The organism is Streptomyces sp. NPDC024632 (assembly GCF_055559175.1).
In genome coordinates, this window is sequence record NZ_JBVHLD010000012.1 from 26,183 (window position 1) to 82,738 (window position 56,556).

A 56,556-nucleotide genomic window follows, 5' to 3' on the forward strand; every position below is an offset into this window, starting at 1 on the left:
CCACGCCCCGCGGTTGGCCCCCCCCCCGCCCACCCTCGTCCCCGTTTGGCCCCCCCCCCCCCCCCCCCCTTCTCTCCCCCCCCCCCCCCCCCCCCCCCCCCCCACTCGGTTGTTCTCTCACGGGCGGTGGTGCGGGAACGGGTGTGCCCGTCAGTGCTCGCGCGCTGTCAGCGAACGCGCCGTCAGCGTCGGGCGAGCAGACGCACGCCGTCGCCGGTCGGCTTGTACGGCAGACCGTAGTGCTGGAAGATCGCCTCCTCGTCCTCGACGGGCAGGACGTCGTCCGTGCCGATCGAGGGGGCCGACTTCACCAATGCCTTGTCGTACGGGACCTTCACCCATCCGGGGCCCACGATCACGTCCGTGACGGGCGTGAAGGTGAGCCGGTGCCTGGTGGGCAGGCCGATCTGGACCGTGACCATCAGCGGCTCGTCCGTGCCGGTGTCCACATACACCGCTTCGAGGGAGCCGATCTTGTGTCCCTCTGCGTCGACCACGTCGTGGTCGCGCCATTCGCGGAGATCAGCGGGCTTGATCATGACGAGTCCTCCTGGTGACGTGCTGTACCCGTTCACTTTCCTTGTGCCCCGGTCCACGCGCCACACGCACGTGGCAGTCGGGTCAATCCGTGCTCACCTCCGAGCGGTCGCCGCCCCACAACGTGTGGAAAGAGCCCTCGCGGTCGGTGCGCCGGTAGGTGTGCGCGCCGAAGAAGTCGCGCTGACCCTGCGTGAGCGCAGCGGGCAGCCGCTCGGCGCGCAGCGCGTCGTAGTACGCCAGCGCCGCGGAGAAACCGGGCGTGGGCACGCCGTGGCCCACCGCGGTCGCCACGACCGACCGCCAGTCGTCCTGCGCCGCGCCGATCTCCTCGGCGAACTGCTTGTCGGACAGCAGGCTCGGCAGGTCGGGGCGGCTGTCGTACGCCTCCTTGATCCGGTCGAGGAAGGCGGCCCTGATGATGCAGCCGCCGCGCCAGATCGACGCGACCGCGCCCAGGTCGATGTCCCAGTCGTAGGTCTGGCTGCCCGCCTGGATCTGGTGGAATCCCTGCGTGTACGAGACGATCTTGGACGCGTACAGCGCCTGCTCCACGCGGTCGGCGAAGGCGGCGGCCTCGGCCTCGCCGAGTACCGCACCCGAGGGGCCCGGCAGGTCGCGGGAGGCGGCCCGCAGCTCGCCGTGGCCCGACAGGGAGCGGGCGAAGACCGCCTCGGCGATGCCGGAGACGGGGACGCCCAGGTCGAGGGCGATCTGTACGGTCCAGCGGCCGGTGCCCTTCTGCTCCGCCTGGTCGGCGACGACGTCCACGAAGGGCTTGCCGGTGGCCGCGTCGGTGTGCGCGAGCACCTGCGCGGTGATCTCGATCAGGTACGAGTCCAGGCGCCCGGTGTTCCAGGTCTTGAAGGTCTCGGCGATCTGCTCGGGCGAGTAACCGGCGACCTCGCGCAGCAGGTGGTACGCCTCGGCGATGAGCTGCATGTCGGCGTACTCGATGCCGTTGTGCACCATCTTCACGAAGTGGCCGGCGCCGTCGGGGCCGATGTGCGTCGTGCAGGGCGTGCCGTCCTCGGCCTTGGCGGCGATCCGCTCCAGCAGCGGGCCGAGCGACTCGTAGGACTCGGCGGACCCGCCGGGCATGATCGACGGGCCGTTGAGCGCGCCCTCCTCGCCGCCGGAGATACCGGTGCCGACGAAGTGGATGCCCTGCTCGCGCAGTTCCTTCTCGCGGCGGCGGGTGTCGGCGAAGTGCGCGTTGCCGCCGTCGATGATCACGTCGCCCGACTCCAGCAGCGGCGCGAATTCCTGGATCACCGCGTCGGTGGCCTCACCGGCCTTGACCATGATGACCAGCCGCCGCGGCCGTTCCAGGGCCGCGACGAACTCCTGCGCGGACTGCGCGGCGATGAAGGTGCCCTCGTCGCCGAACTGCTCCACCAGGGCGTTCGTCTTGGCGGTGGTGCGGTTGTGCAAGGCCACGGTGAAGCCGTGGCGGGCGAAGTTCCGGGCGAGATTGCTGCCCATCACTGCCAGCCCGGTGACGCCGATGTCCGCCGATCCGCTCATGCGATGTCTCCACACTTGTTGGTGTGCGTCTGCGTACGTCTTCCTGCCGTGCAACGGTGGCCGGGGCCGTGCGCTTCCCGTGGCCCCACTGTCGAGCCTGCCTCTTCCGGCGGCCGACAGCCACCCGTGCGGACCGCTCCGGCCGGGCCGGGTCGCTCCGGCTGCCCGATGATGGCAGAAGCGGGCCGTACGGAGAGGAGCCGTCGTGGCGGACGCCGACACCGACGCGAACAGCAACGCGAGGACGGGCACGGGCTCGGGCGACGACGAGGAAGCGGGCCAGGGCGCCGACCGGGGTACGGGCCAGGAGCGGGACCGGCTGGCGAAGTACCGCGGCATGCGGCGCTTCGACCGCACCGACGAGCCCGAGGGCGGTACGGCGGCCCCCGGCGACGACCCGTCCTTCGTCGTGCAGATCCATGACGCGACCCGGATGCACTTCGACTTCCGGCTGGAGGTCGACGGGGTGCTGAAGTCCTGGGCGGTCCCGAGGGGGCCGTCCACCGACCCGCGCGACAAACGGCTCGCGGTGCCCACCGAGGACCACCCGCTGGAGTACCGGGAGTACGAGGGCGTGATCCCCGGCGGCCAGTACGGCGCGGGGCCCGTCATCGTCTGGGACCACGGCACCTACCACCCGCTGACGGACGGCGGCCCCGAGGCGTTCGCGCGGGCCCTGGAGCGCGGCCACGCCTCCTTCGAGCTGCGCGGTACGAAACTGCTCGGCGCGTACGCGCTGACCCGGATCCACCAGGCCGCCGACGGCGGTCAGGGGGACGCGGCGGACCCGGCGTGGCTGCTGGTCAAGAAGAAGGACGCGCACAGCACGCCGGGCCGCGGGACCACTCCGGATCCGCGCAGGGCCCGCTCGGTCCTGACCGGCCGCACCCTCGCGGCGGTCGAGCGCGAGGAGCCGCCGGAAGGGCCCGCCGGATCGGGGCCCGACGGAACAGGGCCCGCGTGAGGACGGCCGCCGCGCGGACTACGGCTGGGTGAGGCGTTCCATCAGGGCCAGCGCTTCGATGACCGTCTCGCGCTCCTGCGGCGTGTAGCGGTCCTGGAAGGCGCGGGCCAGCCACTCCTCGCGGGCCACGCGGTTGCCCTGGACCCGCTCGCGGCCCGCGGCGGTGAGCACGATCAACTGCCTGCGGCCGTCGCGGGGATCGGGGTGGCGCTCGATGAACCCGTGCTGTTCGAGCGCCCCGAGCGCGACGGCCATCGACTGCGGGCGGACCCCCTCCGCGGCGGCCAGCGCGCTGGCGGTGGACTCCTCGCCCTTGCCCAGCCTGCTGAGCACCGAGGTCTGGGAGGGGGTCAGGTCCTGTGTGTCGGCGATCTCCCGCAGCCTGCGCAGCAGACGGCTGACCGTCACCCGCAGGTCGTGGGCCGCTTGGACCGCGGTCCGCGAGATGTCCTCGGTGCTCTCTTCCATACCCCTACCGTAAAGAGACCGGTGGCCGGGCGCGGCACGGGAGTCCGTACCGCGGGCACGTCCCCGCTCTCAGGTCCGGACCGGGGGCGACCAGATGTAGGGCGTCGTGGTCGTCACGGCGTGGAAGCCGAGGCGCCGCAGGATCGGCGCGCTGTCGTCCGAGGCGTCGACCTGGAGGTAGCGGATGCCCCGGGCGGCGGCGACATTGGCGCGGGCGGCGACCAGCGCGCGGTAGATGCCCCGGCCGCGCCACGCCTCCAGTGTCGAGCCGCCCCACAGCCCGGCGAAGTCGGTGCCGGTCCTGACCACCAGCCAGGCCGCCGAGACGACCTGGCCGTCGGCCTCCGCGACCAGGACGACGACCTCGGTGGGCGCGGCGGCGATCCGGCCGGCCAGGTCGTCGGCCAGCCACCCCCAGTCCTGGCCCCACACGGCCGACTCCATGGCGGCGATCCGCCGCAGGTCGGCGTCGGCGGTGACCTGGCGCAGGACGACGCCGTCCGGCAGTACGGGGTCGGCCGTCATCTCCTCGGCCCGCCCGATCACGACGGTCTCCCGCTCCTCGGGCACGAAGCCGGCCGCGAGCAGCCGCTCGGGCAGGTCGGCGGGCCGGTCGTGCGCGCGGGTCTTCCACTCCACGGCCTCGCCGCGCGCCGCGAAGAAGTCGCGCTGGCGGGCGATCAGCCGGTCCAGCTCCGCGCCCTCCACCCCGAGGCCGGGCGGTGTGCTCACGAAGCCGCGGTACTGCCCGCTGAGCCGCAGGACCGGTCCGTCCCACTCGCACCTGACCCCGGCGGGGAGGTTCGGCGGAGCGCCGCGCATCTGCTCGTCATAGGCCGCGAGCAGGCCGTCACTGTTCGTCATACGAGCCAACGCTACGAAGGCCCGCAAGTGGTTTTCGCGGACCCCGTACGGCGCCCGCGATGAGTTCGCGGTCCGCGGCCGGTCTACCGGGGCATGACCACTACCGGATACGTACCGCCCCGGATCGTCGACCGCGCCGCTCGCCCGTACGCGGCCGTCCGGGCCCTTGTCACCATGGAATCGGTCGACACCATCGCCCACCGCATCCCCGAAGTCATCGGGCGGCTGTCCGCGCTCGGCGTGGAGCCCGCCGGGCCGCCCTTCCTCAAGTACAACGTCATCGACATGGCGAGGCAGCTCGAGGTCGAGGCGGGGGTGCCCGTCGCGGGGGCGGTGGTGCACGACGGCGACCTGTTCTCCGGCGTGCTGCCCGCGGGCCGCTTCGTGACGTACACGCACCTCGGCAGCCCCGCCGGGCTCGTCGGCGCCACGGCGCTGCTGCTCGACTGGGCGTTGGCGGCGGGGCTGCGCTGGGACATGAGGCCGACGGCCGAGGGCGACCGGTGGGGCTGCCGGATGGAGAGCTACCGCACCGATCCGCGCTCGCAGCCCGACACCGCGAAGTGGGAGACGGACCTGGAGTTCCGACTGGCCGACTGAGGCCGCGCGGGCCTATCGCGGCTCGCCCGGATAGGTGCCGAAGTACCAGTGGTTGCCCTCGATGTCGCGGGCCGCGAAGTCGCGGGAGCCGTAGTCCGTCTCGAACAGCTCGGCGGTGATCTCGGCGCCCGCGGCCTTGGCGCGCGCGTGCAGCGCGTCGGGGTCCGCGGTGACGACGTAGGCGCCGAAGGAGCCGGGGGGCCGCTTGGCCCAGGTGCCGTCCGGGTCCTCGCGGACCGAGCCGAGCATGATGCCGCCGCCTTCGGGCCAGGCCAGTTCGGCGTGCGCGACGGTGTCGCCCTCGCCGTAGACCGCGGTTTCCTCGAAGCCGAACGCGTCCACGAGGAAGCGGATCAGCCCGCGGGCGTCGCGGGCGCGCAGGGTGGGCCAGACCTGGGGCGGCGGTGCGGTCTTCGCTCGCGCGGAACCGCCGCCGCTCGCGCCCTGCGCCGGGTTGTCGCCAGTGCTCTCGGTCATGGGGATCGGACCTCCTCAGTGCTGCCGGTGTGCTGTCGCGTCCAGCCTCACTCGGACGGGTGGTGCCCGGATTGGATGTTTCGGCGCTCCTCGGCGAGCCACAATGTCGGCGGGCAGCCCGCCAGGGCCCGGAATTCGCGGTCCATGTGCGCCTGGTCGAAATAGCCGCGGTCGACGGCGATCCTGGCCAGCCGCCCCTCGGCGGCGCCGTAGGAGGCCAGGCCGCGGCGGGTGCGGTCGAAGCGGATCACCCGTGCGGCGGCCTTCGGGCTCAGTCCCACCTCGGCCGCGAAGCGGTCCCGCAGCCGCCGGTCGCTCCAGCCGACCTCGGCCGCCAGCCGCGCCACGCCTATCGTGCCGCCGGTGGCCGCGAGCAGCCGCCACGCGTGCCGTACCTCCGGATGGAGCCGTACGCCCGCGCGCGGGTCGGCGCGTGCCCGGTCCAGTAGCCAGGCGTCGACGACGGCGAAGCGGCCCGCCCAGTCCGGGGCGGCCCGCAGCCGGTCCAGGACGTCGGCGACCGACGGTCCGAGCACGTCCTGCGCGGCGAGATCCGCTCCGGCCAGCGCGCCCGCGGGCAGCCCGAGCAGGACGCGGGCGCCCAGCGGGTCGAGGGCGATCTGCACGCCGGACTGGCGGCCGGGCACGCTGATCAGCGCGGGTGCGGTGTGCAGGCCGCCGACGAGCGCCGAGAAGTCGCCGGGCGGTTCCGCCGGGTCGGGGTGGGCGGCGATGGTGAGCGGTTCGTCGAGCGTGAGGATCAGCGTCAGGTACGGGGACGGCAGCCCCCGGTGCCTGGTCGGTGGCACGCCGCGCTGCCGGTAGCCGGAGTACCAGCCGACCAGGCCGCGCAGGGCGGGCGCGGGCCTGCCGCGTACCGCCTCGTCCACGACGCCCGTGCCGGTGACCGGCTCCGTACCCGTACCCGTGCTCACGCTCTCCGTCCTCCCGGCGGACGCGGCGGCCCGCCGTATGCGACGGCCCGATGTGTACGGCGACCGTAACGTCCGGCGACCGCCGCCGTCAGCCGCCGTCAGCCGCCCGCGACCATGCCCCTGGTGTGCTCCAGGATCTCCTCGCGCGTCAGATACGTGTCGGTGTACTCGAAGTCGCGCAGGGTGCCGGCGCTGCGGGACTGGAAGTTGGTGCGGACGAAGTCGTCGCCCGCCACCGCGTTGAGCAGCCAGTTGGTCATGACGCGGGTCTTGGCGACGTTGGTGCGCAGCGCCGACCAGTGGTAGCCGCGGGCGACCGCCTGGGCGGGCAGGCCGCGCAGTTCGATGCCAAGCGGCTTGGAGACCGCGTCCTTGCCGCCGAGGTCGACCACCAGGCCGAGGTCCTTGTGCGCGTACGGCGTGAGCGGCCGGTGGCGCAGGGTGGCCAGGATGTTGTCGGCCATCGTGCGGCCCTGCCGCATGGCGTGCTGCGCGGTGGGCGGGCAGATCGCGCCGTCCTCGCCCTTCGTGACGTCGGGCAGCGCGCCCGCGTCGCCCAGCGCGAAGACGCCGTCGAGCCCCGGCACGGTCATCTCGGGGGTGACCGCGAGCCTGCCGCGTACCGTCTCGGCGTCGAGCGTGGCGACCAGCGGGCTCGCGGCGACGCCCGCGGTCCAGATCAGGGTGCGGCAGGGCAGCACCCTGCCGTCGGTGAAGGTGACCTCCTCGGGTCCCGCCTTCGCGATCGACACCCCGAGCGAGACCTCGATGCCGCGCTTGCCGAGGATCTCCAGCGCGCTCCTGCCCAGCTTGTCGCCCAGTTCCGGCATCAGCTTCGGGGCGATGTCGATCAGGTGCCACTTGATCAGCTTCGGGTCGAGGCGCGGGTAGCGCTTGGCCGCGTTGCTGGTCAGCCGCTGGAGGCAGGCGGCGGTCTCGGTGCCCGCGTAGCCGCCGCCGACCACCACGAACTGGAGCCGGGAGGCCCGCTCGGCCTCGTCCTGGCTGGCGTCCGCGAGGTCGAGCTGCGCTATGACGTGGTCGCGGATGTACGCGGCCTCGGCGAGCGTCTTCATGCCGCGCGCGTTGTCCAGCAGTCCGGGGATGTCGAAGGTGCGGGTGACGCTGCCGGGCGCCAGCACGATGTAGTCGTACGGCTCGTTCAAAATCTCGCCCGTTATCTTGCGGATCACGCAGACCTTGGCCTTGGTGTCCACGCCCACGGCCCCGCCGGGGATGATCCGGGTCCGGTGCCTGCTGCTGCGGCGCAGCGACACCGCGATGGACTGCGGGGTCAGCACCCCGGAGGCCACTTGGGGGAGCAACGGCAGGTAGAGCTGGTACGAGAACGGTGTGACCAGTGAGACGTCCGCCTCGTCGGCGGCGAGCGACCGCTCCAGGCGGCGTACGCACGCCACTCCTGCGAAACCGGCGCCTACCACGAGAATCCTGGGTCGTGCCACGACATCCGTCCCTTCTCAGGTCTTCGCGTCCGTCTGCTCCCCTGCCCCGTGAACGCGGTCCGGCACACCTCCTGTCTTAGTACGGCGCGAGCGGGCCCGCCAGCCGGACGGCCGGTCACGGCGTACACCGCGCTGCACGGACGGCCGACTCGACGGAGCATGGTACGGACGACAAGCGGACAAAACGACGAAGCTACGAAGCGACGGGACGGCGGATGAGTCGAAGGGGCCGTGGATGAACGATCGTGACGAGGGACCCCCGGCGGACGACCGGACGGCGGGGCGCGCCGCCGAGCAGGCCGCCGAACTGCGTCAGATCGATGCCCTGAACGAGACCGGCCCGCACGAGAGGACCCGCAGGCCCGCGCCGGGCGAGGACGGTGAGCGGGACGGCGCCGCCCGCGCGCCCACCGACGCGGGCAGGCACCGTGATGTGCGGATGCTGGAGGCGGGCCGCGCCCTGGCCGAGGCGACCTCCGTGGACGAGGTCTTCATGGCTCTGGCGTCGCTCACCTCGCCGGAGTTCCCGATGGACGGCACCGCCCTGTTCGGCGTCACCGAGCGGTCGCTGAACCTGATCGGGCGGTACGGGTACCGGACCAGCGGCAGCCGGACCGTCCGTATGACGATCACCACCGACTATCCGGCGGCGGAGGTGCTGCGCACCGGCCGCCCGGTGTATCTGCCCACGGTCGAGGAGTACCGCGACCGCTTTCCGACGACGTGGCGGCTCGCGGCCCGCAAGGGCAGCAGGTCGTGGGCGTTCCTGCCGCTGGTGAGCACGGGCCGGATCACCGGGGTGTGGCTGGTGGCGTTCCTGGACGACGTCGACTTCGACAGCGACACGCGCAGCACGCTGGTCACGCTCGCCCGGCTGATCTCCCGCGCCCTGGAGCGGACGCACACCGGCGAGGCGGAGCTGGCCCTGTCGCGCGGGCTGCGCAGCAGCATGGGGCGGGGCGCGTCGGTGTACCGCGGGATGACCGTGACCTCGCGGTACGTGCCGACCGGCGGCGGGCTGGTGGTGGGCGGTGACTGGTACGACATCATCGACCTGCCCTCGGGCCGTCTGGCGCTGGTCATCGGCGACGTGCAGGGCCACGACCTGCACGCGGCGAGCCTGATGGCCCAGCTGCGGACCGCCGTGCACGCGTACGCCGCCGAGGGGCACGGCCCGGACGCGGTGCTGTCGCGGACGTCGCGCTTCCTGACCTCGCTGGACGGGGACAGATTCGCGACCTGCATCTACATCGAGGCGGACCCGGCGGCGGGCACGCTGCACGTGGCGCGGGCCGGGCATCCGCACCCCGTGCTGCGCATGCCGGACGGCACCTGCATGATCAAGCACATCAGGGGCGGGCTGCCGCTCGGCCTGATGCCGGACGAGGACGACTACCCGGTCAACGTACTGGAGCTCCAGGCCGGGGAGATCATGATGCTCTGCACGGACGGGCTCATCGAGACCGGCGGGCACGACATGTACACCGGCTGGAACCGGGTGCGGGACGCGCTGTCGCCCGGCCCGACCTCCGACCTGGAGGGGATGGCCGACCGGCTGATCCAGAGCGTGGTCGGCCCGGTGACCGAGAACGGCGAGGAGCGGCTGAGCCCGCGCAACGAGGACGACATCGCGCTGCTCATGCTGCGCCGCGACACCGGCGTCCAGCGCCCCGTGCGACCCGTTCGGCGCATCCTGACCACGATCGAGCAGGACGAGGCCGAGGGCCTGGCCGAGGCGCGCTCCGAACTGCGGGCGCTGCTGCACGACTGGGCGCAGCCCGACCAGGTGGACACCGCCGTGCTCCTCGCGTCGGAGCTGCTGGGCAACGTGCTGGTGCACACCGACCAGACGGCGGCCCTGATGGCCTCGATCTCGGGCGAGCCCGGCAACCGCACGCTGCGCGTCGAGGTCTCCGACAGCGGTGACGAACTGCCCCACCAGCGCACCCCGGGCGAGATGGCGTCCTCGGGCCGCGGCCTCGTCCTGCTCGACATCCTGTCCGAGCAGTGGAGCGTACGGCCGGAGTCGGAGGGCAAGACGGTGTGGTTCGAGCTGTCGGAGGACGCCGACGGGGTCGCGGGACAGGACGTCTGAGGGTCGGCTCAGCCGTTGCGGGCTTCGGGCATGCGGGCCTCGGACGCGCGGACCCCGGCCGTATGGGCTGCGGCGGTCGTACGGGTGCGGTGGCGTACGGCGGCGACCGTGGGGGACGAGGTGAAGGCGGCCGTCACCTCCAGCAGCCAGGCCGCCTCGGCCTCCACGGTGCCGGGGACCGTGGGCGGGGTGTGGCCGGGGGGCGCGAACCGCTCAGCGGCGGTGCCTTCGCACAGCCGCCCGGCGCGTTTGTTCTCCAACGCCGCCGCGATCGTGGCCGCTTCGAGCACGGCCCGCCGGTCACGGCCGCGCTCGTCGGCCCAGTCGATCGCGTCGCCGCCGGTCACCTCGCTGCCGTCGTCTCCCCCGCGTCCGTCGGTCCAGGCCGTGACGCCGGACTCGAAGTACGGGCGCAGCGCGAGATGGCCGTCGCGGATCTCGATCACCCTGCGGTAGAGGGCGAATTCGGCCTGCCGCAGGCCCGGTCGGCGGTCGGCGGCCGACGGGTCGAGGGCGATCTCGGGCAGTTCGCTGTGCAGCGCCGACCACAGCGGCTCCAGCGCCCGGTGGCTGCGGTAGGCGCGCAGCCAGCGCATGGGGGCGCCGAGCGCGCCGACCCACAGCGTGGTGGTGGCTCCTCCGGTGGCGAGCGCCGCGGTGACCGCGCCGAGCACGGAGGAGACCACGTCCTCGGCGACGCCTTGGCTGCCGGTGCGCAGGTCCGCGATGACATCGTCCAGCGCCCACAGCGTCCACACCGCGCCGACCGCGGCGGCGAGCAGCATCAGCCGCAGTCCCGTACGCAGCAGCCCGGGGGCGGTCCGAGCGGCGTGGTCGGCGAGTTCCCTGGCCAGGACGGCCAGACACCACGAACCGTAGAGGGCGAAGAGCGCGTTGTACGACGCCAGGGCCCACCGGTGGCCGGAGGAGACGGTCAGCGTGTCGCCCGCGATGGCGGGGTCGGCCACCAGGTAGAGCGCGGTGGAGACGGCCAGTACCGCACCGGCCGCCCACATCTGGAGGCGCACCGCACGCGGGGCCGCCGCCGCAGGGGACTTGAGCGCGTACGCCACCAGGACGAGGAAGGCGAAACCGACCATCTTCACGTCGTGGATGCCCAGGTTGACCAGGTTGTCGAAGGTCGTGTCGGAGGACAACGCCTTCGTGAGGGCGGGGGTGTTGAACAGCATGCCCGAGCCCAGGCACAGCGCGAAGCCGTAGACGTAGCGCTGCGCGGAATCGGACCACGGTCGGCGGGTGATCACCAGCCGGTGGACACCGAAGACCAGGAAGAACGCGGCGGAGACGAACGACAGGAGATCAGCCATCACGGCGGCCCGACGCGCGGTCCTCCGGTATGCCGAACAACCTGTCCAGACGCGTTCGTTGCGGATGCGGCGGCGGCACGGGGACGGTGTTCCCCAACGGACGGGCGGTACGGGTCAGGATCAGCGAAGCGACCAACTCGGCTTCCTGCTCCTGCGGTTCGGTGTACACACTGCGGCCGAGTACCCGCTGGACCAGGGACGACGATAAGTGCGGTAACAGGACCTGGGCGGCGGCCGACGCCGCGGGCGCGGTCTCGTGGTGGCCGCAGACCAGGTGGGCCGCCTCGTGCAGCAGGATGTGCTGCTGGTGCAGCGCGCTGGTGTCGGCGGCGTAGAGGATGCAGTCGCCGTGGTCGGTGGTCACCAGCAGGCCGCACGGTGTGTGGGGCCGGGAGGAGACGGGCACGAGTTCGATCGGACGGCCGCGGGCGACCGCGAGCATCCCGATGAAGACCGTCGCGTCGAACGGATTGGGCAGGTCGAGCCCGTCGACCGTCCGCTGACATCTGTGCCACAGAGCTCGGCTCCGGTCACGTCGCACACGTCTCACACGCTGTCCCCTTGTCCGCCGGGTGGAACCGCGAGATCTCACCGAAGAGTTCGCGCACTTCAAGCGCTGCGTGCACTTCAGGCGCTGTCAGGGTTCGCGGCTGGGAGAGCCACGCTCCCTGCGGGCGAGCACATCGATCATGTCGCTGATCGTGGCCGCGCCCTCAGGGGAGAGGTTGACCGCGCGCAGGGCCATGCTGCGGACGCCCGCGTCGCGCAGCGCGCCGAGCAGCTCAAGCTCCTTGGCGATGGCGGCGCCCTGCTCGTCGTCGAAGAAGTATCCGACCGGCACGTCGAAGAACTGTGCCAGGGCTTCGAGATGACGTTTGGTGGGATTGTCGCGACGGCCCGTGCGCAACTGCCACAGGTAGGTCGCGGAGAAGCTCTCGCCGGTGGCCTCGCGGCAGGCGCGGGCGACCTCTTCATGGCTGTACGGCTCACGGTTGGGCCGTCGCACGACCCGGAACAGCGCGTCGATCTTGTCGGCCAGCGTCGACGCGGAGGGGGCCCGCGACTCGTTCTCGCCCATCGCCCGCCTCCCCTTCGTCGGTGCAGCCAGTATGGGTTCGTCCCGTGTCCGGCTTCATCCTAGCTGGTACACACAGCCGCCGGAATGGTCCGCTTGCGTGCGCCCATACGGCGGCGGCGGTGTCCGTCGTGCCGGACACCGCCGCCGATTGGCCTACGAGGCAAGGGAGTTGTCGCCCGACCGGTGCGGTCGGGCGGGTCGGTCAGGCCGGGTTCAGCAGGCCGGGGCCCTGCGGCTCCTGCGCGATGCGCAGGGAACTGCCCCAGACGCAGTCCCATCCGCACACCACGCTGAGCGTGCTGCCGGCCACGCTGATCGGCTGGAGATTCGCCTTGCCCTGGTCCTTCTCGCTCCCCAGCGCCTGGAGCCTGAGCACCTCGTTCATGGGTGTTTCCTCGTCTCTCGTCCATGGGATTTCCGGTGGTCCGCCGCCGGACGGCGACGGGGTCTTGGGTCAAACGGAGGCCGGTGACGGCTGCGCCGCGTCGTGGGACCGCCGTGCGGCGCGCAGCGCGGACGGCAGACTCAGGGCCACGCAGCCGAGGGCGGTCAGCCCCATGACCCACAGCGCGCCGCGTACCCCGACCAGGTCACCGAGCAGACCGCATCCCACCGCCCCGATCAGGCCCGCCCCCGCGAGGCACACCTGGAGCGCGGCCATCGCGCGGCCGAGGGTGTCCTCCGACATGTCGGCGACGAGCACGGAACTGACGGCCACGTTGGCGACGGCGCCGAAGAAGACGGGCAGCCCGATGCCCATCGCGGCGCAGAAGGCGGCGAGGGGCAGCGGTCCCGCCGCCAGCGGCAGCAGCAGGCTGCACACCACCGCGCCGGTGAAGGACATCAGCATCACCCGCCGGGGGTCGCGGCCCGGGGCGAGCAGCCGTGCGGCGACGGCGGAACCGCCCAGGCCCATCAGCCCCGAGAGCGCGAACAGGGAACCGTAGGCGGCGGTCGGCAGATGGATCACCCGCAGCAGGAACGGGCCGGTGAGGGCGGTCACGCCCGCCATCGTCGCGGCGGGCACCACGATGAACAGGCCCAGCGCGCGGTGGAAGGCGTCACCGGTGAAGACGCGCATGCCCGCCATGGCGCCGCGCATCATGGTGAGGACCGACGGTGCGGGCCCGCGCGGCACGATGTCGGGTGAGCGCATCGTCATCAGCGCGGTCGCGCTGAGCAGATAGCTCGCCACGTCGACCGACAGCGCGGCGGCGGCGCCCAGCACCGCGATGGCGGGACCGGCCAACAGGCGCCCGACGAGCGCGGCTCCGTACTGTCCTGCCTGGAGTCTGGCGCGCGCACCGCCGATGCCTTCGGGGCCGACGAGTTGGCGCAGGTGCAGGAAGTAGACGGCCGCGGACAGGGTGGACGAGGCGCCCATGATCACGCAGAGCAGGCCGAGCCACAGCAGCGAGATGGCGCCGACGGCCAGGCCCAGCGCGACCACGCCGATGGCCGCCGCGCAGATCAGGTCCAGCAGGACGAGCGTGCGGCGAGGGTGGGCGATGCGGTCGGCGAGCGCGCCCGCGGGGAAGCCGAGCAGCAGGATCGGCGCGGTCGTGGCGGCGCTGATCAGGCCGATGGCGCCTGGCGAGGCGTGGAGGTGCACGACGGCCACGACGGGCAGCGCGATGGCGGTGAAGGTCGAGCCGAAGGCGGAGGCCGTCTGCCCGCACCAGTAGAGACTGACGTCACGTCCGACGGCGTTGCCCGGGTCCCCCGGGCCGGCGCTCTCGGGCGCCTGCGCCGGCTCGGCGATTTCCTGGTGGCTCATCAGTTCACCTCAACGGGCCGCGACGGAACGGGAGTACGCGCCGGCGAGTGCGTCCACGGTGAACAGCGGGTCGGGCGCGGGGGCGAGGAGTTGCGACAGGAACAGCAGCACCCCTGCCGAACCGCTCCACAGATCGGCGCTGAACCGCATGAGCTGGTCGCCGAGGAAACGGATACCGGTCTCGTGCGGCACCGCGAATTTGAACAGCCCGCACGCCGCACGGATCGCGTCGTCCCGGCCCCGGCCGTCACCGGTCAGCCGCCCGTACTCCGCGAGACCGAGGCCGAGGCCGGACAGTCCCTGCCACAGCCCCGACATCACGGTGTAGGTGGTGCGCGTCGAGGTCAGCAGCCGGGGCAGCGCGTCGGCGAGCCGTTCGTCGTCCACCGACCGCGTGTAGCGGGTGACGGTGTGCGCCATCGAGGCGGAACCGCAGTAGAGGTAGGGCAGGCTGCGGTTGTCGGTGGCCGAGATGGGAAAGGCGAGACCCGGCGAGTCCGGCTCGGTGGCACGGTCCAGCTCGGCGTGCAACAGCCGGACGCCGCGCGCGAGTTCGTCGTCCGCGCCGGTCACGGCGGCGAGCTGCTGGAGCAGCAGCGCGATCCCGGTGCGGCCGTGCACGAGGCCGGTGGCGTCGTTGGCGCCGAGGTACGGGGTGAGGTCGGCGTCGGCCGGCAGCGCCGCCGTCAGCTCCAGGGCCCGGTCGATGTGGTGCTCGTCGCGGGTGTGGCCGTACATCGCCAGGTGGGTGAGCGCGACCCCCGAGGTGCCGCCGTAGAGGGTCGCCGACGCTCCGGAGGCGATGATGGGGTGGCGGTCGGCGGCGGTGAGCAGATCCCTCGCCTCGTCCAGCATCCCCTGGTCGGCGAGCACCCATGCGATGCCCGCGGTGCCCGCGAACAGCCCCGGGGGCAGTTTCCCGACGCCGCCGAGCGCGTCGTGCCGCAGCCGCTCCAGCACGCCGTCGGGCAGTGCGCGGCCCGCCCGGGTCAGGGCGTGCACGACGCCCGCGGTGCCGAAGGCCAGGCACTGGGTGTTGCTCTGGTAGCCCTCGGCGATGGTGGGGAACACCCGGTCGGGGTGGGCCGGGTCGGCCATGGCCACCATGGCGTCGGCGGTACGGTCGCGCAGGTCGGCCAGGTGCCGCAGCGGGTCCGCGGCGACTTCCTCGGGCGTCGGGATGGGGGTGACGCCCTCCGCCGCGGGCCGCGGCCGGTGATACGCGACGGCCCGCTGCCACAGCGGCTCCGGCAGCGGCGCCCGCTCCAGCAGTTCGCGGCGCAGGTGCGCGAGGGTGTCGGGATTGCGCTGCGCCACCTGGTGGAAGGGCCCGATGAGCAGCAGGGCGAGGCCGGCCAGGCCGTACTTGTCGTGGATCAGCGGATCGTCGCCGACGAGTTCGGCGGGCGGGGTGTAGCCGGGCGTGCCCATCACCGGAGTGTCGTCGCTGTCCAGGCGCTGGGCGGCCTCGAAGTCGACCAGTCGGATGCCGTCGTCCTCGGTGACCATCACATTGCCGGGGCTGACGTCGACGAAGAGGTAGCCGGCCGTGTGCAGCCGGTGCAGCGTGCTCTCGATCTCCGCGAACAGCTTCTCGCACCGGCCGTAGTAGTCCCCGGCCGCTTCGGGTCCGCGGTCGACGCCGAGCATGACCTGGTTGGCGACCATCCAGCGCTGGAGCGTCGTGCCCTCGATGAACTCGGTGACGAGGAAGTCGTGCTCCCACTCGCGGAAGTAGGCGAGCGGCTCCGGGGCGAGGCCGGGCGCCGCGTCGTGCAGCGCGGTCAACGTCTGCCATTCGGAGCGGAGTTGGTCGGGTGCGGTGGTGTCGCCCATCGCCACGCCGGTGTGCGCGCGCGCCTCCTTGATGAAGACCTTGCGGCCGGTGGCCGTCTCCCGTCCCAGGTAGGCGCCGCCGGAGTTGGTGAACTGGAGCGCGTCTTCGAAGGCGAATCCGTGGAAGACGATCGGCCCGCCTCCGCCGGCGGCGGGCTCGTCCACGGAATCGGCGGCGGCATTGGCGCCCGCCTCCGCCCCGGCCTTCGCGACGGCTTTTTCGGCGGATACGGCAGCGGACTCGGCCGAGGACTTCGGCGCCGGGCGCGTCTCGACGAAGGGGTCGGTCATGCCCGCCGGGAGGTAGAAGGAGAAGCCCCTGCGGTCCTCCTCCAACTCGCCGTCGGTGCCGCGGACGAGCAGGGTGTGGGTGCCGTCGGCGTTGACGCGCTCGCGCGGGGCGAAGGCCCCGTAGCGGTAGTGGACCGTGCGCGAGTCCCGGTACCGCCTGTCGGTGAGGATGAACGGGCCTTCCTCGTCGGCCAGTTCGGTGCGCAGCCGTTCCATGAGGTCACGGGCCGCGGCGACGCTGGTGGGATACGCGGCGATGAACTTCCCGCTCTGCTGCCTGGCGGCCTGCTTGTGGTGGGTCCACCAGTAGAAGAGCCTGCCGGCGAGGTGCTTGAAGGCGACGTCCTGCTCGAAGCAGACGGCCGCGACGGTGTCGAGGACGTACGGCAGGCGGTCGGGCCGCGCGGACACGTGCACCTTCCAGCCGTCCTCGACACCGCGGAGCTGCTTGCCCCGGTGCCACATGGTCCAGATCCCCGACGGGGTCTCGGTCCACCCGTCCGGTACCGGCCCGGGCCGGTAGATCTCACCGCGGTCACGGGTGGTCTCCAGCGGCGCGTAGAACTCTCTGTCCGCCACGACGAACGGGAAGGGGATCATGGGCCTCTCCGATGTGGGACGCGAGGGGGCGGCGGCTCAGCAGCAGACGACGACGCTGGTCGCGCTCATCGACGCGACGGGGCTGCTGATCACCGACGTCGTGGGGTCCATCTCCTGGAGGCTCAGGGGGGATTCGGCGTGCGCCTCCACCTCGAATTCGCCCTCGCCGGCGTCCGCGCCTTCGGGCGCGTTCTCCTCGGCGGCGGATTCGGCGGAATCACTCATGGGTCGTCTCCTGTCGGTTCTCAGGTGTCGGAAGGGCCGCCCCGGAGGACAACGCGAGCGGGAAAGACGTGTGGGTGGCGCGTCCACGAGGACGCGCCACCCACCCAGCTCGGTCAGGCGCAGGCGGCCAGGCTGACCGTGCTGCCCGGGGCCTGGAGGCCGCCCAGCACACCCTCGCCCTGGTCGGGCTTGCTCACGCCCATCTCCTGGAGGTCCAGGGGGGATTCGGCGTGCGCCTCGACCTCGTTCTCGGGGGTCTCCGCGATGTCCTCGTTGGTGGGCTCGACGGAATCAGCCATGATCGTCTCCTCTTCTGGGCGGGGTACGAGCAGGTGGTGGGAACACCTCAGAAGCTAGGACCGGCCGTTTCGGAACCGGTGAAGCCGCGGTATAAGCGCGGTATCGTCCCAGGTGATGCGGGGTTGGTCCGAACTCTCACCAGCAGTCCCCGCATTGCCGGTTCGCCACAGGCACATCATCTGATATAAGTCGTCTGCCTGATGTCATTCATCTCAGCTCACGATCCCATCTCCGGATCAACGGGCGGGAAAGGTGAAACCGGATATGGCCGAACCAGCGCACGTCAGTCTGCGGCTCTCCGTCCTCGGCCCGCTGTCCGTCGGCACGGCCGAAGGCCCCTTCCCGCTCGGCCCGCTCAAACAGCGGCTGCTCCTGGCCATGCTGCTGTGCCGCCCCAACACCCCGGTCTCGCTGGCCTTGTTGACGGACACCTTGTGGGACGGCAATCCGCCGCGCACCGCGCGCAAGAACATCCAGGTGTACGTCTCCGCGCTGCGCAAGCTCCTCGATCGCGCGGGAGCGGGCGACCGGCTCGAGCACCACCCGGGCGGCTACCTGCTGCGGGTGCGCGACGACGAGTTGGACTCGCTGCGCTTCCAGGGCCTGGCCAGATCAGCCCGCGAGGCCGCCGGGCAGGGCGCGTTCGGCCCGGCGTCCCGGATGCTGCGCGAGGCGATGGGACTGCGGCAGGGGCCGCCGCTGCACGACCTGAGATTCTCCCCCACCGTCAGATCCGAGGCGGAGCGGCTCGACAGCCGCTACCTCCAGGTCTACGAGGACTGGGCCGAGGCCGAGTTGCGGCTGGGCCGGGCCACCGAAGTCGCCGACACTGTCGCCGATCTGGTGGAGCGTCACCCCGAGCGCGAACGGCTCAGGGCCGTCCAGATGAACGCGCTGTTCGACCAGGGGCGGCAGACGGAGGCCCTGGCGGCGTACGAGGGCCTGCGCCGGCTGCTCGCCGTCGAGTACGGGCTCCAGCCGAGCCCCGCGCTGGAGACGCTGTACCGCTCGATGCTCGACGGCGGCCCGCAGGAGCCCGGCGGCCCCTTCGCTCCGTCCGGCGCGCGGGCCGCGGCGCGGCGCTCCTGCGGAGTCCTCGGCGCCCTGCTCCCCCAGGACCTGGCCGACTTCACCGGCCGTGAACGCCAACTGCGCTTTCTGCTCGGGCTGTTGGGCAGTGACCGGCATCTGGCGGTCGTCACCGGGCCGGTCGGCACCGGTAAGACCGCGCTCGCGGTGCACACCGCGCACCGGCTCGCCGCGGAGTTCCCCGACGGCCGCGTACTGATCCGGATGCGCGACGCGGCCGGGCGTCCGCGCTCGGCCGCCTCGGTGGTCGCCGAGCTGGCCCGGATGGCGGACCTCCCCGGGCAGCGGGCGGCGGCCGTCGACGACGGGTCGGAGGACGCCGAGGAGGCCGCCGCCGCGTGGCGCGACTGGCTCGGGCCACGCCGGATCCTGCTGGTGCTGGACGACGCGGCCGACGAGGCGTCCGTACGGCCGCTGGTGCCGGACTCCGGCGGCAGCGCCGTACTGGTGACCTCCCGCGCTCAGTTGGCCGGACTGGTCTCCGCCGACCGGCTGGAACTGGCGCCCTTCGACCTCGGCGAGAGCCTCGAACTGCTCGGCCGGATCGTGGGCCACGAGCGGCTGCGGGCCTGTCCGGAGGCGGCCCGGCGCATCGTCACCGCGACCGGCATGCTGCCGCTCGCGGTCCGGGTCAGCGGTCTGAAGCTCGCGGTACGACGCCATCTGCCGCTCGGCGAGTACGCGGCGCGGCTGGCCGACGGCAGGACCGTACTGGACGAACTGGTCGCGGGCGACACGGATGTACGGCCGCGGCTGGCGAGCGGGTGGCGGGACCTGTCGGCGGCGGACCGGACCACGCTGTGTCTGCTGGGACACCTGCCGGAGGGGCCCTTCACGCTGCGGCAGGCCGCGGCGGCGCTCACCTGCGGCCAGGACGACGCGCTGCGCCGGCTGGAGTCCCTGCTCGACGCGGGCGCGCTGCTCGCCCCGGACAGCGAGGTCACCGCGCACGCCGCGCGGTACGAACTCCCGCGCCTGACAAGAGTCTACGCGCGTGAACAATCCCTCCTGGGGATGCGGCCACTCCCCCGGGCCACCGCCTGAGGGGCCTTCGGCGCAGGGCACACGCGACGGAACACGCCACCAGGCGCGCCGGTGAGCTGCGGATTTACCGTTTCCCAACCGTCCATGACCCCGACCTCGAACCGGCCCCGCCGAGACTTCGGTGGACGAGGAAGGGAGCACGCGATGGAACTCGCCGAACTCATGACGCTGCGCCCCGAACCCGGCGCGGGACTGCTCCTGACCGTCACCGGCCGCTGCCCCCTGCACTGCGCGCACTGCTCGACCGCCGCCACGATGGCCGCGGACGAGCCGGACGCGGACCGGCTGCGCGCCTTCGTCTCCACCTTCACCCCGGCCGAGCACCCTGCGGTGCTGATGATGACCGGCGGCGAGCCCTTGCTGCGGCCCGAGTTGGTCACCGACCTCGCCGCCACGGCGCGCGCGGCGGGTACCAGGACGGCGCTGCTGACCGGCGCCTTCTTCGTCGGCCGGGCGGACCACGGCGCGGGACACCTCACCTCCGGCGCCGGCCCGCTGCCCGCTCCCGTGCCCGATTCCGCGCCTGTTCCCGAGCGGATCTGGCGGGCCGTCACCTCCGTCGACCACTTCTCGGTGAGCCTTGACGCCTTCCATGAGCGCGAGGTCGACCGCAGGTCCGTATTCGGCCTGATCCGGCGGGTGTTGGAGGCCGGAGTGGCCACCAGTTTCCACCTGGTCGGCGCCGGCCCCGACGACCCCTACCTCGCGGACGTCACCGCCGACATCCGCCGTACCTTCGGCGACCGCGTCCCGATGCTCGTCAACTCTTTGCGCCGGGTGGGACGCGCCGCGTCCTGGGCCGCCGCGAACACGGCGCTGCCCGGTGCCGCGCTGCCCGGTACCGCGGCGCCCGACCCCGAGCGGGCGCTGCCGTGCTCGATGGCCGCGTGGCCGGTGGTGGCCGCCGACGGCACGGTGGTCGCCTGCTGCAATCAGCGGGTCGTCGACCGCAGGCCCGCCCCGCGTCACCTGACGCTCGGTCACATCGCCACCGACGACTGGCAGTCGGTCGCCGTACGGGCGCGTACCTCTCCGGTCCTGCGGATGATCAGGACGGTCGGCCCGGCCCACCTCCTGCACCGGTACGGCGGCGCGGAGCAGGCGGCCGCGCGCCCCGACTACTGCGCGGGCTGCCGGGCACTCGGTGACCATCCGGAGGCGCTGGCCGCGGCGAGTGCGGCGGCCAGCGGGCCCGTGGGGGCGCTGCTCGACCGGTACGCGGCCCGCGGCCAGGTCGAGGCGGGCGCGGCCACGCTGGTGCGGCGGCACGGCTGCGCGCCCTACGCGGACCTGGTCGACCTGCCCGGAGCGCGGCGATGACCACGGTCGGTACGGCGGGCGCGGGCGCCGCGCTGCGGGTCCGGCTGCTGCTGACGGCCCCCGCCGTGCGGGCGACGACCGCGGCCGTGTGGCGACCGCCCGGACTCGCCGCGCGCTACGCCACGTATCTGACGGTGATGCACGGAGTCGTCCGCGCCTCGGTGCCGCTGATGGAACGGGCGGTGGCGCGGCTGGCGGAATTCGGCCCGCGCGACCCGTTGTGCGAGCCGCTCACGGACTATCTGCGGGAGCACATCGAGGAGGAGCGCGGCCACGACGACTGGCTGCTCGGTGACATCACCGCGCTGGGCGGGGAACCAGCGGCGGTCCTCGCCGAGCAGCCCATACCCGGCGTCGCGCGCCTGGCGGGCGCGCAGTACTACTGGATCGAGCACCACCATCCGGTAGCGCTGCTCGGCTACATCGCGGTGCTGGAGAGCAACGCGCCCGCGCCCTGGCTGGCGGACCGGATCGCCGCCGCGGGCGTGCCGGAGGCGGCGCTGCGCACGGTACGCGGCCACGCCGAACTGGACACCGGGCACACCGCCGCGCTCTTCGCGCTGCTCGACGCGCTGCCGTTGGACCAGGCCCAGGTACGCGCGGTCGTGATGAGCGCGCTGCACACCGTGGACGGACTTGTGGAGCTTTTCGCGCGCATCGGCCGGACAGCGGAGCCGGAACACCTCAGGGAAGGGACGTACACCTCATGAGTGACACGGCGGCGCGGGGCGGGGAGAGCGCGGAGCGGGCAGGCGACGGAGCCGACGACGCGCTGGTGGTGCTGGAGTCGCACGGCTTCGGCGTCGGCGAACTCACCGACGAACAGCGCGAGGTGCTGCGCGGGCTGAGCAGTCAGGAGCTGTCGATGATGCTCGACATCAAGGCCCGGCTGGACGAGGTGGGTCCCGAGGTGCAGGCCCACAGCGAGATCGCCGGCGGGGCGCTCTTCTGACATCTCCCCGCGACCGGGGTCCACACCATCGGGAAGAGACCGGGGTCCACACCATCGGGAAGACACGGGGAAGGGACGGGGAGACGAGATGACCACGCGCTGCGCCTCGTGCGACGGCGACCTGCCGCAGGACGCGCGCTTCTGCCCGTCCTGCGGCACACCGGCCGACTCCCCCGCACCCGTGACGGCGGTCGAGGAGCGCAAGGTCGTCTCCGTCGTCTTCTGCGACCTCGTCGGCTCGACGGCGCTGTCCGGTGTGCTCGACCCGGAGACGCTGCGCACGGTGGTGCTGCGCTATTTCGACCTGATGCGCGAGTGCCTGGAGCAGTTCGGCGGCACGGTCGAGAAGTTCATCGGCGACGCGGTGATGGCCGTCTTCGGCGTGCCGGTGACGCACGAGGACGACGCGGCGCGGGCGCTGGCCGCGGGCCTGGCGATGCTCGACGCCATACAGCGGCTCAACGAAACGGAGTTGGAGCCGACGCTCGGCATTCGGATCGGTGTCCGGATCGGCATCAACACCGGCCCGGTGGTCACGGCCTCGGATGTGTCGTCCCGTCAGGCACTGGTGTCGGGCGAGACGGTGAACGTCGCGGCCCGGCTGGAGCAGAACGCCGGTGAGGGCGAGGTCCTGATCGGTCCCGAGAGCCGCAGGGCCGCGGGGGCGACAGCGGTCACCGAGCGCGTCGGCCCCTTGCGGTTGAAGGGCAAGGAGGACGCGGTCACCGCCTACCGGCTGCTGGACGTGGTCGAGGAGGAGCCGGAGCTGACCCGCCGCTTCGATGTGCCCTTCGTCGGCCGGGACCGTGAACTGGACGCTCTGTGGGCGACGTTCCGCGCCGTCGCGGACCGCGCCGGGCGCGGCCCGAATCTGGTGACGGTCCTCGGTGAGGCCGGGATGGGCAAGACCCGGCTGATCCACGAGTGGCGCAAACGGTCGGGCCGCGCCTTCCGCTACGGCTCGGGCCGCTGCCGCACGTACGGTGAACGCGGCAGCCTGGCGCCGCTGGCCGACGCCGTGAGCCAACTCCTGGACGCCTTCCCGGAGATCGCCCAGTCCCCGGCGCGCGCGGGAGAGCCCTCCCCCGAGCGCCAGGAGATCGACGCGGCGCTGGCCGTACTGTCGGCCGGGCTGCTGGAGGACGGCACACCGAATCCGTCGACCGACGACACCTGCGCGGCGCTGACCGGTCTGCTGGCCGCGCTCGCGCGCAGACGGCCGGTCGTGCTGGTGCTGGACGACCTCCAGTGGGCGAGCGACCCGCTGCTGACGATGGTCAGCGCGCTCAGCGCCGAACTCACCGCGTCCGCTGTGCTGTTCGTCTGCGCGGCCCGCCCCGACCTGCTCGACCGCGGCGCAGGCTGGGGCGAGGGCGGCCCGCGCTCGCTCTCCTTGACGCTGCCCGGTCTGACGGCGACGGAGGCCGAGGCGGTGGCCGAAGCGCTGACCGAGGTCGGGGCGCACTGGGACGGCGGGGCGCCGTCCCAAGAGGGGGGTACGGGCGTGCCGCCGCAGGTGCTGGAGTCCGCGGGCGGCAATCCGTTCTATCTGGAACAGCTCATCGCCGCTCTCGCGCAGCCCGAGTCCGGCTACCGCCCCGACGGCGGAGGCGATGTGCCGACAACCTTGCAGGCGCTGCTCGGCGCCCGGATCGGGGCGCTCGGCCGGGCGGAGCGCGCGGCGCTGGACATCGCGGCCGTGGTGGGCCGGGAGTTCAGCGCCGACGAGGTGGCCGAGCTGGTGGGCGGGGACCGGGAAGGCGCGCCCGGCGGCGCGCTGCACGACGCGGACCCGCCCTCGGCGGAGACCGGGTCCGGCGACCCGGCGCTGGACGGCGCGGTCGGCGCGGCGCTCGGCATGCTCAGCAGTCACCGCCTGCTGCGGCCCGCGGACCGGCAGGGGCCTTCCCCGTACCGGCTGCGCTTCAGCAGCGGTCTCGTGCACGAGGTCACGTATCAGTCGATGGCCAAGCGGACGAGGGCGGAGCGGCACGAGCGGGCCGCGGCGGCGCTGTCCGCGCGGCTGGCGGGCGGCGGCACGGCGGCGGGGAGCGCGGGGGAAGGCGCCGCCCCGTACGGCGGCGTCCTGTTCGGCGGTGGCGCTCCCGGTACGCGCGGCGCCGAGGATGCCGCCGCCGTGGCGGGCCACTTGGAGCGCGCCTACCGCTACCGCGCCGAGTTGGGCACGCTCGGCCCGCAGACGGACGAACTGCGCCTGCGGGCCGCCGCGTTGCTGATCGAGGGCGGTTCCAGGGCGCTCGCGCGCTCGGATCTGGCGTGGGCGGGCGGGCTGCTGGAGCGGGCGGTGGAGCTGACCGTCGAGGGCGAGCCGGAGTGGGCCGCGGCGGCCCGGCGGTTCGGTGACGTGCTGCTGGCGACCGGGCGGACGGACGAGGGCCGGGCGCTGCTGCTGCGCGTGCTCGCCGCCGCGGACGCCACGCCGGGTGACGCGGTGCGGCCGGTGGAGGCCGCGCACGCCGACCTCGCCCTGGCCGCGGTGTCGGCGGCCCCCGACGGGAGCAGCGCGGGGAGCGTCGCCCAGCGGACGCTGCCGGTCTTCGAGAGCGCGGGCGACGACCTCGGGCAGGCACGGGCGTGCATCCGGCTGGCGCAGGAGCGGCAGTTGCACGGCAGGCACGGCGAGGCCGATGTCCTGCTCTCCCGCGCCCTGGACCACGCGCGCCGCTCGGGCGCCGAGCCCGAACGGGCCCTGGCGCTGGGCGCGATCGGCGTCTCGCTGTGGCGCGGGCCCGAGCCGGTGCCCTCGGCGGTCTCGCGCAGTCGCCGCCTGCTGGCGGAGCACGGCGACCGTCGCCCCACCGTACGGCTGACCCTCAACTGCCCGCTGGCCGTGCTGTTCGCGCTCCAGGAGCGCTGGGACGACGCGCACGCCTGCCTCGCCGGGGCGGAGCGGCTGGCCGGTGAACTCGGTTACGCCGAGGGCCGGGTGGTGCTGCCGCTGTTCGCCGCGGCCGTGGCGACGCTGGCGGGCGACGGGAGCCGGGCGCTCGGTCTGCTGGACGAAGCGGACGGCGCCGCACGGGAGTTGCAGGCCGAGGCCCTGCGGGACGCGGTGGCCAGGGACGCGGCGCGGCTGCTGGTGGACGCGGGCCGTCACGACGAGGCCGCGGCCAGGCTGGCCACCGCGCCGGACCCCGGACACACGGCACTCGCCGCCTCGGACGCCGCCGACCTCGACGGGCTGCTGGCCAGGATCGCCGCGGCGCGCGGCGCGGCCGAGGAGGCCGCACCGCTGGCGGAGCGGGCGGTGCGGACCGCGTCCGGCACCGACTCGCCCGTCGTCCTGGCGGTGGCCTGGCTCGACCGGGCCGACGTGCTGCGCCGGGCGGGCCGTACCGAGGAGTCCGCGAGCGCCGCCGCGCAGGCCGCCCGGCACTTCGGCGCCAAGGGCCATGTGCCGGGGGCGCGCCGCGCCGTGCGATGGCGGGAGGGTCCGCCGTGAGGCGCCAGGACCAGGGGCACCGGAGCCGCGGGCGCCGACCGGCGCCCGTCCGCTCCCGCTCCGGCCTCTCGGGCCACCACCGCATCGGAAGGCGACAACGCCAGAACGCGAAAGGCTGCTGATGAAAACCGCCGAACACGGCGCCGGCCCCGGACTCACCTGGACGCTGCGCGGCAAGCGCCCCGAGGACGTGCTGATCACCGCCGACGGCGAGCTGCCCGCGCTCGACCGGAGCTGGGACGACGCGCGCGGCGCCGGGGTGCGGGTGTGCGTGGTGGACTCGGGTGTCGAGGACGGCCATCCGCTGATCGGCCCGGTCGACGGCGCGTGGACGGTGCGCAAGGACGAGACGGGCACCAGCGTGGTCGAGACGACGGCGACCGACACGTGCGGGCACGGCACGGCCTGCGCGGGCATCATCCGCAGGACCGCGCCGGATTGCGAGCTGTACAGCGTGCAGGTGCTCGGCAAGGGGTTCGGCGGGACCGGCGACGTCCTGCTCGCGGGACTGCGCTGGGCGATCCGGCAGGGCTTCGACGTGATCAATCTCAGCCTGTCCACGACGAGGCCGCAGTTCGCCGAGGAGTTGCGGGTCCTCGCCGACGAGGCGTACTTCCGGGGGACGGCGATCGTCGCCTCCGCGCACAACACTCCGGTGGAGAGCTACCCGTGGCGCTTCGCCTCGGTGATCTCGGTGGGCAGCCACCAGGAGGACGATCCCGATCTGCACCTGTACAACCCGAGCCCGCCGGTCGAGTTCTTCGCGCCGGGACAGAACGTCCAGGTGGCGTGGCTCGGCGGGGCGACGATCAGGACGACGGGCAACAGCTTCGCCACGCCGTACATCGCCGGGCTCTGCGCCCGCATTCTGTCCCGGCACCGCCGGATGACGACCTTCCAGCTCAAGAACGCGCTCTACCTTTCCGCGGCCAACGTCCAACTGGGCATCAGGGGTGCTTCGTGACACAGAGCAACACAGCGACGGATCCGCTGTCGCAGGAGTTGATGCAGTCGGTGGTCGACACGGCACGGGCCATCTTCGGCGCCCAGGCCAGTTCGGTGTTCCTGCTGGACGAGTCGAGCCACGAGCTGGTCTTCCAGGCCGTCTCGGGCCAGGGCGAGAGCTTCCTGGTGGGGCGGCGTTTCCCGGCCGAGAGCGGGATCGCGGGATGGGTGGTCTCCTCGGGTGAGCCGATGGTGGTGGACGACCTGTCGCACAGCGCGTCCTTCGACCGGGACTTCGCGGAGTCCACGGAGTACGTGCCCGATTCGCTGATGGCCGCGCCGCTGACGCACGGTGACCGGGTGCTGGGGGTGCTGGAAGTCCTCGATCCCGTGCCGCAGTCCAGGTCGAGCCTGGACGAACTGGATCTGCTGGCGCTCTTCGCCCGGCACGCGGCGGCGGCGCTGCGGGTGGTCGTGGACCGCGCGCGGCCCGCCGACAGCGGCTCGCTCGGCGGTGACGGGCGCGCGGCGGCGCTGCGGATGGCCGAGGATCTGCGGCGGCTGCTGGAGACCTCCGCCTGAGCCGGGGAGCCCTCCGCTCAGCCCGTGGGCGCCGCCCCGGACCCGCACCGACCTGCGACGCGCCGGAAGGGAGGGACGGGAGATCTCAGGGTGTTCACAGGTGCGAGTTGTCCCCTGAACAGGTGACAATGAGTAGGGTGTGTTCCTCCGGCCCCGGATCATCTGCCTAGCCTGAGCCGGGGAGAGGGAGGTGGCCGTGACACGACGAATATCCTTCGGCCGCCGCCTCCCGACGCCCCACCCCGACCTCTCGCCGCAGGTGTCGGTCGCCGGGCGGACACCGCCGGTGCTCACCGCGCTGCCGTACGTGTTCATGGCCGTGGTCGCCGTGGTGGACGTGAGCGTCGGGACCAGTGTCGGCCTGCTGCCGCTGGTCTCGCTCGGCCCCGCCTTCTCCGGTCTGGTCGGCGGCTGGCGGCGGACCGCCCTGGTCGGGGCCCTGGCCGTCGCGCTCGTGTGCGCCTTGGGCGTCTACGACGGCCTGTTCGAGGAGCGGCGCGGTTTCAGCGCCCTCGCCTCGGTGATCGGCGTGACGGTCGCCGGAGTGATCGCCGCCGTGATGCGCCAGCGCCGCGAGACCGAATTCGCCAACGTACGGTCGATCGCGGAGGTCGCCCAGCGCGTCCTGCTGCGCCCCGTACCGCGCAGCGCGGGCCACCTGCGCACGGCCGTGTCGTACACCTCCGCCGTCGCCGAGGCGCGCATAGGCGGCGATCTGTACGAGGTCGTCGCGTCGCCGGTCGGCGTGCGGGTGATCATCGGCGATGTGCAGGGCAAGGGCCTCGAAGCGGTGGAGACCGCCGCCGTGGTGCTCGGCGCCTTCCGTGAGGCCGCGCACGACGAACGGGACCTGACGGGCGTCGGCGAGCGGGTGCAGCGGGCCGCCGACCGGGCGCTGAGCGGCGAGAAATTCGTCACCGCGATCATCGCCGAGATCAGCGAGGAGCGCGGCGCGACCCTCCTCAACTTCGGCCATCCCGCGCCGATGGTGCTGCGCCAGGACGGCGGCGCGTGCTTCCCCGAGCCGCCGCAGTACGCGATGCCGCTGGGGCTCGGCGTGCACGGCGGTGACGCTCCCGAGCCGTTCGCCGTCCCCTTCGGACCCGGCGACCAGATGCTGCTCTACACCGACGGTGTCACCGAGGCCCGCGACCACACCGGCGCCTTCTATCCGCTGGGGCAGCGCGCGCACTTCCTCAAGGACCCTGATCCGGAAGCCGCGTTGGAGGCGCTGCGGACCGATCTGGTGCAGCACACGGAGGGGCCGCTGCACGACGACGCGGCGATGCTGCTGCTGCGCTTCCGCGACCCCGGACCGGCGTTCGCCGCCTTCGACGGCGACTGAAGGCCCGGACGACACCGGCGCGGGTAAAGGGTTCGCAATGTGCGGATGCCTCGCCGTGCGGTCCGTGACGGGTTGTCCGCAATGAGCGACCGACCCCACCCGAACACCCCTGCGAACACCGGTGTCGCGTCATAGAGTGTCGAGCCGTACACGCGGGCGGAGGCACGCACCGTTTGCCGATCGCGGTTGGAGGAGATCCCGGTGACGCTGCGCGCGTCCAGAGGCGGACCGGTCCCGCCGGACCACCCGGCCGTGTCCGCGGCGCACCTCCAGCGCGACGAGGCGGCGGCGCTCACGCTCTACCGGACCCTGCGCGACATGGGCGAGGGACGGATCGCGGAGGTCGCGGAGGCGGCCGGTCTGGACGCCGCGGAATCCGCGGGCGGCTGGCGGCGGCTGGACGAGCTGGGCCTGATCCGGATCGTGGGCGCGGTCGTCGAACCGGTCGACCCGGACGCGGCCATGGCGCACGCGATGGACACCTACAACGAGAACACCGCCAGGCAACTGCGGGACGCGCACTCGTTGCGCCGGGTCACCGAGTCCCTGATGACCGTCTTCCGCCCGGCCGTCGCCCGTGACTCGGCCGATGTCGCGGTGGAGCGGCTCGGCGACCGCAAGCGCAGGACGCGTACGGTGCGGGACCTGAACGCCGCCGTCCTGGACGCCTGCGACTCGATGCACCCCGGTCCGATGCCCCCGGCCGAGGCGCTGGAGGCGTCGCTCGACGAGGACGCGAAGCTGACCTCGCGCGGCATCCGGGTCCGGGTGATCTACCCCGAGTCGCTGCTGCGCTCCCCCAAGTACACCTGGTATCTGCACCGGTTGCTCGACATCGGCGTCGAGGTGCGGCTCCTGGAGCACTCGCCCTTCGACATCCTGCTCTTCGACCGGCACACCGCGTGCGTGCCCGGCGACCCCGAACGGCCGGGCGAGTCCATGCTGTTGATCCGCGGCTCCGCCCTCCTGAAGGGCTACACCGCGCTGTACGAGGACTACTGGCTGCGCGCCTCCCCCGTCGTCCTCGCCGCGCCGCCCGCGCCCGCCGAGGGCCCGGAGGTCAACGACCAGGAGCGCACGGTCATCCGGCTGATGGCGAGCGGGCTGAGCGACGACCAGATCGCCCGGAAGATGGGCGTGCACCGCCGCACGGTCCAGCGCGCGGTCGCCAAACTGATGGACCGCCTCAATGCCTCAAGCCGCTTCGAGGCGGGTCTCAAACTCGCCCGCGACCCGGCCCTGATGAAGGTCTACCCGCTGAACTGACCGGCCCAGGGTCACCCGTTGACGGCCGTGACGTACCAGCGGGGGCGCCACCAGGCCCAGGTGGTGCCCCCGCCGACTGCCTTCGGCGGCCTCCACACCAGGTGGAGTGCCGCCTCCGGCAGCCCCGGCCCGCGGACATTCGGGGGATCCACGGGCCGGAAGTCGTGTCGCCGCGGCGGTCCGGCGGTCGCCCGCGGCGGGTGGTGCGCACGCGGGATCTCCGCGTGATGGTGATCGGCCTGCCGACAACTCCCTCGCTACGCCTGAACGTTCACGAGCCCTCCCGGAGCCGACGGCATGCCGTTCCCCCCGAGGCCGCGCACCGGCCGAAGTCACCTTCGGCGCCGTACCCGACCACACCTCGATCTTTGCCCACCCGACAACCGCTGGCTACGAACCCCCGAGTACGTAATGCCCGGTGAACGGCTTCGCGCAGGCCACCTGAGGTGTCCAAAAGGAGACAGCGACCCAACTGGACAACGGTGGCGGCGGTGTAGCGAGCGCGCTTGCCAACTGCCACTGGTCGGTACGTCGTCGCAGGTCAACGGCGTTGCCACGGACGGCGACCGACCACTGACGCAGGGCGGGATTCGACCGCTGAGGACGGGTTTGCGCAGGTGGTGGGGGCCGGCCAAGTCGGTTGACACCCCATGCGTCCAGCGAACACGATCGACTGGTAAGCGCATTCTGCGGCTGGGCACGCCACTGGTCAGTCCGGGCGCGGGCCGAGCATCCGGGGGGAACGGTCATGACGCGCGGCTCGAACAGCACCACCCCGCTCATCCGCGGGTTTCTGCGGCAGGCCCGCAAGGATTACGCGGGGCCGCCGGAGCCGGGCAGCGGGCACACGGGACACCGCCCCGCCGGGCTGAGCCAGCAGGCGGTGGCGCACCGGATGGACATCTCGCCGCGGCTGTACCAGGACTGGGAGGGCGGCGGCCGGCCGGTGCCGGTCCACCGGCTGGACAGCCTCGCGAGCACCCTCGGCCTCGACCCGTACCAGCGCGACGAGTTGTGGTTCATCGTGACCGGCGGCTTCGCGCCGACCGGCCCGGCGCAGCCGGACCTGGAGGCGATGAGCGGCTGGCGGCTGTACCTGCGCGCGCTCCAGGTGCCCGCGCTCGTTCTCGACAGCACGTGGCGGATCCACGAGGACAACGCGGCCTGGCGCGGCCTGTTCGAGCCCGAGGGCCAGCGGCCGCCGGCGAATCTGCTGCGCTTCATCCTCTTCTCGCCCTACGCGCGACGCCTGTGCGGGGACTGGCAGGCGAGTTGGGCGGTGCCGTACCTGCGGCAGCTCAGGCTGGAGGCGGGGATCAGCGAAGAGCCGGAGCTGCGGCGTATCGTCGCGGAGCTGCAACTCGACCCGGAGCTGGGCGTGTTGTGGCAGACGGTCGGCCGGGGCGGACGGATGGCGCTGCACAACGACGGTCAGGTCCGGCTGCTGATCCCGCCGGGCGGCCGTGCCCCGTACCGCGTACGCACCCTGGTCTCCTCCCCCGCCCACAACCCCCGTGTGCGGATGGTGACCTTGCTGCCGACACCCGTCGAGGCGACCGTGATCGCCCACGAACCGCTGGTGTCGCTGCCGCCGACCGCCGCGTGACATCGGTGACGAGAGCGGCGCGAGCGACGGGAACGGCGGCATCGGCGGGAGCACGGCCGCGGACCCGGAGCGCATCTTCCGTACCCGCGGCCGAACGCCTCGCGACGCCTTACGGCTGTCGCGGTCCTCACGGCTGACGCGGTGCTCGCGCTGTTGACGCCGTGCGCGCCGTGAGCGGCTTGCGCGCTGTTCGCGCTGTTCGCCGCGTCAGCGGATCGTGACCTTGACGACGTTGGAGATCCCGCCACCGCCGACGATGCGCAGGTTGTTGAGGCCCTTGATGCCCAGCTTGACCCGCAGGTTGTACGTGGCGTCGTGGTTGGTGTTCATCGACGCGGGCAGCGAGACCCAGCGCTTGCCCTGCATCTGCTGGAGCGTCACCCGCGTGCCGACCTTGATGTTCTTGGTCGCGCCGTAGATCCGGAACTGCTGCCATGCGTTGATCGCGCTGACCGTCGCCTTGGCGGTGATGGCGGGTCGGGCGACGGCGGGTGCCACGGCGACGCTGTCCGCCGCGACGGCCTGGGCCACGGGGGCGGTCAACAGCGTGAGGGCGGTGAAACCGGTGGCACAGGCTCGCGAGAAGCGAAGCATGAAGGCTCCTACGGGGTGAACTCTGACATTTCGTCACATCGTAGGAGCCTGTCGCCACTTCACCGGAGAGTGACGCGCCGGGGCGGGCACGGGATTCCGGTCAGGAACCGCCGGGCTCCGGACCCGCGTCCGCAGCCGTGCCGGTGCCAGTGCCAGTACGTGCGTCCGTGCCCGCCCCCGGACCCGCGCCCGCATCCAGACGGTCTCCTCACCGCGCTTCAGAGCGTGTCCTCACCGCGCTCCAGCAGCGTGGCCGCGGAGCCGACGATGCGCGGGTCGGGCGTACCGACCACCTCGTCGTCCCTGTCCGCGTAGTCGAAGCGGGCGAGGACGCTGCGCATGGCCTCGACGCGCGCCCGCTTCTTGTCGTTGCTCTTGACCACCGTCCATGGCGCGTAGGCGGTGTCCGTCTCACGGAACATCGCCACCTTGGCGGCGGTGTAGTCGTCCCAGCGGTCGAGTGAGGCGAGGTCCATCGGGCTGAGCTTCCACTGCCGCACCGGGTCGACCTGCCGGATGGTGAACCGGGTGCGCTGCTCGTCGCGCGAGACCGAGAACCAGAACTTCACCAGGTGGATGCCGTCGTCCACCAGCATCCGTTCGAAGGCCGGGGCCTGCCGCATGAAGCGGTGGTACTCGTCGTCCGAGCAGAAACCCATGACCCGCTCGACGCCCGCCCGGTTGTACCAGGAGCGGTCGAACATCACGATCTCGCCCGCGGTCGGCAGGTGGGCGACGTACCGCTGGAAGTACCACTGCCCGCTCTCGCGCTCGGTCGGCTTCTCCAGGGCAATCACCCGTGCGCCGCGCGGGTTCAGGTGCTCGATGAACCGTTTGATGGTGCCGCCCTTGCCCGCGGCGTCCCGGCCCTCGAAGACGATGACCAGCCGCTGGCCGGTCTCCTTCACCCAGCTCTGGAGTTTCAGCAGTTCGATCTGCTGGAGCCGCTTGTGCAGTTCGTACTCGGGCCGCTCCATCCGCGTGTCGTACGGGTAGTTCTCCCGCCAGGTGTCGACGACGCTGCCGTCCGCCCTGACCAGGACCGGGTCGTCCTGGTCGGTGTAGTCGACATGCATGCCCGCAAGGAGTGCGGAGCCGTCGGTGCCTGCGCTCATCGCTCGCCCGCCCTTCGCCGGTGGAACCGTCAGTGGACCCGGTGGTCCTCAGCCACCGCGGGTGGCCTCAGTGGAACTGCGGAATGATCAGATACAGCCCGTAGAGCACCGCGCACGCGCACGCCAGGAAACACGCCCCTGCGCCCGCGAACTGTCCCGCGCCGCTGCCGCCCGACGCCCGTACGGTGTCGCGGGCGGAGAGCGCGAGCACCCCGACCGCGAAGACCACGACCACGCCGACGGTGACGCCGAAGCTCACCGCGGCCACCTCGCCCAGCGCGTTCCAGTCCACACTCATACTGCTGTTCCCCTTTTCCCCGATGATGCCGGTGATTCCGGTGGCGTCGCCGCTCAGACGCCCGCGCCGGCGGGCGCGGCGGGACGGACGGAGGTGGTGTGGCCGTGGTTCACATTGTCGGCGTGGACCGGGTTGCGGCGCGAGAGGACGACGATGCCGCCCGCCACCGCGACGGCGATCAGCGCGATCACCACGACACCCGGCGTGCCGCCGTGCACGACGACGCTCGCGGCCACCGCGCCGACCGCCGCGGCCGAGGGCAGCGTCACCAGCCAGGCGAGCGCCATCCGGCCCGCGGTGCCCCAGCGGACCTCGGCGAGCCTGCGTCCCATGCCCGCGCCGAGGATGCCGCCGGAGCAGACCTGCGTGGTGGACAGGGCGAAGCCCAGATTCGCGGAGGACAGGATGACCGCGGTGGACGCCGACTCCGCGGCGAAGCCCTGCGGCGACTCGATGTCGACCAGGCCCTTGCCCATGGTGCGGATGATCCGCCAGCCGCCCAGGTACGTGCCGAGCGCGATGGCCAGTCCGGCGGCGAGGATCACCCAGACGGGCGGACCGGCGTCGTGGCCGAGCGCTCCGCAGGAGATCAGCGCGAGGGTGATGACGCCCATCGTCTTCTGCGCGTCGTTGGTGCCGTGCGCCAGCGAGACCAGCGAGGCGGAGGCGATCTGGCCGATCCTGAAGCCCTTGGAGACGGTGTCCTTACGGGCCCGGCCGGTGAGCCGGTAGGCGAGGTACGTCGCGGCGAGCGCCGCGAGGCCGGCCACGACCGGCGAGGCCACGGCGGGGATGAGGATCTTCTCGACGACCTTGCCGAAGTGGACGCCGTGCCGGCCCGCACCGACCCACACGGCGCCGATCAGGCCGCCGAAGAGCGCGTGCGAGGAACTGGACGGCAGTCCGAGCAGCCAGGTCATGAGATTCCACAGGACGGCGCCCACCAGGCCCGCGAAGATCATGCCGGGAGTCACCAGCGCGTCGTCGACGATGCCGCCGGAGATCGTCTTCGCGACTTCCGTCGACAGGAAGGCGCCCGCCAGGTTCAGCACGCCGCTGAGCAGGACGGCGACCTTCGGCCGCAGCGCTCCCGTGGCGATGGACGTGGCCATCGCGTTGGCGGTGTCGTGGAAACCGTTGGTGAAGTCGAAGGCCAGGGCCGTGACGATGACCAGTGCCACAAGGAATGTGATGTGGTCCATGTGCCCAGGGAAGCAGCCCCCGGCGTACGCACGGGGAAGGGCGGGTGAAGGACCGGAGTGAAGGAGTGGGCGGACCCGCGCCGGGCGGTGCTTGACTGGTCCCGTGCGGGGCGGTATGGAGATCCCGTCACCGCGCGGACGGTGCGAATGGGGGGAACCATGAAGCCGCTCGAAGCGGGTGATCCCACTTCCGTGGGCGAAGGCAGATACCGGCTGGCCGGCCGGCTCGGCCAAGGCGGAATGGGTGTGGTGTACTTCGGCCGGTCGCGGTCCGGCCGGGCGGTGGCGGTCAAGGTCGTACGCCCCGAGTTGAGCACCGAGCCGGGATTCCGGCGCCGCTTCGCCGACGAGGTGGCGGCGGCGCGCCGGGTCGGCGGCTTCCACACCGCGCCCGTGGTGGACGCCGATCCGCACGGCGAACCGGCCTGGCTGGTCACGGCGTTCGTGCCGGGGCCCACGCTGGCGGACGTGCTCGCCGATGTCGGCGCGCTGCCGACGGACACCCTCACGGTGCTGGCGGCCGGGCTGGCGGAGGCGCTGGAGGCGATCCACCGGGCGGGGGTGATCCACCGCGACTTCAAGCCCGCGAACATCATCGTGGCCGAGGACGGCCCGCGCGTCATCGACTTCGGCATCGCCCGCGCCCTCGACGGCACGGCGCTCACCCAGACCGGGCTCCAGATCGGCACCCCCGGCTTTCTCGCGCCCGAGCAGCTGACCGGCGGTCAGGTCAGCGCGGCGGTCGACATGTTCGCGCTGGGCGTGGTGCTCAGCCAGGCGGCGGGAGGCGCGCCCTTCGGTGACGGTCCGTCAGCGGCCCGGCACTACCGGGTCGTTCACGAGTCGCCGGACCTCAGGGCGGTACCTGACGAACTGCGCGCGCTGGTGGCCGCGTGTCTGTCGAAGGAGGCCGCCGCGCGGCCCACCCCTTCGGAGTTCCTGAGCAGGCTGACGGTACGTCACCCGGAGGACGGCGACTGGCTGCCCGCCGAGGCGACGGCGCTGCTGACGCGGGTGGAGCCGCAGGCCGTACCGCCCGCGGTCTCGACGCCCCCGCCCCCGCCCCACGCCGCCGGGCCCGCCGCCGCGTCCGCGCCGACCGCCTCCTACGCGGGGCCCCCGGCGGGGAGTTCGCCGTCGCCGCTCGCGTCCCCGTACGGTCCGGGGCAGGGATACGGCGGCCCGCCGACGCCCACGCCCACCCCGACGCCCGGTTTCGGTCCGCCGTCGGGGCCGCCGCGCGACCGGCGCAAGGGGACCGCGGCCGTGGGTCTTGTCGTGGTGGCCGCCGTCGCGGGGGCGCTGGTCTGGCATCCGTGGACGTCCGGCTCCGCGAAGGACGACAACGCGGGCGCTCCCTCGGGCGGGCACACCACGACCGCCTCGTCGGCGCCGCCGACCCCGGCGCCGTTCCCCGATGTGCCGCTGCTGGTCCGGGTGGACACCGCCCCCGGCTGGCCCGCCACCTGCCACTCCTACATCGCGCTGCGCGACAGCACGACCGACCGCCTCAAGCGGCTCGCGTCGGGCAGCCCGTGCGACTTCCTCCCCAAGTGGTCGCCCGACCGCAAGACCGTCGCCTTCACCCGCAGGACCGCCCAGGACACCTCGGTGTGGACGGTCGGCGCCGACGGCACCGGCGCCAAGCGAATCGCCGAGACCTCGGGCGGCCGGGTCTCCTGGTCTCCCGACGGCGGCAAACTGGCCGTGCTGCGCAAGACCGGCGGCGTCCAGCAGCTCTACGTCGTGGACGTCGCGGACGGCTCCGCCCAGCAGATGACCACCGGCAGCACCCGTATCGAGGACCCTTCCTGGTCACCGGACGGCACCCGTATCGCGATCTGCGTCGAGAAGGGGACGGGCAACTGGCAGATCAACATGGTCGATCCGACGACGCCGGGCGCCGCCCCGCAGCGGATCACCGACTTGCCCCGGCCCGCCCTCGACCCGGTCTGGTCCCCCGACGGCAAGGTCTTCGCCTACACCTCGGGCGACTACGGCAAGGGCACGCAGGGCGACATCCGCCTCGTCGGCACCGACGGCACCGGCGACCGGCCGCTGGCCGCCACCCCGGCCCACGAGATGGACCCCGACTGGTCTCCCGACGGCGCGTGGGTGGCCTTCGTCCGCGGCCCGCTCGCCACTCCCGAGATCTGGGCGGTCCGCGCCGACGGCACCGGCGAACGGCGGCTCAGCACCGACGCGGCCACGGAAGGGCACCCCGCCTGGGCGGTCAAGGGCGGCGGCTGAGCCCGGGGTCGGGCGACCGGTCCGACCGATACGGCGACGAGCACGGTCGCCACCGCCGTACGCGACGCCCCGGCGGCGCCCTGATTCGGCGTCCCCCTGCCCCGGCATGTCCACCGCGCGGCGGACCTCGCCGCGCGCCGCCACAAGCAGCGCGAAAAGTCTGAGAGTTGACTCTCATACATTGTGAGAGGACACTCTCACGCCATGGAACCGGGTAACCGTTTGGGAGACATCGAGATCACCGACCCCAAGGCGATGCGCGCGCTCGCGCATCCGGTGCGGTTGGCGATCCTGGAGCATCTGCAACGCAACGGGCCCGCGACGGCCACCGTGCTCGCACCCCGCGTCGGGGCGACCCCTTCGGTGACGAGCTGGCATCTGCGCCATCTCGCGGGCTTCGGGCTCGTCCGGGACGCGGACCCCGATCCGGACGCCGGGGGCGACGGGCGACGGGACCGGCGTGAGCGGCGGTGGCAGGCGGTCGCGCGCGGCTTCCGCTTCGAGGTGCCGGAGGACGACGGGGACGAGGAGGGCCGCTCGGCGGCGCGGTTGCTCTCGCGTGAGATGTTCCTGCGCTCCGCCGATCTGCCGGCCCGCTGGGCGGCCACCGTGGAGCCCGGCCTCGATCCCGCGTGGCGGCGGCTCTCGGGGCTCGCCAACACGCGCGTCATGGTCACACCCGAGGAGGCCGCCGCCATCGAGGACGGGATCGAGCGCGTGCTCGCGCCCTATGTGACGCGGGACGCGGCGGACCGCCCGGCCACCGCCCGCTCCGTACGCCTGCTGCGCTACACGCTCCCTGAAGGTGAACCTCAAGGTGAGGGTGAAGGTCCGGCTGAGGTTGAGGCACAGGGCCGCGCACCGGGCACGGAATCGGGCGCGGACTCGTATACGGATACCGGTACGCGTACGGCCGCGCGTAAGGACGACGACGGCGACGGGGGCGGCACCCGGTGACCGGCGCAGCGACGCGGCCGCCCCCGATATCCGTGGCACGCGACCGCCGCTTCGTCCGCTTCTGGGCCGGCCAGAGCGTCTCGCAGTTCGGCGACCGGATCAGCGAACTTGCCCTGCCGCTGATCGCGGTGAGCGCGCTGCACGCCTCCGCCAACCAGGTGGCGTGGCTGACCGCGCTGATCTGGACACCGAATCTGCTGGCGATCGTCCTGGGCGCGTGGGTCGACCACCAGGCCCGCAAGCGCGGCCTGATGGTGGCCGCGGATCTGATCCGCGCCGGGGTGCTGCTGTCGCTGCCCGTCGCGTACCTGGCGGGGGCGGTGACGCTCGGTCAGCTCTACGCGGTGGCGCTGCTGATCGGCGCCGCCGAGGTGCTGTTCAACACCTCCTATCCCCCGTTCTTCGCCCACCTCGTGCCGCGCTCGTCGTATGTGGACGCGAACAGCAAGCTCAGCGCGAGCCGGTCCGCGTCGTATGTCGCGGGTCCTGCCGTGGGCGGCGCGCTCGTGCAGGCGCTGACCGCGCCGGTGGCCGTCGTGGTCGACGCGCTGTCCTTCCTCGCCTCGGCCGTGCTGATCGGGCGGATCAGGATCGACGAGCCGCCGGTCGCCGCGGGCGCGCGGGACGCGCCGCTGCTGCGGCGGGCGAAGGAGGGGCTGGCGTTCGTCGTACGGCACCCGGTGCTGCGGGCCGGGCTCGGCACCTCGACCACCATCAACTTCTTCACCTTCGTCTCCGGCAGCGGTCTGATGGTGCTCTTCGCCACCAGGAGCCTCGGTCTGTCGGCCGGCTTCATCGGCCTGGCCTTCGGCATCGGTTCCACGGGCGCGCTGCTCGGCGCGGTCCTGGCGCCGCGGATCTCGCGGTGGATCGGGATGGGGCGCAGCATCGCGATCGGCGCGGTGCTCTTCCCCGCGCCGACCGCACTGGTGGCGGTCGCCGACGGGCCGCCGTGGGTCGGCGCCGTGGCGCTGACCGGCACCGAGTTCCTTTCCGGCCTCGGTGTCATGCTCTTCGACGTCAACCTCAACTCCCTTCAGGCGTCCGTGATCCCCGACGGGATGCGCAGCCGGGTCTCCGGCGCGTACGCCACGGTCAACTACGGCATCCGTCCGCTCGGCGCGGTCGTCGGCGGCGTGCTCGCGACCTTCCTCGGGCTGCGTACGACCCTGCTGGTCGCGGCGGTCGGCGGGGCGCTGTCCGTGCTGTGGCTGCTGCCGTCGCCGGTGCCCGGCATCCGTTCGATCGACCAGGACGAGCGCCCGGAGGACATCACGAACGCCGAGGACACGGCAGGGACGGCAGACACGGCGGTCGGCGAGGAGGTGGCGGACACGGCAGCGGCCGACGGCGCGGTGGCCGCCGGCCGCGGGCGGGGCCGTCGAGACGAGCAGGATCAGGAGGTGGCGCCGTGACCGGGGGTCAGGGCGTGGCGCCGTACACCTGGACCTCGTAGAGCGAATAGCCGTACGCCGTACCGCGCGCCGTGCCGTTGACGCGGACGTAGCGGCCGGTGCCGGTGAGGCCGGTCAGGTCCTCGGTGCCGCCCTTGCCCGCGGTGGTGGAGTAGACCGTGGTCCAGGCGGCGCCGTCCGGGGAGGTCTGGACGGTGTAGCTCTTGGCGTAGGCGGCCTCCCAGCTCAGCTTCACCCGGCTGATGTGCGCGCTCGTGCCCAGGTCGACCCGGATCCACTGCGGGTCGGAGCCTTCCTTGCTGGCCCAGCGGGTGGAGGTGAGGTCGCCGTCGACCGCCTTGCTCGCGGGGTAGGCGGTGGATTCGGTGGAGGAGGCGGTGGCGGACCTGCCCTGCGAGAGCAGGGTGTCACCGCCGCCCGGTGGCGGTCCCGTGCCGCCGGAGGGGGTGAAGTTCCACTGGCTCGCGGCCCCGGAGCAGCCTCCGGCGGTGAGCGTCGAGCCGCTCGCCCGGAAGCACTTCTGCCCGGTCTGGATGTCGGAGACGGTGAGATTCGGGTTGACCGACCACTGCTGGTTCGGGCCGCCGTCGCAGGCCCTGAGTGTGATCGACGAGCCGGACAGGGTCGCGCAGAGATTGTTGCTGATCAGGAAGGCGCCGTGGAAGGTGAACGCCTGCGCTGCGGAGCCGGTGCAGGCCGCCGTGTCCAGCTTGGTGCCGCTGGCCGAGCTGTTCCCCGGATTGTCCAGGCACTGCCCGGTGGAGACGTTCTTGTACTGGCCGACGGTGGTGGTCGGCCGGGCTCCGCCGTAACAGGCGCCGGTCTTGGTGTTGAAGACGGGCGTGGCGTCGTACGGCTCGTTGGACGGCGGGTCCACGACGACGGATTCGAGCACCGGCGTGCTGTCGTCGTTGTAGTGGGTCAGCGCGTCCTCGCAGTCGATGGCGTCGAAGGCGTTGCCGCCCTGGCCGCCGAGCCAGAGGTCGAAGTGGTACAGATTCGGGCCGCCGTTGGGGCCGTGGCCGCTCCAGTCGGCGCCGCACTCCTCGCAGGAGTCCTCCATCACGAAGTACTTGCCGACCCTTGGCACCCAGATCCGCGTGCCCGCCGGTATCTCCTTGGTGGACGAGGCGAAGGTGATCGGGTCGGCGTAGGTCCCGGTGCCGCCGGCCGTGTCGTGCAGGCCGGGGTAGGAGATGTCGCCGCCGGGCGGGGTGTTGTCGTACCAGCCGTAGAAGGTGAGGAACGCCTGCCGGTCGGTGGAGGCCGCCGCCGCGGGGGACTTCGGGGCGGCCGAGGCGTACGGGGTCGCGCCGACGAGCGCGGCCATGACGGCCAGGACGAGGGCGCACAGGACGGCCGCGCCGCGCGGGGTACGCAGGCGGCTCATGCGGCCGGGCTCCAGTAGTCGCCCGCCATCACGATGTACACGAGCATCTTGATGGTCTCGCCGTAGTAGGCGTCCTCGAAGGGGTTGGAGGCGAGCTGCTTCCAGATCGCGTCGGTCCACGCCTGGTCGCCCGAGGCCATGGCGGCGGGACCGGCCGAGTCCCCGGCCTCCTCCGCCTCGGTGTCGCCCGAGACGTTGCCGTTGGCGCAGTTGAGCTTGATGTGCGGCTGGACCTTGGCCGGGTTGCCGCCGGACAGCGACTTCAGGCAGGCGGACTCCTTCTTCGCCGCGCCGTAGGCCACGGCGGCGGTCGAGGAGCCGTTGACCAGGGCGTCGGTGCCCAAGTGCCAGGGCACGCGCAGGGAGTTGTAGCCGACGATGTTGTCCGGCTGGTCCTCCTGGTAGTCGGCGGGGGCGGGCTTGGGGCTGGTGGTGTTGGCGTTGACGACGAAGTCGGAGAGCAGTCCGGCGGACGAGGAGTAGCCCGCGGTGAACTCGCTGATCACGGCCTCGGTGCGGGTGACGACCTTGTTCCAGTCGTGCGCGGTGTCGTAGGCGGCGAAGGCGCGCAGATGGTCGAGCATCATGTCGGACGGCCGGGTGTCCGTGGTGGGGCCGTCGTCCTCGCACTTGAGGTGGCCGTCGGGCGCGACGTCGTGGGCGTAGAAGGAGGCGAGCCACGCCTTGGCGTCCGCTGTGTAGCCGCCCCACTGCTTGTCGGCGAGGATCAGGCCGTAGCCGATGTCGAGGTCGCCGTCGGTGGCCGAGTCCGGGGTGCCGCTGTCGGTGTACTTGCAGGTCTTGCCGTCGAGTTGCCACTGCATGAGGCCGTCGGCGTCCTTGTGGTCCTTGACGAGCTGCCACAGGCCGTCGAACTCGGCCTTGGCGTCGCTGTCGTAACCGGCCATCAGGGGCACGATGTTCATGCCGTAGCCCTGGGCCTCGGAGACCGTGCCGTTGTGCGGGGCGTCGTCGTCGCCCTTGGTCGAGACGTAGTACTCGTTGGAGGCGCAGCCCTTGACCAGGTAGGCGCTCTTCCAGGAGTCGTACGCCTTCTTCACCGCCGCGTCGCGGGTGGTCTGCGTCGCGGAGGGCAGCACGCCCACCTTGTACGCGGTGTGCGCGGGGAACGGGTGCGCCGGGGCGGTGGCGGCGTCGGCCGTTCCGCCGCCCGCGGTCGCCAGCAGGCCGAAGGACGCGCAGGCGGCGACCGTACAGGCCGCCAGCCTCCTCGTCCTCGTCTTCACGGGTCGTGGCATCTTCCAACTCCTCGTCGGTTGTGGGGTACGGCGCCGGGCACGGGAGCGCGCACCGGGCAGGAGAGGGTCGTCGCGATAGTTAGGAAAGGTTCCTAACCTGCTTGAGGAGTAAGAGTGTTGCTCCGGACGCGGCGCGTCAAGGGGTCGGGCGCGGACCTTGACCTGACCGGGATTCAGGTACGTGACGCCGTCGCGGACTTCGGCCCGGCCGACCGGCCCGGCGCCGGCTCATGCGAGCAGGTCGGCGACCGCGGCGATCCCTTCCGTGACGGCGCGCTCGTTCACATTGCCGAATCCCAGGACGAGTTGGGCCGGAGACTGCGCGCCCGTCGAACGGAACGCGCTCATGCCGTAGAGGCCGACCGCGCGGCCACGGGCGGCGGCGATGACGGAGTGTTCGGTGACGCCGGGCCGCGCGGCGGCGTCGAGGTGCGCCACGGCGTGGAAACCGGCGGCCAGGCCGCTGAGCCGGATGGCGGGCGCGTGCGCGGCGAGCGCCGCCTTGAGTGCTTCGCACCGGGCCCCGTAGGTCCCGCGCATCCGCCGCAGATGGCGGTCGAAGCGGCCCGATTCGATCAGCCGGGCCAGGGCCAGTTGGTCGAGGGTGGGTGAGCCGCGGTCGCTGAGATGCTTGTCGGCCACGATCGCGTCGACGAGCGCGGGCGGACAGAGCAGCCAGCCGATCCGCAGCGCGGGCACCAGGGATTTGCTGACGGTGCCGATGGCGACGACCCGGTCGGCGGCCAGGCCCTGGAGCGCGCCGACCGGCTCGCGGTCGTAGCGGAACTCGGCGTCGTAGTCGTCCTCGACGACCACGGCGTCCCTGCGCACCGCCCACTCGATCAGCGCCAGGCGCCGCTCGGGCGCCAGCACCACGCCGGTCGGCCACTGGTGGGCCGGGGTCACGACGACCGCGCGGGCGCCGGTCGCTTCCAGCGCGGTCACGTCGACGCCGTGCTCGTCGACGGGTACGGGGACGGCGGTCAGGCCCGCCGCCGCGGCCGCCGGCCCGATCACGGCGTGGGAGCCGGGGTCCTCGTACGCCACAGTGCGGACGCCGGACCGGGCGAGCGCGCGCAGGGTCAGGGCGAGGCCCTGGGCGTACCCGGAGCAGATCACGGTCCGCTCCGGGTCGGCCGCGGCGGCCCGTACCCGGCGCAGGTATCCGGCCACCACCTCGCGCAGCAGCGCGTGGCCGCGCGGGTCGCCGTAGTCGAGGGCCGAGGCGGGCATGGCGCGGACCGCCTCGCGCATCGCCCACAGCCAGTCGGCGACGGGGAACGCGGCCAGGTCGGGGACGCCCGCCTGGAAGTCGGCGAGCAGGCGCGGTGCGGGCGGCCTCCTCGGCTGCGGCGCGGGCGGCGCGCAGGCCCCGGCGGCGACGCGGGTCGCGGAGCCGACCCGCGTGACCAGATAGCCCTCGGACTGGAGCTGGGCGTAGCAGTCCTGGACGAGGCCGCGCGAGACGCCGAGGGCCGAGGCCAGTTCCCGGGAGGAGGGCAGTCGCTCGCCGACCTGGAGCCGGCCGGATCTGATCGTGTCCCGCACCCCGCGTTCGAGCTGCGACCGCAGCGGTTCCGTACTGTCCCGGTCGATCACAAGCAACAGTTCCGGCGACAAACCGGACCACTCCAGTGGCATGAAAATGGAGCTTACCCGGGTACCGGCCGCACCCCTAGCGTCAATGCCATGACGACCACGACGCGCGCCTCCGACGCCGCCGACCCCGCCGCGCAACCAGATGCCGACGACCCCTCGGAGCCCGCCACCTGCCGTGAGCCGACCCCGGCCCCGGAACCCGCCTCGGCCTCGGACCGAGATCCGCGCCTGGACTCGGGTCCTGCCCAGGGGCCCGGCTCGGACCGGGAGGCGGGCCTGACCTCGGCTCCCGCCGAGAGGCCCGGCTCGGGCGAGGAGACGGCTCTCGCCACGGGCCAAGGACCGGAGCCCGGCTCCGGCAATGAGGCGAATCCGGCTTCGGGCTCCGCCCAGGAGCCCGCTTCAGGCCGGGAGGCGGGGGCGGACTCGGGTCCCGCCCAGGGGGGCGGCTCGGGGCAGGCACGGGACTGCTCGTCGGCCGCTCGCGGTCCGGCGGCGACCGGCTCGGGGGCAGGGGCCGGGTCGGGCGGCGTGCGGCCGACGCTGGTGACGCGGGAGTTGCTGTTGCGCTGCGCCACGATCGTCGGCGCGTCGGCGAGCTTCTTTCTGCTGTTGTCGGTGGTGCCGCTGTACGCGGAGCGGTCCGGCGCGAGTGGCGGGGCGGGGCTGGCGTCGGGGACGCTGATGCTGGCCACTGTCTGCGGCGAGCTGGCCACGCCTCGGCTCGTCGCCCGGTACGGGTACCGGCGGGCGCTGGCGGCCGGTCTCGTGCTGCTCGGCGCGCCCGCCCTGGTGCTGACCGCGTCGGACGGCATGGCGTGGATCGCGGCGGTCTGCTTCGTCCGGGGCGTGGGCTTCGCCCTGACCATCGTCGCGGGCGGCGCGCTGACCGCGACGCTCATCCCCGCCGAGCGGCGGGGCGAGGGCCTCGCGCTCGCGGGCGCCATGGAGGGGGTGCCCTCGTTCATCGCGCTGCCGCTCGGAGTGTGGTTCGCCGCGCACGTCGGATACACCGCCGTCTGCGTGGCCGGTGGGCTGCTGGCGCTCGCCGCCGTCGCGGTCGTTCCCGCCCTGCCGGGACACGCGCCGGCCGGGGACGGGCACAAGGCGTCGGTGGGTGTGCTGGCCGGATTCCGTACCGGCGCGCTGGCCAGGCCCACCGCCGTCTTCGCGACCACCGCGCTCGGCGTAGGGATCATCGTGACCTTCCTGCCGCTCGCCGTGCCCTCCGGCGCGACCGGCCTGGTCGCCGCGGCCCTCTTCGTACAGCCCGCCGCGTCCACCGCGGCCAACTGGTTCGCCGGACGCAGCGGCGACCGGCACGGCTCGCAGCGCCTCGTGCTGCCCGCCCTGCTGCTGTCGGCTTCCGGGCTGCTGCTCACCGCTCTCACCGGCAGCGCGGTCGCGGTCCTCACCGGCGTCGCCCTCTTCGGCGTCGGCTTCGGCATGGCCCAGAACGCGACGCTGGCCCTGATGTACGCGCGCGTCCCGGAGTCCGGCTACGGCACGGTCAGCGCGCTGTGGAACTCCGCGTACGACGCCGGGATGGGTTTCGGCGCCCTCGGATACGGCGCGCTGGCCGCCGCCACGGGCTATCCGCTCGCCTTCACGCTCACCGCGGGCCTGATGCTCGTCGCGCTCGTACCGGCCCTGGGCGACCGGCGCCGCCCGTCCGTCGCCGCGCGGTGAGCCTACGGAGTCGCGGTGCCGACCCCGCCCCGGCGGTCAGCCCTCGCCGCGGGCCGCGGCCTGGCGGCGGCGCTTGCCGAGGGCGGCCTGCGACAGGTCCTCGGCGTTCGAGGTGAGGTTCTTCCAGCCGTAGCCGCGCTCGGTCAGCCAGCCGCGGGCGGCGGCCTCGGCGCGCTCCGTAGCCTCCAGGATGTCCTCTTCCGCCTCGCCCGAGTCCAGGTAGCGGAAGGTGAAGAAGGGGCGGGCCGCGAGGTCGTAGGTCAGGGTGCCCTCGGCGGTGAAGGCGGCGTGCAGGATGTCGTGCTCCGCCGCCCGCGCGAGGAGTGCGGTCCGCTGGTCCGCGGTGAGCGCGTCGAAGGCGCCGCGGACGGTGATCCGGAAGGTGCGTGTACTCATCCCCGGATCGTAGGCAGCCGGTCGGCGATCGGCGTACCGGTTTTCCCGGCGAACCGTGGCGGCCGTGGTGATCGCGACGACCGCAGCGACCGCGGCGGCCGGGCAGACCGGGCGCCCGGCCGTCCGGTGCCGCCCTCTCCACCGCCGCCGGCCGCTCGTCCCGCCTTGTGCTTGACAGGCACTCCCGATGCTGATTTTTTAGCTGTCATACGCCCGAACCGAATGGTCGGTCGGTGCATCCACAAGGTGGTGGGCAGCGGTGACTCAGGGCAGCGACGCCAGGCTCGACACGGGACCGGCACCGGGTCCGCCCCCGGACGCGGTGCGAGCGGCCGCGCGAGGGACCACGGACGGGGCCGAAAACGGGGCCGGGATCGCGGCGGCGCAGGCGATGTTCTCGGCCGACCGGGCGTCGAACGGGCTCGGTATCGAGCTACTGCACCTCGGTGAGGGCGTCGCCGTCGTGCGGATGGTCGTCACCGCCGCGATGGTCAACGGGCACGGCACCGCCCACGGCGGCTATCTCTTCCTGCTGGCCGACACCGCCTTCGCCTGTGCCTGCAACACCGACGGGGCGGCGACCGTCGCCGCGGCGGCGGACATCGACTTCGTCGCCCCGGCCCATGAGGGCGACGCGCTGCTGGCCACCGCCCGCGAGCGGGCGCGGTTCGGCCGCAGCGGGATATACGACGTACAGGTGCGGCGGGGCGACGAGCTGATCGCCGAATTCCGCGGCCGGAGCCGTACGCTGCGCGGCGCCGACGCGAAGGAGACCTCGTGAGCCACCTGGGCGGGACGACCCCGCGGGAGACCCCGGACGCGGCGGAGCGGATGACCCGCGCGGAGCTGACGGACCTTCAGCTCACACGGCTCCAGGCGACGTTGCGCCACGCGTATGCCCATGTGGAGCTGTACCGGCGGAAGTTCGACGAGGCGGGTGTCGTACCCGCCGACTGCCGGACGCTGGAGGATCTGGCGCGCTTCCCCTTCACCACCAAGGCCGATCTGCGCGACACGTACCCCTTCGGGATGTTCGCCGTGCCGATGTCCGAGGTGCGCCGGGTGCACGCGTCGAGCGGCACCACCGGTCGTCCCACGGTGGTCGGTTACACCGAGGGCGATCTGTCGATGTGGGCCGACGTGGTGGCCCGTTCGATCCGCGCGGCGGGCGGCCGTCCCGGCGACAAGGTCCATGTCGCCTACGGATACGGCCTGTTCACCGGGGGCCTGGGCGCGCACTACGGCGCGGAGCGTGCGGGCTGTACGGTCATCCCCGCGTCCGGCGGCATGACGGCCCGTCAGGTGCAGATCATCCAGGACTTCGAGCCCGAGATCATCATGGTCACCCCGTCGTACATGCTCACGCTGCTCGACGAGTTCGAGCGGCAGGGCGTCGACCCGCGCGGCACCTCGCTGCGGGTGGGGATCTTCGGCGCGGAGCCGTGGACGGAGCAGATGCGCCGCGAGATCGAGGAGCGCTTCGCCATCGACGCCGTCGACATCTACGGCCTGTCGGAGGTGATCGGCCCCGGCGTGGCGCAGGAGTGCGTGGAGACCAAGGACGGTCTGCACATCTGGGAGGACCACTTCTATCCGGAGGTGGTCGACCCGCTGACCGACGACGTCATGCCGCAGGGCGAGAGCGGTGAGCTGGTCTTCACCTCGCTCACCAAGGAGGCGCTGCCGGTGATCCGGTACCGCACCCGCGACCTGACGCGGCTGCTGCCCGGTACCGCGCGGCCCGCCTTCCGCCGGATGGAGAAGGTCACCGGCCGCAGCGACGACATGATCATCCTGCGCGGGGTGAATGTCTTCCCGAGCCAGATCGAGGAGATCGTGCTGCGGACGCCCGGTGTCGCGCCGCACTTCAGGATCGAGCTGACCCGGCGCGGCCGGATGGACCACATGACCGTCTACGCCGAGGCCAGGGCCGAGGCCGGTACGGAGCTGCGGGACGCGGGCGCGGCGGCCATCGCGCAGGGCGTCAAGGACGGTGTGGGCGTGAGCGTCGAGGTGCGGGTCGTGGACCCGGAGACGCTGGAGCGCTCGGTCGGCAAGATCCAGCGGGTCAAGGACCTGCGGGCGAAAGAATGAGGGCGAAGGGCTGAGCGCGAAGGGCTGCGGACGAACGGTTGAGGGCGCGGGCCCCAGCCCCAGCCCCGGCCCGCACCTCACCCGCAAAAGCGGTGGGCGGACCTCCGTACAGGAGGTCCGCCCGTCTGTGCCGTGCGCACACGCCGTACGGCCGCCCCCGCGGAGCGGCCGTACGCGTCCTACTCGATGTCGATCGGGCCGTCGGACGACGTGCCCTTGCCGCCCTTCCCCTTGCCGTTGCGGCCGTCGCCCGGGTGCGTCAGACCGCGCAGCGCGGGCAGGTTGTCCGAGCTGTGCGAGTCCGAACCGGAGCCGCCCTCGCCGCCGTTGAGGTTGTTGCGGACCGAGTCGAGAATCGTCAGCCCCTGGCTGACCAGGCCCGCCGCGATCTCGCTGAGCCCGTCGGCGCCGTTGAGCACGTTGACATTGGCACCGGCCAGACCGCCGGCCGCCTCCTTCACGATCAGCGGGAGCTGGTCGATCAGCATGCGGTCGAGCGCCACCCGGTCGTGCGAGGCCGCCGCGGCGGCCTGGATGCGCATCCGCTCGGCGTCGGCGACGGCGAGCACCCTGATCCGCTCGGCCTCCGCCTCAGCGGGTTTGACGATCTCCGCCACGAGCTGCTGCTGACGCAACTCGGCCGCGCGCAGCGCCAGTTCGGTCTGCGCGGCGAGCACTTCCTGCTGCGCGTGCGCCTGGGCGAGCGGGCCCGCCTGCGCGGCCTCGGCCTGCGCGCGGTCGACCTGCGCCGAGTACTCGGCCTGAACGACGGCGGTCTGCCGGGCGTACTCCGCCTGGTTCCTGGCGGCGATCTGCTGCGCCTCCACCGACGCCTGCGTGGCCTGGGCCTGCGCGATCTGCGCCTGCCGCTGGATGGCGGCCTTGTGCGGCGCCGACATGGCGTCGATGTAGCCGGTCTCGCCGTCGTCGATGGACTGGATCTGCAACGAGTCGACGCTCAGGCCGATCTTCGCCATCTCCGTCTTGGAGGTCTCCAGCACCTCGGAGGCCAGCTTCTGCCGCTCGGTGACGATCTCCTCGACCGTCATCGAGCCGATGATCGACCGCAGGTGACCGGCGAAGATCCGGCCGGTCAGAATCGACATCTGGTCCTGGTCGGACAGGAAACGCTGTCCGGCGTTGACAATGCTCTCGTGGTCGTTGCCGACCTTGAACGCGATGACGGCCTTCACCGTCAGCGCGATGCCCTGCCGGGTCACACAGGTCTCGGCGACTTCCGCCTCGCACATCGCGAGCGTGATGAACCGGGTCTTGCGGAAGACCGGCAGAACGAACTTTCCGTGGCCGGTGACCACACGGAACGGCGCACCCCCCAGTCCACGCCGACCGCCCGAGATCAACATCGCCTCGTCCGGCGCGGGAACGCGGTAACCGAACATCCTTTGTCTCCTTCATGTGCGCCGGCTCAGTCGGCCAGCGCGTCCAACGGGTCGGCCCACTCGATGACGTCCACCTGGCGTGTGCCACGCGAGTCCACCACCAGCACGGTCGCCCCCTTAGGCAGGGGTTCCTCGGACCAGGCGAGGAAGGTCTCGCTGCCTCCTCTGACCCGCACGTAGACCTCACCGGGTCCGGCGAGGCCGCGCGTGCCGATGAGCAGCTCCCCCGTACAACCGATCACGGCTTCGTCCTGCGCCATTCCCGGCCGCCCCTCACTTCTCGTGTCCGTTCCGGTCCTGGAATCTCCGTCTCATTCATCCTCCCACCAGCGGCCTCTTCCGGTCCGTCACCGGTCCGTACCAAATACGGAACGCCGCACCGTACCGCTCATCCGTGGATGGCGATTGGACGCGCCACCGGGGTCCCGCTCGTGCCAGGGTGTGGGAAGACCGTTCCTCTGCTGGGAGGCTGGATGTTCCGGGGCTTCACCGCGCCCTTGTCAGGCAGGACCGAGCGCGACCGTACGACGGCCGCCTCCGCGTTGGCGTACATCCGTACCGAGACGGGCAGCGCGGCCGTGCTGCTCGCGGCCACCCTGGTGGCGCTGGTCTGGGCGAATGTCGCGCCCGGCGGCTACGAGTCGGCGTGGGCGACGCACCTGTCCTTCCGCTTCGGGGACCACGGGCTCGACCTGGACCTGCGGGAATGGGTGAACAGCGGGCTGATGACGCTGTTCTTCCTGGTCGTCGGCCTGGAGGCGCGGCGCGAGTTCGATATGGGCGAGCTGCGCGACCGGCGCCGTATCCCGCTGCCCATGCTGGCCGGGATCAGCGGCATGGCCGTACCGATCGCGATCTACCTCATGGTGAACGCGGGCCGGTCCTCGGTGCACGGCTGGGGCACCGCGATGTCCACCGACACGGCTTTCGCGCTGGGCATGCTGGCGCTGCTCGGCTCGCGGTTCCCCGAACGGCTGCACACCTTCATCCTGACCGTCGCCGTCGTGGACGACTTCCTGGCGCTCGGCGTGATCGCGGTGGCGTACAGCGACCACATCTCGTGGACGCCGCTGATCGTCGGGATCGGCGTCCTGCTGGTGGTGTACGCGGTCCGCAGCGCCGGTGTGCGGCGCGGCGCGGTCTACGGGGTGCTGGGAGTGATCGCCTGGGTGGCGTTCCTGCATTCCGGGGTGGACCCGCTGGTCGTCGGTCTGATCATGGGCCTGCTCTCCTTCGCCTACCCGGCGTCGCGGGACGCGCTGGAGCGGGCGACGGGGCTGTTCCGGTCCTTCCGCGAGCAGCCGACCGCGGAGCTGGAGCGCGAGGCGCGGCTGGGCCTGGCCTCCGCGGTCTCCCCCAACGACCGGCTCCAGCGGCTGTGGCACCCGTGGAGCAGTTATGTGATCGTGCCGCTGTTCGCGCTGGCCAACGCGGGGATCGAGATCAACGGCTCGCTGCTGGCCGACGCCTTCACCTCGCCGATCACGCTCGGCATCCTGCTGGCGTACGGGCTCGGCAAGCCGATCGGCATCGTGGGCGCGTCCGCGCTGGCCACCAGGCTGAGCCGGGGCCGGATGCGGCCGTCGGTCGGCTGGGCGGCGGTGCTGGGCGGCGGTTCCATCGCGGGTATCGGCTTCACGGTGTCGCTGCTGATCGCGACGCTGGCCTTCGACGGGGACCAGCTCGCGCAGGCGAAGATCGGCGTGCTCAGCGCGGTCGTCTTCGCCATGCTCAGCACGACGGTGGTCGCGCTGGTCGCCGGGCGGCTGCCGGAGACGCGCAGGGCGCGTGCCCTGCTGGGCACCGCGGAGTCCGTCGTGGACCTCGTCGAGCCCGTCGACCCGGCCCGCGACCATGTCCGCGGGCCGGTGGACGCGCCGGTGACGATCGTGGAGTACGGCGACTTCGAGTGCCCCTTCTGCGGCCAGGCGGAGACCGTCGTACGCGAGCTGCTCGCCGACTTCGGCGACAGCGTCCGCTACGTGTGGCGGCACCTGCCGCTCAACGACGTGCACCCGCACGCCCAGCTCGCCGCGGAGGCGTCGGAGGCCGCCGCCGAGCAGGGCCGCTTCTGGGAGATGCGGGACCTGCTCTTCGAGCGGCAGGACGCGCTCAAGGTGCGCGATCTGCTGGACCACGCGCGGGAGATCGGGCTCGACGTGGCGCAGTTCAAGGAGTCGCTGCACAAGCGGCACGGCGCGCGGCGGATCGCGAAGGACGTGGAGTCCGCCGACCTGAGCGGGGTGTCGGGCACCCCGACCTTCTTCATCAACGGCCGTCGCCACCATGGCGCGTACGACATCGACAGCCTGTCCGCGGCGGTGATCTCGGCGCGCGAGCGGGCGCTGGTGGAGCAGGGCGGGGCGGAGGCGTAGGGGGACCCGCGGACGGGGCCTACGCCGCCGCGTCCGCGGGGGCTCGCGCGCTCCGGGGTCTCAGGGGTGGAGGGAGCGGACCGCGCGGGGGACGCCTGGGGCCTGGTGGCCGCCGCTGGCGATCATCCGCACCTCGCCGTCCGCGCTGATCTCGGCGCGGACGATCCCCGTCTCGTCCTCGTAGACCGGGTAGCCGCCCGCGCCGGATTTCTCGGTCCTGCGTACGACGACGACGTCGTCCTCCACCGCGGGGGCCTGGAACACCAGCTCGTAGATCTCCGGGTAATCCATATGGGACCTCCTGACCCGCCCATCATCTCCCGCGAGGTCCCGGCCCGCCTCTGGGGACCCGGCCGGTACACCGTCGGTCACGGCGGTGGCGCGGAAGCGGGCGCGACATGGTCCCGGAGGGGCTCGGGAGGACGGGTCGAAAGGCGGACAGAGAGGTGAACGCGGACAGAAAGATGAACAACGTGTCACACCGGCCGGTCGAGGGCGCCGGTCCGCTGACACACCGGCCGCCGCTGTGGTTCCCTGGCGTCATGACCCCGCTGCTCGTGATGCGCCGCCACGTGGACTACGGGCGTGTCACGAACATGGCCTGTCCCGCCGTGCGCTGACGTCGCGCTCTCGACGTCCTGCCGCCCGCAACGGCCGCTGATCAGCCCCTTTCACCACGCAAGGCGCGTTCCCGTGCCGCGCCGTGCCACCGCCGGGTGCCGTCCTCGCCGCCCGCCGTGCGGGTCGTCGCGGCGGCGGTCCGCGCGCCGGACACATCCGCACATCCGTACGGCGCGCTCCGCGCGAGCCGAGGGCCGTACGCCATTTCCCAGGGGAGAGCCATGACCCAGCCCATCGACTCCGTGACCGCGGGCACCACCGCGGAGGACACCGCGGCGCGGGACCTGCCGGGGTGGTCGTTCGAGACCCAGCAGGTGCACGCGGGCACCGCGCCCGACCCGACGACCGGCGCGCGGGCGGTGCCGATCTACCAGACGACGTCGTTCGTGTTCCGCGACACGCAGCACGCCGCCGACCTGTTCTCGCTGGCGGAGCCCGGCAACATCTACACGCGCATCCACAATCCGACGCAGGACGCCTTCGAGCAGCGGGTCGCCGCGCTGGAGGGTGGTGTCGCGGCGGTGGCGCTGGCGTCGGGGCAGGCCGCGGAGACGCTGGCGATCCTCACGCTGGCGCGCTCCGGTGACCACATCGTCTCCAGCGCGTCGCTGTACGGCGGCACATACAACCTCTTCCGTCACACGCTGCCGAAGTTCGGCATCGAGGTGTCCTTCGTGGAGGACCCCGACGACGCGGACGCGTGGCGGGCGGCGATCCGGCCGGAGACGAAGGCGCTGTTCGCCGAGACGCTGGGCAATCCGCGCGGCAATGTGCTGGACGTGCGGGCGGTCGCCGACGTCGCGCACGCGGCGGGTCTGCCGCTGATCGTGGACAACACGGTGCCGACGCCGTTCCTGCTGCGGCCGATCGAGCACGGCGCGGACATCGTGGTGCACTCGGCGACCAAGTTCCTCGGCGGGCACGGCACGACGATCGCGGGCGTGGTCGTGGACGGCGGGACCTTCGACTTCGGGGCGCACGCCGAGCGGTTCCCCGACTTCACCGAGCCCGACCCCAGCTACCACGGTCTCCAGTACTGGCCCGCGCTCGGCCCCGGCGCCTTCGCGGCGAAGCTGCGCGTGCAGCTCCTGCGCGACCTCGGCCCGGCGCTGTCGCCGCACTCGTCCTTCCTGCTGCTCCAGGGCGTCGAGACGCTGTCGCTGCGGCTGGAGCGGCACTCGACCAACGCGCAGGCGCTCGCGGAGTGGCTGGAGGCGCGTGACGAGGTCGCGGTCGTCCACTATCCGGGACTGCCCTCCAGCCGCTGGCACGACGCGGCCCAGCGCTATCTGCCGCGCGGGGCGGGCGCGGTGCTCGCCTTCGAGCTGCGGGACGGCGCGGAGGCCGGAAAGAGGTTCGTGGACGCGGTGTCGCTCTTCAGCCACCTGGCCAACATCGGTGACGTGCGGAGCCTGATCATCCACCCGGCGTCCACCACGCACAGCCAGTTGGACGAGGCGCAGCTCGCCGCCACCGGCACCTCGCCGGGCCTGGTGCGGCTGTCGGTCGGCATCGAGCACATCGACGACCTCAAGGCCGACCTGGAGGCGGGCTTCCGCGCGGCGAAGGGCGCGTCCTGAACACCGCTGCCACCACTGGGGTCCCCCTGCTGCCCGCCACGGGCGCCTGGCAGCCGGGGGACCCGCCGGGGCGCCGGAACTGGCACGCCCTCGACCGGCCGCTGGCCCTGGAGGCGGGCGGCGAACTGCCGGGCGTGCGGCTGGCGTTCGAGACCTGGGGGCGGCTCGCGCCGGACGCGTCCAACGCCGTCCTGGTGCTGCACGCCCTGACCGGGGACAGCCATGCGGCGGGTCCGGCGGGTCCCGGGCATCCGACCGCCGGGTGGTGGGACGCCCTGATCGGACCGGGCCGCGCGCTGGACACCGACCGGTGGTTCGTGGTCGCGCCGAACGTCCTCGGCGGCTGCCAGGGCAGTACGGGTCCGTCCTCGTACGGTCCCGACGGTCGTCGCTGGGGCGGTTCCTTCCCGTTTCTGACGCAGCGTGACCAGGTCGCCGCCGAGGCGGAGTTGGCCGACTGGCTGGGCATCGGGAGCTGGGCGCTGGTGGTCGGCGGGTCGATGGGCGGGATGCGCGCCCTGGAGTGGGCGGTCGGTCGCCCCGAGCGCACCCGCGCCCTGCTGCTGCTCGCCTCCCCCGCCGCGGCGAGTGCCGAGCAGATCGCCTGGGCCGCCGTCCAGTCGCACGCCATCCGCTCGGACCCGCACTGGCGCGGCGGCGACTACCACGACGCGGGTACGGGCCGCGGACCGCACGCGGGGCTCGGCCTCGCGCGGCGGCTGGCCCACGTCACCTACCGCAGCGAGGGCGAGCTGCGGTCCCGCTTCGGCCGCTCCGCGCAGGACGGCGAGGAGCCCTGGCGCGGCGGGCGGTACGCCGTCGAGTCGTATCTCGACCACCACGCCGCCAAGCTGGTGCGGCGGTTCGACGCGGCCAGCTACGTCGTGCTCACCGAGGCGATGAACGCGCACGACATCGGCAGATCCCGCGGCGGTACGGCGGCGGCCCTGCGCCGCGTGACCGCTACGACCCTGGTCGCCGGAGTCGACTCCGACCGCCTCTACCCCCTCCCCCAGCAGGCCGAGTTGGCGGCGGGCATCCCGCACTCCGACCGGCTGCGGATCGTCGAATCGCCGTACGGGCACGACGGATTCCTCATCGAGACGGATCAAGTGGCCGCGCTCGTCAGAGAACTGACGGCGTGAGGGGCATGGGGTGCTGACGGAAGAACTGCCACATCAGGGCGTCGGCGCTGATCTCACGCGTCGTCGTACCGTTGCCCGCGGAGTCCTGTGGTGATCCCGGCCAGGTGTGACCGCCGTCCGACACCGAGTACAGCTCGACGTCCGCGCCGTCGCGGCAGCCTCCGTAGACGGTCCGCTGGACGTGTGCGGTGGTCTGGGTGGTGGCCGGTCCCGTCGTGCAGCCGTTGAGGGAGGCCCAGCGCTGCTGGGCGGCGGGCACCGAGTAGTGCCAGGCGGCACTGTCGCCGCCGCCGTAGTACGGGTTGGTGTTGTCCTGCTGCCCGTGGAAGGCGATCACCGGTACGGCTCTGCCGGGCGCGCAGGACGCGGCGTCCGGCCGGCTGCCGTCGGCAGGGTCGGGGCGCCCGGCGCGGATGCCCGCCACCGGGGCGATCGCGGCGACCTTGTCGGCCAGCGCGCACGCCAGCGCGGAGGTCATCCGGCCGCCGCCGGAGTAGCCGGTCGCGTACACCCGCGCCGGGTCGACGCAGGCGGAGGCCGTGACCGTGTCGATCACCTGGCGCAGGAATCCGACGTCGTCGCGGGTGCCCTGCGGGGTGACGGAGGGAACGTTCCAGATGAAGCCGCCGCCGCTGGGCACCACCCCGGTGGGCGCGGCGACGACGAAGCCGTTCGCGTCTGCGGTCGGCGCCATGTCGCTGTACGCGAGCTGCCCGGCGCCCGTGCCCTGGCTGCCGTGCAGATCCAGCACCAGGGGCAGCAGCGTGCCTTGGGCGCGAGCCGGGATACGGACGAGGACCTGGTAGGTCGCGCCGCCGAACGACACCGGCGTGTTGTACTGCCCGCTGCCGAGCGCGGGCACGCACTGATCCGGCGCCGTCCCTCCCCCGCCGGGGAGGTTCCACTTCTGCCAGGCGTTGGCGTTGGAGTCCCAGATCTGCAACTGGGTGCCGTTGGCCGTGCTGCCGCCCGGATCATCGAGGAAACGGCCCGACTGAGGATTCCTCAGATGCCCGTCCGACTGGGCCTGCCACTGCTGTGCACCCGAACCGTTGCACGTCCAGAGCTGGATCTTCGTCCCGTTCGCCGCCCCCTGGCCCGTCACGTCCAGGCACTTGCCCAGCGCCCGGACCGTACCGTCCGAACCGACCGTCCACGACTGCGCGTTGGTGCCATTGCAGTCGTAAAGCTGCACGGGAGTGCCGTCCGCGCTGCTCGCCGACGCCACATCCACACACTTGCCGCCGACACCCGTGATGGGTCCCGTACGAGCGGACGGCGAGGTCGGAGGAGAGGTGGGCGACGTGCCGGTGGGGACGGTGAACTGGCCCTGGCTGAGGACGCGGGAGGTGGTGAAGGTGGTCTGGAGACCGGCGGTGGTGTTGGCCGAGGTGAGGTAGTCGGACCAGATCATGAACCAGGTCCACAGCGGCTGGGCCGCCAACTGCGCGGGCGTGGGGACCGTACCGACCTCGGCGAGCGAAACCGGCTTGCCGTGGGCCTGGTTGACGATCGCCTGGTACCACTCGGTGCTGGCCGAGCCGTGCACCCACGGGTCGAGGCTGGCGACGTCCACGTACGCGTCACCCGGGTAGTAGTCGGCCACGTGGGCGGCTCCGCCGTCGATGTCCTTGACGTTCCAGACCCAGATGATGTTGTCCAGGCCCCTGGACTCCAGATAGTCGTGGGTGATCTGGAACAGCCGGGCGCTCCCGGCCGCGCCGGTCTTGCCGCCCCACCAGGCCCAGCCCTCGTTCATCTCGTGCAGCGGACGGAACAGCACGGGGATGCCCGCGTCCTTCAACTGCTGGAAGTACGGCGCCACTTGGTCGAGCTTGCGCTTGTAGTCGGTGTTCAGCGTCGAGCCGTCCGTGACGAGTTGGCTCCACTCCGGGTCCGACAGGTGGCTGCCCTTGATGGGGTTGGGGCCGGCGTCGAAGTCGCAGGTCGCCACGTCGGGCCGGCACATGTGCCAGGTCAGGTTGACCAGTGAGCCGTTGGCCCACTCGGTCTTCGCCTGGTCGATCATCGTCTGACGATTGGCGATGTCGTCCGGCCGGAAGCCGAACTCCCCGCCCCACAGCCCGGCCCACTTCCCGGTGATCGAGTGGGCCTGGGCCGTGTAGGCCGAGGGCTGGCTGAGCGGTTCCTTGTTGTGGACGCCACTGATCACATGGTTCCCGCTGATCTGGTGCAGGTA

Annotated in this window: 50 protein-coding genes (1 of these 50 running past the window's edge); 23 read left to right on the top strand and 27 right to left on the bottom strand. The window is 72.6% G+C overall.

The genetic code is table 11. The features are described 5' to 3' along the window. Window positions 1-182: 182 nt before the first annotated feature. The gene (locus ACZ37P_RS24345) at window positions 183-539 is read right to left on the bottom strand and encodes a PRC-barrel domain-containing protein (RefSeq protein ID WP_355340750.1); all 357 of its coding nucleotides are present in this window, start codon (window positions 537-539) and stop codon (window positions 183-185) included. Between the two features lie 82 nt (window positions 540-621). Beyond that, window positions 622-2,064, bottom strand: coding sequence for an NADP-dependent phosphogluconate dehydrogenase (gene gndA, locus ACZ37P_RS24350; protein ID WP_355340753.1), 1,443 nt, complete (start codon window positions 2,062-2,064; stop codon window positions 622-624). 319 nt (window positions 2,065-2,383) lie between these two features. On the opposite strand from gndA, the gene ACZ37P_RS24355 reads away from it, so the two are divergent. Continuing rightward, window positions 2,384-3,028 carry a DNA polymerase ligase N-terminal domain-containing protein gene (locus ACZ37P_RS24355; protein ID WP_401722278.1) on the top strand — a complete coding sequence of 215 codons (645 nt, stop codon included), beginning with the start codon at window positions 2,384-2,386 and terminating at the stop codon, window positions 3,026-3,028. Window positions 3,029-3,046: 18 nt separating this feature from the next. Here the strand turns inward: ACZ37P_RS24355 and ACZ37P_RS24360 are convergent, their stop codons facing one another. Continuing rightward, the gene (locus tag ACZ37P_RS24360; protein WP_355340757.1) at window positions 3,047-3,496 is read right to left on the bottom strand and encodes a MarR family winged helix-turn-helix transcriptional regulator; all 450 of its coding nucleotides are present in this window, start codon (window positions 3,494-3,496) and stop codon (window positions 3,047-3,049) included. Window positions 3,497-3,565: 69 nt separating this feature from the next. Continuing rightward, window positions 3,566-4,360 carry a GNAT family N-acetyltransferase gene (locus tag ACZ37P_RS24365; RefSeq protein WP_467348598.1) on the bottom strand — a complete coding sequence of 265 codons (795 nt, stop codon included), beginning with the start codon at window positions 4,358-4,360 and terminating at the stop codon, window positions 3,566-3,568. Between the two features lie 93 nt (window positions 4,361-4,453). Here ACZ37P_RS24365 and ACZ37P_RS24370 point away from each other — a divergent pair, with 93 nt between their 5' ends. Next, entirely contained in the window at window positions 4,454-4,960 is a 507-nt protein-coding gene (locus ACZ37P_RS24370; RefSeq protein WP_401312615.1) for a GyrI-like domain-containing protein, read from the top strand. A 12-nt stretch (window positions 4,961-4,972) separates the two neighbouring features. On the opposite strand, the gene ACZ37P_RS24375 is transcribed toward ACZ37P_RS24370, so the two are convergent. From ACZ37P_RS24375 to ACZ37P_RS24385, 3 genes are all read right to left on the bottom strand, one after another. Continuing rightward, entirely contained in the window at window positions 4,973-5,437 is a 465-nt protein-coding gene (locus ACZ37P_RS24375) for a VOC family protein (RefSeq protein WP_391044861.1), read from the bottom strand. Window positions 5,438-5,484: 47 nt separating this feature from the next. Further along, window positions 5,485-6,372: an AraC family transcriptional regulator gene (locus ACZ37P_RS24380; RefSeq protein WP_467348600.1), complete on the bottom strand. Its 888-nt coding sequence runs from the start codon at window positions 6,370-6,372 to the stop codon at window positions 5,485-5,487. A gap of 98 nt (window positions 6,373-6,470) precedes the next feature. After that, window positions 6,471-7,835, bottom strand: a complete 1,365-nt coding sequence (locus tag ACZ37P_RS24385) for an NAD(P)/FAD-dependent oxidoreductase (RefSeq protein ID WP_355340772.1) — start codon at window positions 7,833-7,835, stop codon at window positions 6,471-6,473. 235 nt (window positions 7,836-8,070) lie between these two features. On the opposite strand from ACZ37P_RS24385, the gene ACZ37P_RS24390 reads away from it, so the two are divergent. After that, entirely contained in the window at window positions 8,071-9,930 is a 1,860-nt protein-coding gene (locus tag ACZ37P_RS24390) for an ATP-binding SpoIIE family protein phosphatase (protein ID WP_355340775.1), read from the top strand. 8 nt (window positions 9,931-9,938) lie between these two features. On the opposite strand, the gene ACZ37P_RS24395 is transcribed toward ACZ37P_RS24390, so the two are convergent. The 8 genes from ACZ37P_RS24395 to ACZ37P_RS24430 all read right to left on the bottom strand — a co-directional run bounded on the left by ACZ37P_RS24395 (window position 9,939) and on the right by ACZ37P_RS24430 (window position 17,364). After that, complete coding sequence (locus ACZ37P_RS24395; protein WP_355340778.1) at window positions 9,939-11,258, bottom strand: MAB_1171c family putative transporter; 1,320 nt, start codon at window positions 11,256-11,258, stop codon at window positions 9,939-9,941. Continuing rightward, window positions 11,251-11,808, bottom strand: a complete 558-nt coding sequence (locus tag ACZ37P_RS24400; protein ID WP_355340781.1) for a ParH-like protein — start codon at window positions 11,806-11,808, stop codon at window positions 11,251-11,253. The genes ACZ37P_RS24395 and ACZ37P_RS24400 overlap by 8 nt, the downstream gene beginning before the upstream one ends. Window positions 11,809-11,895: 87 nt before the next feature. Next, window positions 11,896-12,336, bottom strand: a complete 441-nt coding sequence (locus ACZ37P_RS24405; RefSeq protein WP_355340784.1) for an XRE family transcriptional regulator — start codon at window positions 12,334-12,336, stop codon at window positions 11,896-11,898. Between the two features lie 202 nt (window positions 12,337-12,538). Beyond that, entirely contained in the window at window positions 12,539-12,721 is a 183-nt protein-coding gene (locus ACZ37P_RS24410; RefSeq protein ID WP_355340787.1) for a hypothetical protein, read from the bottom strand. Between the two features lie 69 nt (window positions 12,722-12,790). Further along, entirely contained in the window at window positions 12,791-14,113 is a 1,323-nt protein-coding gene (locus ACZ37P_RS24415; RefSeq protein ID WP_355340790.1) for an MFS transporter, read from the bottom strand. Window positions 14,114-14,122: 9 nt separating this feature from the next. Then, entirely contained in the window at window positions 14,123-16,840 is a 2,718-nt protein-coding gene (locus ACZ37P_RS24420; RefSeq protein ID WP_467348602.1) for a class III lanthionine synthetase LanKC N-terminal domain-containing protein, read from the bottom strand. 36 nt (window positions 16,841-16,876) lie between these two features. Beyond that, window positions 16,877-17,065 carry a hypothetical protein gene (locus ACZ37P_RS24425; RefSeq protein WP_355340796.1) on the bottom strand — a complete coding sequence of 63 codons (189 nt, stop codon included), beginning with the start codon at window positions 17,063-17,065 and terminating at the stop codon, window positions 16,877-16,879. A gap of 113 nt (window positions 17,066-17,178) precedes the next feature. Continuing rightward, window positions 17,179-17,364, bottom strand: a complete 186-nt coding sequence (locus ACZ37P_RS24430; protein ID WP_188283862.1) for a hypothetical protein — start codon at window positions 17,362-17,364, stop codon at window positions 17,179-17,181. Window positions 17,365-17,629: 265 nt separating this feature from the next. Between ACZ37P_RS24430 and ACZ37P_RS24435 the strand changes: the two genes are divergently transcribed. The 10 genes from ACZ37P_RS24435 to ACZ37P_RS24480 all read left to right on the top strand — a co-directional run bounded on the left by ACZ37P_RS24435 (window position 17,630) and on the right by ACZ37P_RS24480 (window position 30,977). Then, complete coding sequence (locus ACZ37P_RS24435; protein ID WP_467348603.1) at window positions 17,630-19,498, top strand: AfsR/SARP family transcriptional regulator; 1,869 nt, start codon at window positions 17,630-17,632, stop codon at window positions 19,496-19,498. 144 nt (window positions 19,499-19,642) lie between these two features. Further along, window positions 19,643-20,818: a radical SAM protein gene (locus ACZ37P_RS24440; RefSeq protein ID WP_355340802.1), complete on the top strand. Its 1,176-nt coding sequence runs from the start codon at window positions 19,643-19,645 to the stop codon at window positions 20,816-20,818. Further along, a complete protein-coding gene (locus ACZ37P_RS24445) occupies window positions 20,815-21,528 on the top strand; it encodes an iron-containing redox enzyme family protein (protein WP_355340805.1) in 714 nt (237 codons plus the stop codon). Before ACZ37P_RS24440 ends, ACZ37P_RS24445 begins: the two co-directional genes overlap by 4 nt. Next, window positions 21,525-21,770, top strand: coding sequence for an aroma-sacti cluster domain-containing protein (locus ACZ37P_RS24450; protein ID WP_355340808.1), 246 nt, complete (start codon window positions 21,525-21,527; stop codon window positions 21,768-21,770). Before ACZ37P_RS24445 ends, ACZ37P_RS24450 begins: the two co-directional genes overlap by 4 nt. 88 nt (window positions 21,771-21,858) lie before the next feature. After that, entirely contained in the window at window positions 21,859-25,233 is a 3,375-nt protein-coding gene (locus ACZ37P_RS24455) for an AAA family ATPase (protein WP_467348606.1), read from the top strand. A 121-nt stretch (window positions 25,234-25,354) separates the two neighbouring features. After that, a complete protein-coding gene (locus ACZ37P_RS24460; RefSeq protein WP_355340814.1) occupies window positions 25,355-26,197 on the top strand; it encodes a S8 family peptidase in 843 nt (280 codons plus the stop codon). A gap of 41 nt (window positions 26,198-26,238) precedes the next feature. Then, window positions 26,239-26,760 carry a GAF domain-containing protein gene (locus ACZ37P_RS24465; RefSeq protein ID WP_188285584.1) on the top strand — a complete coding sequence of 174 codons (522 nt, stop codon included), beginning with the start codon at window positions 26,239-26,241 and terminating at the stop codon, window positions 26,758-26,760. Window positions 26,761-27,073: 313 nt separating this feature from the next. Beyond that, window positions 27,074-28,105, top strand: coding sequence for a PP2C family protein-serine/threonine phosphatase (locus tag ACZ37P_RS24470; protein ID WP_467348789.1), 1,032 nt, complete (start codon window positions 27,074-27,076; stop codon window positions 28,103-28,105). Window positions 28,106-28,306: 201 nt separating this feature from the next. After that, window positions 28,307-29,371, top strand: a complete 1,065-nt coding sequence (locus tag ACZ37P_RS24475) for a helix-turn-helix transcriptional regulator (RefSeq protein WP_355340817.1) — start codon at window positions 28,307-28,309, stop codon at window positions 29,369-29,371. A 748-nt stretch (window positions 29,372-30,119) separates the two neighbouring features. Continuing rightward, window positions 30,120-30,977, top strand: a complete 858-nt coding sequence (locus ACZ37P_RS24480; protein ID WP_355340820.1) for an MmyB family transcriptional regulator — start codon at window positions 30,120-30,122, stop codon at window positions 30,975-30,977. A gap of 207 nt (window positions 30,978-31,184) precedes the next feature. Here ACZ37P_RS24480 and ACZ37P_RS24485 read toward each other — a convergent pair whose 3' ends face one another. From ACZ37P_RS24485 to ACZ37P_RS24500, 4 genes are all read right to left on the bottom strand, one after another. Further along, on the bottom strand, window positions 31,185-31,571 hold the full coding sequence (locus ACZ37P_RS24485) for a hypothetical protein (RefSeq protein WP_467348608.1): 387 nt from the start codon (window positions 31,569-31,571) through the stop codon (window positions 31,185-31,187). 218 nt (window positions 31,572-31,789) lie between these two features. Continuing rightward, complete coding sequence (gene ppk2, locus ACZ37P_RS24490; protein ID WP_355340826.1) at window positions 31,790-32,686, bottom strand: polyphosphate kinase 2; 897 nt, start codon at window positions 32,684-32,686, stop codon at window positions 31,790-31,792. Window positions 32,687-32,753: 67 nt separating this feature from the next. Then, complete coding sequence (locus ACZ37P_RS24495; RefSeq protein WP_467348609.1) at window positions 32,754-32,984, bottom strand: hypothetical protein; 231 nt, start codon at window positions 32,982-32,984, stop codon at window positions 32,754-32,756. A 53-nt stretch (window positions 32,985-33,037) separates the two neighbouring features. Next, a complete protein-coding gene (locus ACZ37P_RS24500; RefSeq protein ID WP_467348610.1) occupies window positions 33,038-34,186 on the bottom strand; it encodes an inorganic phosphate transporter in 1,149 nt (382 codons plus the stop codon). 192 nt (window positions 34,187-34,378) lie between these two features. Between ACZ37P_RS24500 and ACZ37P_RS24505 the strand changes: the two genes are divergently transcribed. The 3 genes from ACZ37P_RS24505 to ACZ37P_RS24515 all read left to right on the top strand — a co-directional run bounded on the left by ACZ37P_RS24505 (window position 34,379) and on the right by ACZ37P_RS24515 (window position 38,808). Further along, entirely contained in the window at window positions 34,379-36,436 is a 2,058-nt protein-coding gene (locus ACZ37P_RS24505; RefSeq protein WP_467348612.1) for a protein kinase domain-containing protein, read from the top strand. Window positions 36,437-36,658: 222 nt separating this feature from the next. Beyond that, window positions 36,659-37,393, top strand: coding sequence for an ArsR/SmtB family transcription factor (locus ACZ37P_RS24510; protein ID WP_467348614.1), 735 nt, complete (start codon window positions 36,659-36,661; stop codon window positions 37,391-37,393). A gap of 32 nt (window positions 37,394-37,425) precedes the next feature. Further along, window positions 37,426-38,808, top strand: coding sequence for an MFS transporter (locus ACZ37P_RS24515; protein ID WP_467348616.1), 1,383 nt, complete (start codon window positions 37,426-37,428; stop codon window positions 38,806-38,808). 7 nt (window positions 38,809-38,815) lie between these two features. On the opposite strand, the gene ACZ37P_RS24520 is transcribed toward ACZ37P_RS24515, so the two are convergent. From ACZ37P_RS24520 to pdxR, 3 genes are all read right to left on the bottom strand, one after another. Then, complete coding sequence (locus tag ACZ37P_RS24520) at window positions 38,816-40,198, bottom strand: discoidin domain-containing protein (protein ID WP_467348617.1); 1,383 nt, start codon at window positions 40,196-40,198, stop codon at window positions 38,816-38,818. Next, window positions 40,195-41,457, bottom strand: a complete 1,263-nt coding sequence (locus tag ACZ37P_RS24525) for a glycosyl hydrolase family 8 (protein WP_391161896.1) — start codon at window positions 41,455-41,457, stop codon at window positions 40,195-40,197. Before ACZ37P_RS24525 ends, ACZ37P_RS24520 begins: the two co-directional genes overlap by 4 nt. A gap of 228 nt (window positions 41,458-41,685) precedes the next feature. Then, window positions 41,686-43,098 (bottom strand): MocR-like pyridoxine biosynthesis transcription factor PdxR, encoded by a 1,413-nt coding sequence (gene pdxR, locus ACZ37P_RS24530; protein WP_355340850.1) that lies wholly within the window; start codon window positions 43,096-43,098, stop codon window positions 41,686-41,688. A gap of 48 nt (window positions 43,099-43,146) precedes the next feature. Between pdxR and ACZ37P_RS24535 the strand changes: the two genes are divergently transcribed. After that, entirely contained in the window at window positions 43,147-44,745 is a 1,599-nt protein-coding gene (locus tag ACZ37P_RS24535) for an MFS transporter (RefSeq protein ID WP_467348620.1), read from the top strand. Window positions 44,746-44,781: 36 nt separating this feature from the next. Here ACZ37P_RS24535 and ACZ37P_RS24540 read toward each other — a convergent pair whose 3' ends face one another. Then, on the bottom strand, window positions 44,782-45,141 hold the full coding sequence (locus tag ACZ37P_RS24540) for a DUF6204 family protein (RefSeq protein ID WP_355340856.1): 360 nt from the start codon (window positions 45,139-45,141) through the stop codon (window positions 44,782-44,784). A gap of 391 nt (window positions 45,142-45,532) precedes the next feature. Between ACZ37P_RS24540 and paaI the strand changes: the two genes are divergently transcribed. Together paaI and paaK are read left to right on the top strand one after the other, a co-directional pair. Then, window positions 45,533-45,922: a hydroxyphenylacetyl-CoA thioesterase PaaI gene (paaI, locus tag ACZ37P_RS24545; RefSeq protein WP_402712128.1), complete on the top strand. Its 390-nt coding sequence runs from the start codon at window positions 45,533-45,535 to the stop codon at window positions 45,920-45,922. A gap of 50 nt (window positions 45,923-45,972) precedes the next feature. After that, a complete protein-coding gene (paaK, locus tag ACZ37P_RS24550; protein ID WP_355341323.1) occupies window positions 45,973-47,235 on the top strand; it encodes a phenylacetate--CoA ligase PaaK in 1,263 nt (420 codons plus the stop codon). A gap of 179 nt (window positions 47,236-47,414) precedes the next feature. Here the strand turns inward: paaK and ACZ37P_RS24555 are convergent, their stop codons facing one another. Both ACZ37P_RS24555 and ACZ37P_RS24560 read right to left on the bottom strand, forming a co-directional pair. Beyond that, entirely contained in the window at window positions 47,415-48,635 is a 1,221-nt protein-coding gene (locus tag ACZ37P_RS24555) for a flotillin family protein (protein WP_401853732.1), read from the bottom strand. Window positions 48,636-48,661: 26 nt separating this feature from the next. Beyond that, a complete protein-coding gene (locus ACZ37P_RS24560; RefSeq protein WP_188285579.1) occupies window positions 48,662-48,895 on the bottom strand; it encodes a hypothetical protein in 234 nt (77 codons plus the stop codon). Window positions 48,896-49,108: 213 nt separating this feature from the next. On the opposite strand from ACZ37P_RS24560, the gene nhaA reads away from it, so the two are divergent. Then, entirely contained in the window at window positions 49,109-51,010 is a 1,902-nt protein-coding gene (gene nhaA, locus ACZ37P_RS24565) for a Na+/H+ antiporter NhaA (protein ID WP_467348622.1), read from the top strand. A 60-nt stretch (window positions 51,011-51,070) separates the two neighbouring features. Here nhaA and ACZ37P_RS24570 read toward each other — a convergent pair whose 3' ends face one another. Continuing rightward, a complete protein-coding gene (locus tag ACZ37P_RS24570) occupies window positions 51,071-51,301 on the bottom strand; it encodes a DUF6296 family protein (protein ID WP_355340867.1) in 231 nt (76 codons plus the stop codon). A gap of 173 nt (window positions 51,302-51,474) precedes the next feature. Here ACZ37P_RS24570 and ACZ37P_RS24575 point away from each other — a divergent pair, with 173 nt between their 5' ends. The 3 genes from ACZ37P_RS24575 (at window position 51,475) to metX (ending at window position 54,356) form a co-directional block, all read left to right on the top strand. Beyond that, window positions 51,475-51,630 (top strand): hypothetical protein, encoded by a 156-nt coding sequence (locus ACZ37P_RS24575; protein ID WP_355340870.1) that lies wholly within the window; start codon window positions 51,475-51,477, stop codon window positions 51,628-51,630. 222 nt (window positions 51,631-51,852) lie between these two features. Continuing rightward, window positions 51,853-53,211, top strand: coding sequence for a bifunctional o-acetylhomoserine/o-acetylserine sulfhydrylase (locus ACZ37P_RS24580; protein ID WP_401722135.1), 1,359 nt, complete (start codon window positions 51,853-51,855; stop codon window positions 53,209-53,211). Continuing rightward, entirely contained in the window at window positions 53,208-54,356 is a 1,149-nt protein-coding gene (gene metX, locus ACZ37P_RS24585; protein ID WP_467348792.1) for a homoserine O-acetyltransferase MetX, read from the top strand. Before ACZ37P_RS24580 ends, metX begins: the two co-directional genes overlap by 4 nt. Here metX and ACZ37P_RS24590 read toward each other — a convergent pair. After that, window positions 54,337-56,556: the 3' portion of an extracellular catalytic domain type 1 short-chain-length polyhydroxyalkanoate depolymerase gene (locus ACZ37P_RS24590; RefSeq protein WP_467348624.1), read on the bottom strand. Its footprint extends 135 nt past the window's final position; the window shows 2,220 of its 2,355 coding nt (coding positions 136-2,355); its start codon lies off the right edge, out of view; it ends in the stop codon at window positions 54,337-54,339. The genes metX and ACZ37P_RS24590 overlap by 20 nt on opposite strands.

Coding starts and splice junctions, on each gene's coding strand:
- ACZ37P_RS24345 (WP_355340750.1), bottom strand. CDS start 539: ATGATCAAGCCCGCTGATCTCCGCGAATGGCGCGACCACGACGTGGTC.
- gndA (WP_355340753.1), bottom strand. CDS start 2,064: ATGAGCGGATCGGCGGACATCGGCGTCACCGGGCTGGCAGTGATGGGC.
- ACZ37P_RS24360 (WP_355340757.1), bottom strand. CDS start 3,496: ATGGAAGAGAGCACCGAGGACATCTCGCGGACCGCGGTCCAAGCGGCC.
- ACZ37P_RS24365 (WP_467348598.1), bottom strand. CDS start 4,360: ATGACGAACAGTGACGGCCTGCTCGCGGCCTATGACGAGCAGATGCGC.
- ACZ37P_RS24370 (WP_401312615.1), top strand. CDS start 4,454: ATGACCACTACCGGATACGTACCGCCCCGGATCGTCGACCGCGCCGCT.
- ACZ37P_RS24375 (WP_391044861.1), bottom strand. CDS start 5,437: ATGACCGAGAGCACTGGCGACAACCCGGCGCAGGGCGCGAGCGGCGGC.
- ACZ37P_RS24390 (WP_355340775.1), top strand. CDS start 8,071: ATGAACGATCGTGACGAGGGACCCCCGGCGGACGACCGGACGGCGGGG.
- ACZ37P_RS24395 (WP_355340778.1), bottom strand. CDS start 11,258: ATGGCTGATCTCCTGTCGTTCGTCTCCGCCGCGTTCTTCCTGGTCTTC.
- ACZ37P_RS24405 (WP_355340784.1), bottom strand. CDS start 12,336: ATGGGCGAGAACGAGTCGCGGGCCCCCTCCGCGTCGACGCTGGCCGAC.
- ACZ37P_RS24410 (WP_355340787.1), bottom strand. CDS start 12,721: ATGAACGAGGTGCTCAGGCTCCAGGCGCTGGGGAGCGAGAAGGACCAG.
- ACZ37P_RS24415 (WP_355340790.1), bottom strand. CDS start 14,113: ATGAGCCACCAGGAAATCGCCGAGCCGGCGCAGGCGCCCGAGAGCGCC.
- ACZ37P_RS24420 (WP_467348602.1), bottom strand. CDS start 16,840: ATGATCCCCTTCCCGTTCGTCGTGGCGGACAGAGAGTTCTACGCGCCG.
- ACZ37P_RS24425 (WP_355340796.1), bottom strand. CDS start 17,065: ATGAGTGATTCCGCCGAATCCGCCGCCGAGGAGAACGCGCCCGAAGGC.
- ACZ37P_RS24430 (WP_188283862.1), bottom strand. CDS start 17,364: ATGGCTGATTCCGTCGAGCCCACCAACGAGGACATCGCGGAGACCCCC.
- ACZ37P_RS24435 (WP_467348603.1), top strand. CDS start 17,630: ATGGCCGAACCAGCGCACGTCAGTCTGCGGCTCTCCGTCCTCGGCCCG.
- ACZ37P_RS24440 (WP_355340802.1), top strand. CDS start 19,643: ATGGAACTCGCCGAACTCATGACGCTGCGCCCCGAACCCGGCGCGGGA.
- ACZ37P_RS24445 (WP_355340805.1), top strand. CDS start 20,815: ATGACCACGGTCGGTACGGCGGGCGCGGGCGCCGCGCTGCGGGTCCGG.
- ACZ37P_RS24450 (WP_355340808.1), top strand. CDS start 21,525: ATGAGTGACACGGCGGCGCGGGGCGGGGAGAGCGCGGAGCGGGCAGGC.
- ACZ37P_RS24455 (WP_467348606.1), top strand. CDS start 21,859: ATGACCACGCGCTGCGCCTCGTGCGACGGCGACCTGCCGCAGGACGCG.
- ACZ37P_RS24460 (WP_355340814.1), top strand. CDS start 25,355: ATGAAAACCGCCGAACACGGCGCCGGCCCCGGACTCACCTGGACGCTG.
- ACZ37P_RS24465 (WP_188285584.1), top strand. CDS start 26,239: ATGCAGTCGGTGGTCGACACGGCACGGGCCATCTTCGGCGCCCAGGCC.
- ACZ37P_RS24470 (WP_467348789.1), top strand. CDS start 27,074: ATGGCCGTGGTCGCCGTGGTGGACGTGAGCGTCGGGACCAGTGTCGGC.
- ACZ37P_RS24480 (WP_355340820.1), top strand. CDS start 30,120: ATGACGCGCGGCTCGAACAGCACCACCCCGCTCATCCGCGGGTTTCTG.
- ACZ37P_RS24485 (WP_467348608.1), bottom strand. CDS start 31,571: ATGCTTCGCTTCTCGCGAGCCTGTGCCACCGGTTTCACCGCCCTCACG.
- ppk2 (WP_355340826.1), bottom strand. CDS start 32,686: ATGAGCGCAGGCACCGACGGCTCCGCACTCCTTGCGGGCATGCATGTC.
- ACZ37P_RS24495 (WP_467348609.1), bottom strand. CDS start 32,984: ATGAGTGTGGACTGGAACGCGCTGGGCGAGGTGGCCGCGGTGAGCTTC.
- ACZ37P_RS24500 (WP_467348610.1), bottom strand. CDS start 34,186: ATGGACCACATCACATTCCTTGTGGCACTGGTCATCGTCACGGCCCTG.
- ACZ37P_RS24520 (WP_467348617.1), bottom strand. CDS start 40,198: ATGAGCCGCCTGCGTACCCCGCGCGGCGCGGCCGTCCTGTGCGCCCTC.
- ACZ37P_RS24525 (WP_391161896.1), bottom strand. CDS start 41,457: ATGCCACGACCCGTGAAGACGAGGACGAGGAGGCTGGCGGCCTGTACG.
- pdxR (WP_355340850.1), bottom strand. CDS start 43,098: ATGCCACTGGAGTGGTCCGGTTTGTCGCCGGAACTGTTGCTTGTGATC.
- ACZ37P_RS24535 (WP_467348620.1), top strand. CDS start 43,147: ATGACGACCACGACGCGCGCCTCCGACGCCGCCGACCCCGCCGCGCAA.
- ACZ37P_RS24540 (WP_355340856.1), bottom strand. CDS start 45,141: ATGAGTACACGCACCTTCCGGATCACCGTCCGCGGCGCCTTCGACGCG.
- paaI (WP_402712128.1), top strand. CDS start 45,533: ATGTTCTCGGCCGACCGGGCGTCGAACGGGCTCGGTATCGAGCTACTG.
- paaK (WP_355341323.1), top strand. CDS start 45,973: ATGACCCGCGCGGAGCTGACGGACCTTCAGCTCACACGGCTCCAGGCG.
- ACZ37P_RS24555 (WP_401853732.1), bottom strand. CDS start 48,635: ATGTTCGGTTACCGCGTTCCCGCGCCGGACGAGGCGATGTTGATCTCG.
- ACZ37P_RS24560 (WP_188285579.1), bottom strand. CDS start 48,895: ATGGCGCAGGACGAAGCCGTGATCGGTTGTACGGGGGAGCTGCTCATC.
- nhaA (WP_467348622.1), top strand. CDS start 49,109: ATGTTCCGGGGCTTCACCGCGCCCTTGTCAGGCAGGACCGAGCGCGAC.
- ACZ37P_RS24570 (WP_355340867.1), bottom strand. CDS start 51,301: ATGGATTACCCGGAGATCTACGAGCTGGTGTTCCAGGCCCCCGCGGTG.
- ACZ37P_RS24575 (WP_355340870.1), top strand. CDS start 51,475: ATGAACAACGTGTCACACCGGCCGGTCGAGGGCGCCGGTCCGCTGACA.
- ACZ37P_RS24580 (WP_401722135.1), top strand. CDS start 51,853: ATGACCCAGCCCATCGACTCCGTGACCGCGGGCACCACCGCGGAGGAC.